The sequence below is a fragment of the Streptomyces sp. NPDC051172 genome, assembly GCF_040682555.1.
Classification (GTDB): domain Bacteria; phylum Actinomycetota; class Actinomycetes; order Streptomycetales; family Streptomycetaceae; genus Streptomyces.
In genome coordinates this window covers 109,837-167,136 of record NZ_JBFBBE010000007.1, presented here as the reverse complement: position 1 = coordinate 167,136, position 57,300 = coordinate 109,837, and the positions used below count along the sequence as shown (strand labels likewise).

Genomic DNA, 57,300 nt, shown 5'->3' with positions numbered 1-57,300 from the left:
AGCCTCGTAGCCCTCGTTCTCCAGCTTGTCGGCGAGCTCGGCACCGCCGGACTCGACGATCTTGCCGCCGGCGAACACGTGCACGTGGTCGGGCTTGATGTAGCGCAGGATGCGCGTGTAGTGCGTGATCAGCAGGGTGCCGACCTCGCCGGTCTCGCGGACGCGGTTGACGCCCTCGGAGACGACCCGGAGCGCGTCGACGTCGAGGCCGGAGTCGGTCTCGTCGAGGATCGCGATCTTCGGCTTGAGCAGTTCGAGCTGGAGGATCTCGTGGCGCTTCTTCTCACCGCCGGAGAAGCCCTCGTTGACGTTGCGCTCGGCGAAGGAGGGGTCCATGTTGAGGCGCTCCATGGCCTCCTTGACCTCCTTCACCCAAAGACGCAGCTTGGGGGCCTCGCCACGGATGGCGGTGGCGGAGGTACGGAGGAAGTTCGACACGGAGACGCCGGGGACCTCGACCGGGTACTGCATCGCGAGGAACAGGCCCGCACGGGCGCGCTCGTCGACGGACATCTCCAGGACGTCCTCGCCGTCGAGCGTGACGGTGCCGCCGGTGATCGTGTACTTCGGGTGGCCCGCGAGGGAGTAGGCGAGGGTCGACTTGCCGGAGCCGTTGGGGCCCATGATGGCGTGCGTCTCGCCCTGCTTCACGGTCAGGTCGACGCCCTTGAGGATCTCCTTCGTGGCGTTGTCGGCCTCGACGGTGACGCGCAGGTCTCGGATTTCAAGCGTTGCCATGGGTGCCTCAGGACTCCTGGTTGAGGGAGACGAGCACGTCGTCCCCTTCGATCTTTACGGGGTATACGGGGACGGGGCGCGTCGCGGGCAGGCCGGACGGCTTGCCGGTGCGCAGGTCGAAGCTGGAGCCGTGCAGCCAGCACTCGATCTGGCAGTCCTCCACCTCGCCCTCGGAGAGCGAGACGTTCGCGTGCGAGCAGATGTCGTGGATCGCGAACACTTCACCCTCGGTCTGCACGACCGAGATGGGCGTGCCGTCGAGTTCCACCCGTTTCGGGGTGTCCTCCTCCAGCTCGCTCAGCCCGCAGGCGCGTACGAAGGTCATCGGCCCGATCCAGACACAGTCTCCAGCTCCTCGTCGATCTTCTCCAGCAGCCGCGCCTGGATGTCGTCGACGCCGATCTGCTGGACCAGCTCGGCGAAGAAGCCGCGGACCACCAGGCGGCGGGCCTCGTCGGCCGGGATGCCGCGGGCCATCAGGTAGAAGAGCTGCTCGTCGTCGAAGCGACCGGTCGCGGAGGCGTGGCCGGCGCCGACGATCTCACCGGTCTCGATCTCGAGGTTCGGCACGGAGTCGACCCGGGCGCCGTCCGTGAGGACGAGGTTCCGGTTCATCTCGTAGGTGTCCGTGCCCTCGGCCTTGGCCTCGATGAGGACGTCGCCGATCCACACCGCGTGGGCGGCCTCGCCCTGCAGCGCGCCCTTGTAGACGACATTGGACTTGCAGTGCGGGACGTTGTGGTCGACCAGGAGGCGGTGCTCCTGGTGCTGGCCGGCGTCCGTGAAGTACAGCCCGAACAGCTCGGCCTCGCCGCCGGTACCGGCGTAGGAGACACGCGGGTGCAGCCGTACGACGTCGCCGCCGAAGGTGACCACGACCGACTTGAAGCTGGCGTCGCGCCCGATGAGGGCGTTGTGCTGGGCCACGTGCACGGCCTTGTCGTCCCAGTCCTGGACGGAGACGACGGTCAGCTTGGCGCCGTCGCCCAGGATGTAGTCGACGTTGGCGGCAAGCACCGCATCACCGGTGTGGTCGATGACGACGACGGCCTCGGCGAAGGCTCCGAGCTCCACGACCTGGTGGCCGTAGGCGACCCCGCCCTCGCCGTGCACGGCGATGCGGATCGGCTCGGTGAGCACCGTCTCCTTGGGGACGGTGACCACGCCGGCCTTCTCGAACGCCGAGTACGCCTGGGCGGCGATGCGGTCCACCGGGGTGCCCGCCTTGCCGAGGCGTGCGTCGTCACGGTCGACGAGCTCGACGGTGACGCCCTCGGGGGCCTCGACGGCGACCTTCACGCCCTCGCCGGTCGCGACGGCGGTGCCGTCGTGCAGCCCGCGCAGGCGCTCCAGCGGGGTGAACCGCCACTCCTCCTCGCGGCCGTGCGGGACCGGGAAGTCCGCCACGTCGAAGGACGGGGGCGCGCTCATGCGCGTGGCGACGGTCGACTCGGCGGCCACCGCGATCTGGCCCGCGGTGGTGGACCCCACGGGGATGTTCTGAGCCTCAGCCATGGCTGTCGGTCTGCTCTCTTCCTACGTAAGTGACTTGATGGGGGCGGCCGTCGCTCAGCCGACCGCACCTTCCATCTGGAGCTCGATCAGCCGGTTGAGTTCCAGCGCGTACTCCATGGGCAGCTCCTTCGCGATGGGCTCGACGAAGCCGCGCACGATCATGGCCATCGCCTCGAACTCGCTGAGGCCGCGGCTCATCAGGTAGAAGAGCTGGTCCTCGGAGACCTTGGAGACGGTCGCCTCGTGGCCCATGGACACGTCGTCCTCGCGGACGTCCACGTAGGGGTACGTGTCGGAGCGGGAGATGGTGTCGACGAGCAGCGCGTCGCACAGCACGTTCGACTTGGATCCGGCGGCGCCCTCACCGATCTCGACGAGACCGCGGTAGGAGGTACGGCCGCCGCCGCGGGCCACCGACTTGGAGACGATGTTGGAGGAGGTGTTCGGCGCCATGTGGACCATCTTGGAGCCGGCGTCCTGGTGCTGGCCCTCGCCCGCGAAGGCGATGGAGAGGGTCTCGCCCTTGGCGTGCTCGCCCATCAGGTAGACGGCCGGGTACTTCATCGTCACCTTGGAGCCGATGTTGCCGTCGATCCACTCCATGGTCGCGCCCTCGTACGCCACGGCGCGCTTGGTGACCAGGTTGTAGACGTTGTTCGACCAGTTCTGGATGGTCGTGTAGCGGCAGCGGGCGCCCTTCTTGACGATGATCTCGACGACCGCGGAGTGCAGGGAGTCCGACTTGTAGATCGGGGCCGTACAACCCTCGACGTAGTGGACGTAGGCGTCCTCGTCGACGATGATCAGCGTCCGCTCGAACTGGCCCATGTTCTCCGTGTTGATGCGGAAGTAGGCCTGGAGCGGGATCTCCACGTGCACGCCCTTCGGCACGTAGATGAAGGAGCCGCCGGACCACACGGCGGTGTTCAGCGACGCGAACTTGTTGTCGCCGACCGGGATGACCGTGCCGAAGTACTCCTTGAAGAGCTCGGGGTGCTCCTTCAGGGCGGTGTCGGTGTCCAGGAAGATGACGCCCTGCTCCTCCAGGTCCTCGCGGATCTGGTGGTAGACGACCTCGGACTCGTACTGGGCCGCGACACCGGCGACGAGGCGCTGCTTCTCCGCCTCGGGGATGCCGAGCTTGTCGTACGTGTTCTTGATGTCCTCGGGCAGGTCCTCCCAGGACTCCGCCTGCTTCTCCGTGGAGCGCACGAAGTACTTGATGTTGTCGAAGTCGATGCCCGAGAGGTCGGAGCCCCAGTTCGGCATGGGCTTCTTCTCGAACAGGCGCAGGCCCTTGAGACGGAGCTTGGTAATCCACTCCGGCTCGTTCTTCTTGGCGGAGATGTCCCGGACGACGTCCTCGCTGAGACCGCGCTTGGCAGAGGCACCGGCCTCGTCGGAGTCGGCCCAGCCGTATTCGTACTTGCCCAGGCCCTCGAGCTCAGGGTGGGCAGTCTCCGTGGGGAGAGTCATGCGGGGTTCCTCCCGGCCGTGCTTGCGGTTGCGTTGTCAGTGGTCTTGGAAATCTTGGGGATGAACGTCGTGCAGACGCCGTCGCCGTGCGCGATGGTCGCCAGCCGCTGGACGTGCGTGCCGAGCAGCTGGGAGAAGATCTCGGTCTCCGCCTCGCACAGCTGCGGGAACTTCTCCGCGACATGGGCCACCGGGCAGTGGTGCTGGCAGAGCTGCTCACCTTTTTGCGGGAGGGGGGCGCTGCGCGCCGTAGCAGCGTACCCGTCCGCGCTCAGGGCCTTGGCCAGGGCTTCGGTGCGCTGCTCGGGGGCGGCGGCCTCGATCGCCGCGCGGTAGGCGGCGGCCTGCTCCGCGATCCTCGCGCGCGCGAAGGCCACCACCGCCTCGTCCCCGCCGAAGCGCTCCGCGATCCAGCGCAGGGCGTCCGCGGCGAGCTTGTCGTAGGACTGGTCGAAGGCGTCACGGCCGCAGTCGGTCAGCGCGAACACCTTGGCGGGACGGCCGCGCGTACGCGCGCCGTACACCCGCTGCTCCCGCGGCTCGACGACGTCGTCCGCGACCAGTGCGTCCAGATGCCGTCGTACGGCCGCGGGGGTGAGCCCGAGGCGCCCGGCCAGCTCGGTGACGGTCGAGGGCCCGTGGTCCAGGATCGACCGCGCGACGCGGTTGCGCGTGGAGCGCTCACCGGTCGCGTGCTCTTCCTGGTGCGCCCCCGTGGGGGTCACCAGAGCCTCGCCGACGTTTTTCACAACGCCATTGTTGCGTAATTCCTCAGGACCGGGCAAGCCGCGTCCCGACTGCCGGACGGTGCCCTGCGTCACTTAGGCACACCTAACCTGACCTGCGGAAACGATCTTTGATCGATCAGAGCCGGGCCGATTCGGCGGCGCCCCGGGGCCCCTTCGGGACACCCCCAACCCTGCCGACACCCCCTCCGACCGGCCCTCTTGTCACTGGCGACACCGTCGCCGCACCCGCGGTCGGCGCAGCTGCGGGCAGTCGTGCCGCTGGGGCGGCGCGGGTGGGCGCCCGTGGCGGATGCGGTGGCGTACGCGAGCGGTGGCCGGCGTCGCACCGGTCCCGTGAGGACGAGGTCCCCGCGCCCCCCGGGAGTGGAGATACTGCACCCGCCCGTCCGGGCCGTGGCACCCGTACCTAGACTCTGGCCCATGCGAAGTGAGCCCGTGGTCCAGGTTCAGGCCCTGGTGAAGCGGTACGGCACCAAAACCGCTGTGGACGGCCTCGACCTGGTGGCCGAGGCGGGCGTGACGGCCGTACTCGGCCCGAACGGCGCGGGCAAGACCACGACCGTCGAGACCTGCGAGGGATACCGCAGACCCGACTCGGGCACCGTGCGCGTCCTGGGCCTCGACCCGGTGCGGCAGGCCCGCCAACTGCATCCGCGCATCGGCGTGATGCTGCAGTCCGGCGGCGTCTACTCGGGCGCACGGGCGGACGAGATGCTGCGGCACGTGGCGAAACTGCACGCCGACCCGCTGGACGTGGACGCCCTGATGGAGCGGCTCGGCCTCGGCTCCTGCGGCCGTACGACATACCGCCGCCTCTCCGGCGGCCAGCAGCAGCGCCTCGCGCTCGCGATGGCGGTCGTGGGCCGCCCGGAGCTGGTGTTCCTGGACGAGCCGACCGCGGGCCTCGACCCGCAGGCCCGGCACGCCACCTGGGACCTGGTCCGCGACCTGCGCGCCGACGGCGTCTCGGTGATCCTCACCACGCACTACATGGACGAGGCCGAACAGCTCGCCGACGACGTCGCGATCATCGACGCCGGCCGGGTCATCGCCCAGGGCTCCCCGGAGGAGCTGTGCCGCGGCGGCGCCGAGAACACGCTCCGCTTCACCGGTCGCCCCGGCCTGGACGTGGGGTCCCTCCTCAAGGCGCTCCCCGCCGACTGCTCGGCCGCGGAGCTCACCCCGGGCTCCTACCGGGTCGTCGGCAAGGTCGACCCGCAGCTGCTGGCGACGGTGGCGTCCTGGTGCGCGCAGCACGGGGTGATGCCGGACAGGATCTCGGTCGAGCGGCACACCCTCGAAGACGTGTTTTTGGAGCTCACCGGCAAGGAGCTGCGTTCGTGACCACGGCCACCGGTACGTACACGCCGAAGCCCGGCGCGGCCCCTCTCCCCCGCATGATCGCGGCCCAGGCCGCGCTCGAGACGAGGATGCTGCTGCGCAACGGCGAACAGCTCCTGCTGACGGTCGTGATCCCGACCCTCCTGCTGGTCCTGTTCAGCTCGGTGGACATCGTCGACACGGGCACGGGCAAGTCCGTCGACTTCCTCGCCCCCGGCATCCTGGCTCTCGCCGTGATGTCGACGGCGTTCACCGGCCAGGCGATCGCCACGGGCTTCGAGCGCCGCTACGGCGTCCTGAAGCGCCTGGCCTCCTCGCCGCTCCCCCGCTGGGGGCTGATGACCGCGAAGACGGCGTCGGTGCTGGTCACGGAGATCCTTCAGGTGATCCTCCTGACGGTGATCGCCTTCGCGCTGGGCTGGTCGCCGCACGGCAACCCTGCAGCCGTCCTGCTCCTGTTGGTCCTGGGCACGGCGGCCTTCTCCGGTCTCGGGCTCCTCATGGCGGGCACGCTCAAGGCGGAGGCGACCCTGGCCGCCGCCAACCTGGTCTTCCTGCTGCTGCTCGTGGGCGGCGGTGTGATCGTGCCGATGGACAAGTTCCCGCAGGGGGCGCAGGACGTGCTGGGGCTGCTGCCCATCTCGGCGCTGTCGGACGGGTTGCGGGACGTGCTGCAGCACGGAGCCGGAATGCCCTGGGGCGACCTGGGGATCCTGGGTGTGTGGGCGGTCGTCGGGCTGGCGGTGGCCGGGAGGTTCTTCCGCTGGGAGTAGCCCGCAGCAGTGGGGGAACAGGGGCTTCACGGACCCTCGTGAACGCGTGCACAAGCGGCCCGCCTACGATGGGCCCGTGCCAAACGTGACCCGCGCCGACGCCGTGGCGGCCCTGCGCAACCCGCTCTCCTTCATCGCCGGACGCTGGACCCCCGAACCCCGGACGGTCCAGCGGTCGGCTCTCTCCGCGCTCGTCATGTCGGTGGTCATCGTGGTCACCGGCGGGGCGGTGCGGCTCACCGGCTCGGGGCTCGGCTGCCCGACCTGGCCCAAGTGCACCGCGAACTCGCTCGCACCGACGGGCGCGATGAACTTCCACAGCGCCATCGAGTTCGGCAACCGCATGCTGACGTATGTGCTGTGCGCCGCCATCGGCTGGGCGATCGTCGCCGCGCGCTCCGAGAAGCCGTACCGGCGCAGCCTGACCCGTCTGGGCTGGGCCCAGTTCTGGCTGGTCATGAGCAACGCGGTGCTCGGCGGCGTCGTGGTCCTGGTCGGCCTCAACCCGTACACGGTCGCCGCCCACTTCCTGCTCGCCTCCGCGCTGATCGCGGTCGCCGTCGTGATGTGGCAGCGCACCCGCGAGGGCGACGGGGCGCCCCGCCCGCTGGTCGGCAAGCCGGTGCAGCAGATGGTGTGGTTCCTGGTCCTCGCCACCGTGCTGCTGATCGCGGCGGGCACGGTGGTCACCGGCGCGGGCCCGCACGCGGGTGACTCCAGCAAGGTCGAGCGCATTCCGGTCGACTGGGAGACGGTCGCCAAGCTGCACGCGGTGCTCGCGTGGATCGTGGTCACGCTGACCTTCGCCCTGTGGTTCGTCCTGAAGGCGGTCGAAGCCCCCAAGGACCCGCTGGCCCGCACCCGCGAGCTGTTCCTGGTGCTGCTCGCGCAGGGCGTCATCGGCTACGTCCAGTACTTCACGCACCTGCCCGAGATCCTCGTCGGGCTGCACATGTTCGGCTCCTGCCTGATCTGGATCTGGGCGCTGCGGGTGCTGCTGGCCCTGCGGGAGCGGCCGGAGGCGGTTGTCGACCTGCCCGGTCCCTCGACCGAGGTGACGGTGGGCACGCGGGCCTAGCCGGTCCGCGTCCCGGTACGGCTCACCCCAGCCCGTACACCCGGCGCGCATTCCCCGCCGCCACCATCCCCGCCACCCGTTGCGCATCCGCCGGCGACCACGCCCCCTCGGCGACCCAGCCGCCCAGGACCCGCCCCAGGGCCTCCCGGAACAGTCGTGCCCCCACGACGTGCAGTTCGGGCAGGCCATGGGCGCCGCTGGAGAAGAGGATCTTGCCGAAGGGGGCCAGTTCCAGGATCTCGGCGAGGACGGTCGCGGCGCGGGCGCCGGTGCGGACCAGAGCGGCGCCCGAGTCGGCGTAGACGTGCGGGAACACACCGGCCAGGTGGGCGGCGTGGCGGTGGTAGGGGTAGCCGTGCAGCAGGACCAGGTCGGTGCCCAGGCCCGCCGTCGCGCGGACGAAGTCCGTGAGCAGCACCGGGTCGGTGCGGTCGATGCGCTGGCCCGGTTCACCGAGGCCCGCGTGGAGCTGGAGCGGCAGGCCGGAGGCGACCGCGATCCACAGCAGATGACGCAGGAGTACGGCGTCGGTCAGCTCGCCGCCGACCCTGCGTCCGGCCAGCCACCGGCCGGCGGCGCCTCGCACCTCACCCGGCCCCGGCGGCTCGGGCGCGAGCGCCAGACCGTGCCGTACGCCCGCGACCGAGGTGAAGGCCACGGCGTTCGCCGCGGCGGCGTGCACCGACTCGGCGAGGTTGGCGAGGAAGGACTCCACGGTGCCGGAGGTGTCCGCGACCTGTTCGGCCAGTAACTCCAGACGGACGATCTCGCGGGCCTCCGCGGCCCCGGCGGACGCCAGCTCGGAGGGGCCGGTCAGATCGCCGGGCAGTCCCGTGTCGACCAGATACGTCGTGATGCCGCTGCCGCGCAGCAGCCTGCGGCCCGTTTCCAGTACGCCCAGTTCACGACGGCGGGCGAGATAGCGGGCGGGCGGACAGTGCGGTTCCAGGCCGAGCAGCGGAGGGCACCAGCGTCGTACGGCAAAACCGGTCTGCGTGTCGAAGAGGGTGGTGCCGGGCGCGGGCGGGCCCTCGGTGCGGGACAGCTGGGCCTCGAAGGTGCCGAGGCCCAGCTCCGTCCTCAGTACGCCGTGGCAGTACTGGTCCACGAGGGACGGCGTTTCGATCATCCGGACTCCCCGTGTGCTGGCCCCTGCTGTCACAGGGCCTAACGGGTGAACCCGGCACTAGGTGTTGCTGGGACCGCCCACCTGGATCCCCGCCATGCGCGTCCACTCGTACCGGCCCGTCTTCACCTTGGCGGCGAACTCGCCGTCGAAGTCCTCGTGGACGGTGATGCCGGCCTTCTGCACCGCCTTCTCGGCCAGCTCGTACGAGGGCGCCACCAGGTTGCCCCAGCCGCCGTCCTCACCGACGAGGACGATGCGGGCGCCGCGCTCGCCGATGTAGGCCACCTGGCCCTCGGCCCCGCCGTGCGCCTTGGAGAAGGCGCTGATCTGCTTGGCGAGCCGCGCCACCTTGCGCTCGGCCTTCGGGTCAACCTGCTGAGTCTCTGCCATGGCCAGGATGCTACCGACGGGTAGATCAAACGGCGACGGGCGGGGTGCGTGGCCTTGACCACGGGGGGGCGGGTGTGGTGCTCCCCCCCCCCCCCCCCCGCCCGTCTGCAGCCACTAACGCAGGAAGGGGTCCACCGCGACGGCGACGAACAGGATCGACACATAGGTGATGGACCAGTGGAACAGGCGCATCTCCTTCAGCTTCGCGCCCGTCACCTCGGCCTTGGCCCGGTTCTGCAGGCCGTGCGCCTCCCAGAGCCAGAAGCCGCCGGCCAGCAGTGCCACGAGTGTGTAGAACCAGCCCGTGTAGCCGAGCGGGGTCAGCAGCAGCGAGACCGCGACCATCACCCAGCTGTAGATCACGATCTGCCTGGCGACCACCTTGTTGGAGGCGACGACCGGCAGCATCGGCACGCCCACGCGCGCGTAGTCCTCCTTGACCTTCATGGACAGCGGCCAGTAGTGCGGCGGCGTCCAGAAGAACATGACGAGGAAGAGGATGATCGGCGCCCACGACATGGAGTCGGTGACGGACGACCAGCCGATGAGCACCGGGAGGCAGCCGGCGATGCCGCCCCACACGATGTTCTGCGAGGTACGGCGCTTGAGGATCATCGTGTAGACGACGACGTAGAAGAGGAGTGCGCCGAGGGAGAGCCACGCGCTCAGCCAGTTGACGGTGAAGCCGAACAGAAGCGTGGAGACGACCGCGAGGGTGATGCCGAAGGCGAGGCACTCGCGCGGGCTGACCATGCCGGTGACCAGCGGACGCTGCGAGGTGCGGTCCATGAGGGCGTCGATGTCGCGGTCGATGTACATGTTCAGCGCGTTGGCGCCGCCCGCCGAGAGGTAGCCGCCGACGCAGGTGAGCAGCACCAGCGTCAGGTCCGGCACGCCCCGCTGAGCCAGGAACATCACCGGAACGGTGGTGATGAGCAGCAGCTCGATGATCCGCGGCTTGGTGAGCGCCACGAACGCCTTGACACGGGCCCCGAACGGCCGGTGACTCGAGCTCCTGCTCTCCCCCAGCGCACCCTCCCCCAGTGCCTTAAGGGCCTGGGAGGTGCCCCCAGGACGGGATTCGACGGCCGTCACGCACACCCCTACAGAGACATCCCAGCAAGCCTCGTCCCTGTGAAGTCCCGGTAAAGGCTCGCGCGTACCACGCCACTGTAGACGTTGCCCATACCCCGACCTTCGCGGGGGTGGGGTCGTGTTGGGAGGGGCCGTACAGAAGCTCGATCGAGAGCTCGATTGAGCACTCGGATGAGCCGCTCCGTATTCAGTTGCCGAATGCGATCCGCCCAGTCGGGAGGCGGATTGCACATAGGCCCGGCAGTCTGGAATGACTCGAAAAATTGCACGTACTTACAAGGGTAGGCTCGACAGCGGCCGGTGGGCGTCCAGTGCGCCGGTATTCGACATGCGTGACATTTCGACATGCGTGACATGTGGAGAGGAGCCCTGACCCAGGGTGAGCACCAAGCCGACCACCACAGACCTCGAGTGGACCGAGTTGGACCAGCGGGCCGTGGACACCGCCCGCGTTCTGGCCGCCGACGCCGTACAGAAGGTCGGCAACGGCCATCCGGGTACGGCGATGAGCCTGGCGCCCGCCGCCTACACCCTCTTCCAGAAGGTGATGCGGCACGACCCGGCCGACCCGGACTGGGTTGCCCGCGACCGCTTCGTGCTGTCCGCCGGTCACTCGTCCCTGACCCTCTACACACAGCTCTACCTGGCCGGCTTCGGCCTGGAGCTGGACGACCTCAAGGCCTTCCGCACCTGGGGCTCGAAGACCCCGGGTCACCCGGAGTACGGCCACACCAAGGGCGTCGAGACGACGACCGGCCCGCTCGGCCAGGGTGTCGCCAACGCCGTGGGCATGGCGATGGCCGCCCGCTACGAGCGCGGCCTGTTCGACCCGGACGCCCCGCAGGGCGAGTCCCCCTTCGACCACTTCGTCTTCGCGATCGCCGGTGACGGCTGCCTCCAGGAGGGCATCTCCGCCGAGGCGTCCTCGCTGGCCGGCCACCAGAAGCTCGGCAACCTGATCCTGCTGTGGGACGACAACCACATCTCGATCGAGGGCGACACCGAGACGGCCGTCTCCGAGGACACCGTCAAGCGGTACGAGGCCTACGGCTGGCATGTGCAGCGCATCGCCCCGAAGCCCGACGGCGACCTCGACCCGCACGCCGTCTACAACGCGATCGAGGCCGCGAAGCAGGTGACGGACAAGCCGTCCTTCATCGCGATGCGCTCGATCATCGCCTGGCCCGCCCCGAACGCGCAGAACACCGAGGCCGCGCACGGCTCGGCGCTCGGCGACGACGAGGTGGCCGCCACCAAGCGTGTCCTCGGCTTCGACCCGGAGAAGTCCTTCGAGGTCTCCGACGACGTCATCAAGCACACCCGTCAGGCACTGGAGCGGGGCCGCGAGGCGAAGGCCGAGTGGGAGAAGTCCTTCCAGCTGTGGCGGCAGAACAACCCCGAGCGCGCCGCCGATTTCGACCGCATCAACGCCGGTGAGCTGCCGGCCGGCTGGGAGGAGAAGCTCCCCGTCTTCGAGCCGGGCAAGGGTGTCGCGACGCGTGCCGCCTCCGGCAAGGTGCTGCAGGCGCTGGGTGCGGTCATCCCCGAGCTGTGGGGCGGCTCCGCCGACCTCGCCGGGTCGAACAACACGACCATCGACAAGAACAGTTCGTTCCTGCCGGCGGACAACCCCCTGCCGGAGGCGAGCCCGTACGGCCGCACGATCCACTTCGGCATCCGCGAGCACTCCATGGCCGCGGAGATGAACGGCATCGCGCTGCACGGCCACACCCGTATCTACGGCGGTACGTTCCTGGTCTTCTCCGACTACATGCGCAACGCCGTGCGTCTGTCGGCGCTGATGCACCTGCCGGTGACGTACGTGTGGACGCACGACTCCATCGGTCTCGGCGAGGACGGCCCGACGCACCAGCCCATCGAGCACCTCGCGTCCCTGCGCGCCATCCCGGGCCTGAACGTGGTCCGCCCGGCCGACGCCAACGAGACCGCGATCGCCTGGCGCGAGATTCTCAAGCGCTACACCAAGGAGTTCGGCAAGGGTGCCCCGCACGGCCTGGCGCTGACCCGTCAGGGCGTGCCGACGTACGAGCCCAACGAGGACGCGGCCAAGGGCGGTTACGTCCTGTTCGAGGCCGAAGGGCCCGAAGGGCAGAGCGCCGAGGCGCAGGTCATCCTGATCGCCACCGGTTCCGAGGTGCACGTCGCCGTGGAGGCGCGCGAGCAGCTGCAGGCCGACGGGGTGCCGACGCGGGTCGTGTCCATGCCGTGCGTGGAGTGGTTCGAGGCGCAGGACCAGGGGTACCGGGACAGCGTCCTGCCGCCGCAGGTGAAGGCGCGGGTCGCGGTCGAGGCGGGCATCGGTCTCACCTGGCACAAGTACGTCGGGGACGCCGGTCGCATCGTTTCCCTGGAGCACTTCGGTGCTTCCGCCGACGGCAAGGTCCTCTTCCGCGAGTTCGGCTTCACTGCCGAGAACGTGGCCGCCAAGGCCCGGGAATCCCTCGCCGCCGCCCAGCGCTGACGCCCATATACGACACGTAGGAGATGTAATTCCATGACAGACGCACTCAAGCGCCTCTCCGAAGAAGGCGTCGCGATCTGGCTGGACGACCTGTCGCGCAAGCGGATCACGTCCGGCAACCTCGCCGAGCTGATCGACCAGCAGCACGTCGTGGGCGTCACCACCAACCCGACGATCTTCCAGAAGGCGATCAGCAGCGGTGACGGTTACGAGCAGCAGCTCGCCGACCTCGCCGCCCGCAAGGTCACCGTCGAAGAGGCCGTCCGCATGATCACCACGGCGGACGTCCGGGACGCCGCCGACATCCTGCGCCCGGTCTTCGACGCCACCGACGGCCAGGACGGCCGGGTGTCGATCGAGGTCGACCCGCGTCTGGCGCACAACACCAGGGCGACGGTCGCCGAGGCCAAGCAGCTGGCCTGGCTGGTCGACCGCCCGAACACGCTGATCAAGATCCCGGCCACCAAGGCGGGTCTGCCGGCGATCACGGAGGTCATCGGCCTCGGCATCAGCGTCAACGTCACGCTGATCTTCTCGCTCGAGCGCTACCGCGAGGTCATGGACGCCTACCTGTCCGGTCTGGAGAAGGCCAAGGAGCGCGGCCTGGACCTCTCCCTGATCCGCTCGGTCGCGTCCTTCTTCGTGTCCCGTGTGGACACCGAGATCGACAAGCGGCTCGACGGCCTGGGCACCGACGAGGCCAAGGCCCTGCGCGGCAAGGCCGCCGTCGCCAACGCGCGTCTGGCCTACCAGGCGTACGAGGAGGTCTTCTCCTCGGACCGCTGGAGCAAGCTGGAGAACGCGGGCGCCCGCAAGCAGCGTCCGCTGTGGGCCTCCACCGGCGTGAAGGACCCGGCCTACAAGCCGACCCTCTACGTCGACGACCTGGTGGCGCCGAACACGGTCAACACCATGCCGGAGGCCACGCTGCAGGCCACCGAGGAGCACGGCTCGATCACCGGCAACACGGTCGCCGGTACGTACGAGCAGGCCCGCGCCGACATCGACGCCGTCGAGAAGCTCGGGATCTCGTACGACGACGTGGTGCAGCTCCTCGAGGACGAGGGCGTCGAGAAGTTCGAGGCGTCCTGGAACGACCTGCTCAAGTCGACCGAGGCGGAGCTGGAGCGCCTCGCCCCCTCGGAGGGCTGAACCCTTGTCGAGCAGCAACCCGCTGCGTGACCCCGCCGACCGACGGCTCCCGCGTATCGCGGGGCCGTCGGGCCTGGTCATCTTCGGCGTCACGGGCGATCTGTCACGGAAGAAGCTCATGCCCGCCGTGTACGACCTCGCCAACAGGGGTCTGCTGCCGCCGGGCTTCTCCCTCGTCGGCTTCGCGCGCCGCGAGTGGCAGCACGAGGACTTCGCGGCCGAGGTCCACGACGCGGTCAAGGAGCACGCCCGTACGCCGTTCCGTGAGGAGGTCTGGCAGCAGCTCATCCAGGGGATGCGCTTCGTGCAGGGCACCTTCGACGACGACGAGGCGTTCGAGCGGCTGCGCGGCACCATCGAGGAGCTCGACAAGGCACAGGGCACGGGCGGCAACTTCGCCTTCTACCTGTCGGTGCCGCCGCGCTCCTTCCCCGTGGTCATCCAGCAGCTGAAGAAGCACGGTCTCGCCGACCAGACCGGTGGCTCCTGGCGCCGCGCGGTCATCGAGAAGCCGTTCGGCCACGACCTGAAGTCGGCCGAGGAGCTCAACAAGGTCGTCCACGAGGTCTTCGGCTCGGACCAGGTCTTCCGCATCGACCACTACCTGGGCAAGGAGACCGTCCAGAACATCCTGGCGCTGCGCTTCGCCAACACGATGTTCGAGCCGATCTGGAACCGGTCCTTCGTGGACCATGTGCAGATCACGATGGCCGAGGACATCGGCATCGGCGGCCGGGCCGGCTACTACGACGGCATCGGCGCCGCCCGTGACGTCATCCAGAACCACCTGCTCCAGCTGATGGCTCTTACGGCCATGGAGGAGCCCGCCTCCTTCGACGCGGACGCGCTGGCCGCCGAGAAGACCAAGGTTCTCGGGGCGGTACGGCTGCCGAAGGACCTGGGCCGGGACACCGTGCGCGGTCAGTACGCGGCGGGCTGGCAGGGCGGCGAGAGGGCGGTCGGGTACCTCCAGGAGGAGGGCATCGACGCCAAGTCGAAGACGGACACCTACGCGGCCATCAAGCTGGAGGTGGACAACCGCCGTTGGGCGGGCGTGCCGTTCTACCTGCGCACCGGCAAGCGCCTGGGCCGCCGTGTCACCGAGATCGCGGTCGTCTTCCAGCGGGCCCCGCACTCCCCCTTCGACCACACCGCGACGGAGGAGCTCGGCAAGAACGCGATCGTCATCCGCGTCCAGCCGGACGAGGGCGTGACGGTCCGCTTCGGCTCCAAGGTGCCGGGCACCTCGATGGAGATCCGGGACGTGTCGATGGACTTCGCCTACGGCGAGTCCTTCACCGAGTCCTCCCCGGAGGCGTACGAGCGTCTGATCCTTGACGTCCTGCTCGGCGACTCGAACCTCTTCCCGCGCACCGAGGAGGTCGAGCTGTCCTGGAAGATCCTCGACCCGATCGAGCAGTACTGGGACCAGAACGGCAGGCCCGCCCAGTACCCCTCCGGCACGTGGGGGCCCGTCGAGGCGGACGAAATGCTCGAGCGAGACGGACGGAGCTGGCGCCGGCCATGAAGATAGACCTCACGGACACCACGGCCAGCAAGATCAACAAGGCGCTGGTGCAGGGCCGTCGCGCCATCGGCACGCCGGCTGTCGGCATGGTGCTCACGCTGGTCATCGTGACGGACGAGGAGAACGCGTACGACGCCCTGAAGGCCGCGAACGACGCCTCGCACGAGCACCCCTCGCGCACCCTCGTGGTCATCAAGCGCGTCTCGCGCTCGCCCCGCGACCGTACGCAGTCCCGGCTGGACGCCGAGGTGCGGGTGGGCGCGGACGCGGGTACGGGTGAGACGGTCGTGCTCCGCCTGTACGGCGAGGTCGCGGACCACGCCCAGTCCGTCGTCCTGCCCCTGCTGCTGCCGGACGCCCCGGTGGTGGTCTGGTGGCCGGTGAACGCGCCCCTCGACCCGGCGAACGACCCGCTGGGCGCTCTGGCCCAGCGCCGGGTGACGGACTCGTACGCCGCGGAGCAGCCGGTACGGGAGCTGACGGCGCGCGCCGACACGTACACCCCCGGCGACACGGACCTGTCCTGGACCCGTATCACGCCCTGGCGTTCGATGCTGGCCGCCGCGCTCGACCAGGTCACCTGCGAGGTGGCGGCCGTCGAGGTGGAGGGCGAGGAGTTCAACCCGAGCTGCGAGCTGCTGGCGATGTGGCTGGCGGACCGGCTGGACGTGCCGGTGAAGCGGTCGCTGTCGAACGGGCCGGGCCTGACGGCGGTCCGCATGGCGACCGACACCGGCCAGATAGTCCTGGACCGGGCGGACGGCTCCCTGGCAACCCTGTCCATCGAGGGCCAGCCCGACCGTGCGGTGGCGCTGAAGCGGCGTGAGACGGCCGAGCTGATCGCGGAGGAGCTGCGGCGGCTGGATCCGGACGACACCTATGCCTCGGCGCTGCGGTTCGGGGTGGACCGGCTGAACCCTTCGCTGCCCACGCCGGACCCCTCCGAGGCCGTGGCCCCCAAAGGAGAAGAGGCCGCCGTCGAAGCTGCCGAGGAAGCTTCCGCACCGGAAGCGGAGGCAGAGCCGAAGGCGGAGGCGTCGGTGAACGACGCGGCCGAGAACAAGGCGACGAAGGCGGCGGCGAAATGAGTACTCCGCAGCTGGTCGTGCACCACGACAAGGAACTGATGGCGCAGGCCGCCGCGGCCCGCCTCATCACGAAGATCGTGGACGCGCAGGCCTCCCGGGGCTATGCCTCCGTGGTCCTCACGGGCGGTCGCAACGGCAACGGTCTGCTGGCCGCCCTTGCCGCCGCACCGGCCCGGGACGCGATCGACTGGGGCCGGCTCGACCTGTGGTGGGGGGACGAGCGCTTCCTGCCCGAAGGTGACCCGGACCGCAATGTCACGCAGGCCCGCGAGGCCCTGCTGGACTCCGTCCCGCTGGATCCGAAGCGGGTGCACGCCATGCCGGCGTCGGACGGGCCGTACGGGACCGATGTCGAGGCGGCGGCGGAGGGCTATGCGCAGGAACTGGCCCGGGCGGCCGGCCCGGAGAACCACGGTGCCGTGCCGACCTTCGACGTCCTGATGCTGGGCGTGGGCCCTGACACCCACGTGGCCTCGCTGTTCCCGGAGCTGCCCGCGGTCCGCGAGACGGACCGCACGGTGGTGGGCGTCCACGGCGCGCCGAAGCCCCCGCCCACGCGGGTGACCCTGACGCTTCCCGCCATCCGCGCGGCGCGTGAGGTCTGGCTGCTGGCGGCCGGTGAGGACAAGGCGGAGGCGGCCGCGATCGCCCTGTCCGGCGCCGGTGAGATCCAGGCCCCGGCAGCGGGCGCGACGGGCCGACAGCGCACCCTGTGGCTGCTGGACGCTGCGGCGGCCTCGCAGCTGCCCCGGTCGCTGTATCCGCCGGCTTCACCCTGAGGCGTTTTCGCCGTAGCACCGGACGGGCTGATTTTCAGCCCGTCCGGCGTTTGAGGACGAGGCCGTTGAGGCCGAAGCGGGGGTCCGGGGGCCTGCCCCCGGGTCGGGACGGGAAGGGGCGGCAGGGGCGAGGATCCCGGTGCCCGCACCCCTCACTTCACCGAACCCGCCATGACCCCCTGCACAAAGTGCTTCTGGAACGCGAAGAACACCACCACCGGCACCACCAGCGACACAAACGCCCCCGGCGCCAGCACATCGATGTTGCTCCCGAACTGCCGTATCTGCGACTGAAGCTGCACAGTCAACGGCTGTGAGGAACTGTCCGCGAACAGCAGCGCCACCAGCATGTCGTTCCACACCCACAGAAACTGGAAGATCGCCAGCGAGGCAATCGCCGGCCGCCCCACCGGCAGCACCAGCCGCGTGAAGATCCGCCACTCGCTCCCGCCGTCCATGCGAGCAGCCTCCAGCATCTCCTTCGGCATCTCGGCGAAGTAGTTCCTCAGCAGGAACACCGCGAACGGCAGCCCGTACGCCACATGGAAGAGCACGACCCCCGGAATCGTCCCGAACAGCCCCAGTCGGCCGAAGAGTTTGGCCACCGGCAGCAGCCCGATCTGCACCGGCACCACCAGCAGGGCCACCACGACCAGGAAGACGGCCTCCCGCCCGGGGAAATCCAGCCAGGCGAAGGCGTATCCGGCCAGCGCCGCCAGCACCACGACCAGCACGGTCGCCGGCACGGAGATCAGCACCGTGTTCCAGAAGGCCTGCGTCATCCCGGAGTTCTTCAGCAGCGCCGAGTAGTTGTCGAAGGACAGCTGCCCCGGGCTGCTGAACACTTTCCACCAGCCGCTGCTCGCCGAGTCCTGCGAGGACCGCAACGACGACAGGAACAATCCCGCGAGCGGTGTCAGCCACACCAGACCGATCACCACCAGGAAAGCCTGCACAAGCCCATTGCCCAGGCCACGCCTGACCGCGTTCATCGCTGACTCCTCCGGAAACGACGGACGTTGAAGACCATGGCGGGGACCACGAGCAGCAGGAGCAGCACACCCAGCGCACTGCCGAGCCCCTGGTTGTTGCCGCCGCCGAAGGACACCAGCCACATCTGGGTGGCGAGCACGGTCGCGTCCTCCTGCACCGGCCCGGGCGCGATGATGTACACGAGGTCGAAGACCTTCATCACATTGATCACGAGGGTCACGAAGACGACCGTGAGCACCGGTGCCAGCAGCGGCACCGTGATCCGCCGGAAGATCTGCCACTCGTTGGCGCCGTCCATCCGTGCCGCTTCCAGCGCATCGCGCGGCAGCGTCGCAAGCCCGGCGCCGATCAGGACCATCGCGAATCCGGTCCAGATCCACAGGTACGCCCCGATGATCGCCGGCGTGACGAGCATCGGCCCGAGCCACGAGATGCCCTGGTACGGCTGCGCGAAGTTCGACGCGGGCAACTCCACCGTGTACGAGCCGGACTTCAGCCCCGCGAAGTGGAAGGAGCCGTCAGCGGCCGTCGTCGTACTCCCGACCGTCTTTCCGTCGTCCGCCACCGCCTCGACCTTCATCCTGGGCAGCCCGCTCTCCCGCGGGTCGACCTGGCCCTGCTTCCCGCCCCCGCCGGGGGTGAAGTCCAGGTAGACGACCCCGCGCAACTCGTCGGGAGCGGCCTTGCGGTGCGCGGCGCCGTACGCGGGCTCGGCACCGCCCGGCAGGTCCTTCGGCGCGACGCCGACGAGCCCGAGCGCAACCGACCGTCCCGGCGACACGCTTCCGCTCGTCCGGTACGAGCCGTCCGGCCCCGCCTTCAGCCCCTGGCCCACGCGGGCCCGCGCGGTCGGATACTCCGATGTGCCCTTGAAGGCGTCGTGCACCGAGACAACGGCCGCGTTCAGCACGCCCTTGTTCGGGTCCTCGTCGTAGGCGAGCCGGAAGATGATGCCCGCCGCCAGGAAGGACACCGCCATCGGCATGAACAGCAGGAGCTTGAAGGCCGTCGCCCAGCGGACCTTCTCCACCAGTACGGCGAGGACCAGGCCGAGCCCGGTCAGCAGCGCGGGCGCCACGACGACCCAGATGGCCGTGTTCCGTACGGCTTTGAGGGTCGCCGGGTCCCGGAACATCTCGGTGTAGTTCTCGCCGCCCACGAAGCGCGTCCCGGACGCGTCGAAGAAGCTGCGGCCGATCGAGAACAGCACGGGGTACACGACCAGCGCACCCAGCAGGAGAAGCGCCGGGAAGACGAAGAGCAGGGCGATGAGCCGGGCCCGGCGGCGGGAGCGCCGGGCCCGTTCGACGCCCGCGACCGGGGGCGGACTTGTCTCTTTCACCAGAGTCGCGGTCATGACGCGTCAGCCCTTGTACGCCTTGGCCGCCGCGGCCTCCAGCTGCGCCGCGGTGCTCTTCGGGTTCGACGGGTCGCTCAGGAAGTCCTGGAGCAGCTTCCACTCGCCCGCGCCCTTCGTGCCGCCGAACGCCGCGGGTGCCTGGTCGGACATGTCGAAGCGGACCGAATCCCCGGCCGACACAAGGGACTTGGCGGTGGCGCGGGCGACGTCGTCGCCGTAGGAGTCGAGAGACAGCTTCTTGTTCGGGGACAGGAAGCCGCCCGCCTTCGCCCATACAGCCGCCGCCTCCGGGGTGGCCAGGTACTCCAGGAGCTTCATGCCGGCCGTGGCGTTCTTGCCGTCCTTGAGGACGACGGCTGCGTCGCCGCCGCTGACCACCGGGGCCTTGCCGCCGTCGACCGCGGGGAAGGGGAAGAAGTTCGCGTCCGTGCCGATGGTCTTGCCGAACTGGTCGTGGGCGACCCCGGCGACGAAGTCGCCCTCGTAGACCATGCCGGCCTCGGGCTTGGGTCCGAAGACCTTCTCCACCGAGCCCGGGAAGTCGGTGTTGAGGGCCTCCTTCTGGCCGCCCGCCATCAGCTGCTTGTCCTTGAAGAGCTTGCCGAGGGTGCCGAGCGCCTTGACCACCGAGGCGTCGGTCCACTTCAGCTTGTGGGCGGCCAGGGCGTCGTACTTCTCGGGGCCCGCCTGCGAGAGGTAGATGTTCTCGAACCAGTCGGTGAGGGTCCAGCCGTCCTGCCCGGCGACCGAGAAGGCGGCGAGCCCGGAGTCGGAGACGGTGTGTCCGGCCTTCAGCATCTCGTCGTACGTCTTCGGCGGCTTGACGCCCGCCTGGGAGAGGGCGGCGGGGCTGTACCAGACCGTCGACTTGTGGGCGGCCTTGAAGTAGAGGCCGTACAGGGTGCCGTCGACGCTGCCGTACTTCTTCCAGACGGGGGCGTAGCCCGCGTCCACGGCCTTGTGGGTGGTGGCGGACAGCGGCTTGAGCCAGCCCTTCTTGGCGAACTGCTGCAACACCCCGACCTGCGGGACCATCACCACGTCGGGCGCGTTGCCGCCTTCGATCTTGCTGCCGACGACGGTGGAGACGTTGTCGCCGGTGGAGATGAACTGCGTCTTGGCGCCCGTCTTCGCGCTGAACGCGTCCAGCACCTTCTGGAAGTTCTTCTGCTCGCTGCCGGTCCAGACACCGGCCACGGTGACCGTCTGCCCGCTGAGGGCCTTGTCGCCGCCGCCCGCGGTGACCGGTCCGCCGCCTCCGCAGGCGGTCGCGCCGAGGGAGAGGGCGAGGGCGGTGCAGCTCGCGAGCAGGGTCGTGCGTCGTCGCATCATCGTTGATGTCCCTTCAAGGGTGGGAAACTGACGAACAATCAGGGGGTGATGGGCGGTGGTGGTCAGAGGTCGTTGATCCACCAGGCCGCCGTCGAACCGGGCAGCACCCCGGCCGTGCAGGGGCCGCTGGAGAGCAGCGGGGTGCCGGAGACCGGTGCGGGCATGGGCGCCGTACCGAAGTTGACGGCGCAGACGAGGCCGTCGCCGCGGGTGAAGGCGAGGACGCCCGGCGGGGTCTCCAGCCAGTCGAGCGTTCCCTCGCCCAACTGGGGCAGTGCGGCCCTCAGTTGGAGGCCGTCGCGGTACAGGTGCCAGAAGGAGCGGGTGTCGGCGAGGGCGCGGTCGGTGGCGTACTCGGCGAAGTAGGACGGCTGCGGAAGCCACGGCCGCGCGCTTTCGGCGCCGGAGGTGAAGCCGAAGGGCGAGGCCTGCCCGGACCAGGGCAGCGGCACCCGGCAGCCGTCCCGGATGCGGGCGCGGCTTCCGGTGCGGCGGAAGATCGGGTCGGTGAGCACGTCGTCGGGCAGGTCGACGACCTCGGGCAGGCCCAGCTCCTCGCCCTGGTAGATGTACGCGGCTCCGGGCAGCGCCAGCATCAGCAGTGCGGCGGCGCGGGCGCGGGCGGTGCCCAGGCCGCTGCTCTCGGGTGCGGGTTCGCCGTAGCGGGTGACGGTGCGGACCTGGTCGTGGTTGTTGAGGACCCAGGTGACCGTGGAGCCCGTGCCGGCTATGTCCTGCATGGCCTCGGTGATGACCTTGCGGAAGGCGTCGGCGTTCCAGGGTGCGCTGAGCAGGTCGAAGAAGAAGGCCTGGTGGAGTTCGTCGGAGCGGACGTACTGCGCGTGTTCGCGTGCGGTCGGCACCGACACCTCGCCGACCAGCAGCCGCTCGCGGCCGTCGCGGGCCGTGTACTCCTCGCACACCGCCCGCCAGTGCCGCCACACGTCGTGCACCTCGGGCTGGTTCCAGGCGAGCGGGTTGACGGAGTCGCGGGTGCGGGCGTCGGCCTCGGGGTCGTCGGAGTCGGGCAGCTCGGGGTGCTTGTAGAGGCCGGCGGCCACGTCGATGCGGAAGCCGTCGATGCCCCGGTCCAGCCAGAAGCGCAGGACGCGGTCGAACTCGGCGCCGGTGGCGGGGTTGCGCCAGTTCCAGTCGGGCTGCTCGGGCGCGAACATGTGCAGGTACCACTGGCCGGGGCGGCCGTCCGGCTCGGTCACCCGGGTCCAGGCGGGGCCGCCGAACATGGAGTGCCAGTTGTTGGGTGGTTCGGAGCCGTCCGGGCCGCGGCCGTCGGCGAAGTGGAAGCGGGCGCGGGCCGCGCTGCCGGGCTTTGAGGCGAGGGCCTCCTGGAACCACGGGTGCTCGCTGGAGCAGTGGTTGGGCACGACGTCCAGCAGCACCTTGACGCCGAGCTTCCGGGCGGCCGCCATCAGCAGGTCGAACTCGGCGAGGTCGCCGAAGAGCGGGTCGACGTCGCAGTAGTCGGCCACGTCGTAGCCGTGATCGTGCTGCGGGGACGGATAGAAGGGGCTCAGCCAGATCCCGTCGACGCCCAGCTTCTTCAGATACGGCAGTCCGGCGCGGACCCCGGCCAGATCGCCGATGCCGTCTCCGGTGCTGTCCAGGAAGCTGCGGACGTACACCTGGTAGATCACCGCGTCACGCCACCAGCGGTACTTACTCAACATGCATGCATGTTAGGTAGGTGTGTCGTGAGGGTGTCAATGAAAGAAACAGAAGCTACTGGTGAGTTGGCATGGCAAAAGCGGACTTAAAGGGGCATCCTGAGGCCAGATGAGACTTCCGCGTTACTTAACGAGTAACTAGCGACTGGAGACGGCGGCCAGCTCCCGCGCCAGCCTCTGCACCGCTGCTGCGGGTGTCTCGTGCCCGGTCATCGCGTCGTGCACGACCGCCTGCACCACCAGGCTGACCTGGTCGTAGCGGGGGCTCTTGGGGCGCGGCGCGGCATGCAGGACGCTGGTGCGCAGGGTCGGCAGATACGGGAACCGCCGTATCAGCTCGGGGTCTTCGTACAGCGCGGCCCGTACGGGCGGCAGCGCGCCGCGGGTGAGGACCTGGCGCTGGACGGGCTCGCTGGTGAGATACGCGAGCAGGCGCGCGGCGGAGTCGGGGTGCCGTGTGTGCGTGTTGACGGCCAGGTTGGAGCCGCCGAGGACGCTCCTGCCGGGCCCGTCCGGACCGGGCAGTGGTACGGCTCCGATCCTGCCGGCGACCGGGGAGCCCTTGGCTGAAGCGCCGACGTAGGCGTAGGGCCAGTTGCGCAGGAAGAGCAGACGGCCGTCCTGGAAGGCCTGTTTGGACTCTTCTTCCTTGTAGGTGAGCGCCTTCTTCGGGATCCAGCCCTCGCGCACGCCCCGGGCGAGGAAGCCGATGCCCTCGCGGGCGGCGGCCGAGTCCACGGTGACGCGTGCGCCCTCGTCGCCGAGGATGCTGCCGCCCGCGGAGTAGACGGCCTCGGCGGCGTTGACGGTGAGTCCCTCGTACGGGAGGAACTGCCCCGCGTAGCCGTCGAGTCCGTACTTCGGCGCGATGGTCTTCGCGTCGTACTCCAGCTCCGCCCAGGTGCGCGGCGGCGGGACGCCCTCCTTGGCGAGGATGTCCTTGCGGTAGAGGAGCAGTCCGGCGTTGGTGACGTACGGGACGGCGTACAGACGGTTGTCGTAGGTCGCCGTGTCGACGACCGGCTTCAGGAAGCCCTGCATCGGGAAGCGGTCGCGGGGCAGCGGCCGTATCCAGCCCGCCGCCGCGAACTCCGAGGTCCAGCTGACATCGATGTTGAGGACGTCGAACCGGCTGCGGTCCCCGCCGCGCAGGTCGGTGACCATCTGCGCATGGGTCTCGTCGGCGGAGTCGGGAAGCTCGACGAGGGTGACCTTCTCGCCGGGGTGAGTGCGGTTCCAGCCCTGGAGAAGGGGGTCGAGGTAGTTGGTGAGGTCTCCGGCGGTGGCGAGCGTCAACGGCCCGCGGCCGCCCGCCGTGCCCTCGTCCGCGTGAGCGCCCGAGGTGACGTATCCGGTCATGACCACCACGAGAACAAGGAGGCCCCTACCCGCGGCATGGATCCACCGCATAGGTTCCTCCCTGTACACCGGCACCACGGGCATCGTCGCCCGGGGACAGAGGCCATGTATACCTGTTAGGTATGCGCGATACTAGGGCCTGGAGCACATTCCGAGGACAGGAGGACAGCACGAGTGCGCCTGCCCCTCCTGGCACTCCTGGCACGCGGTCCGGCCCATGGCTACGAGCTCAAGCAGGACCTTGAGCAACTGCTGGGCTCCGCGTACCCTCAGCCGAACGTCGGCCAGATCTACGTAACCCTCGGCCGCCTCGAGAAGCAAGGGCTGATCGAGGGCGAGGACGTCGAGCAGTCGAGCCGGCCCAACAAAAAGGTCTACCACCTCACCGACACCGGGCGGGAGGCGCTGCGCGCCTGGTTCGAGGAACCCGAGGACGAGCCGCGGGTGCGGGACGAGTTCTTCATGAAGCTGGCGCTCGCTCCGCAGACCGGTCTCGCCGAGCAGATCGCCCTGATCAACAAGCAGCGGCGCCAGTACCTCAACACCATGCGCGACCTGTCGAAGCTGGCCGCCGCCGAAGACCGCGACAACCGCATCGCCCATCTGCTGATCGAGGGCGCGATGCTGCACCTGCAGGCCGACCTCGACTGGCTGGAACGGTGTCAGGAAGAGCTGGAGGAGCTGGAGTGAGCGACAGTCCCGCTCCCGTGCTGCACGCAGAAGGCCTGGTCAAGACGCACTACGGCGAGGGCGCCCCGGCGCATGCCGTGCGCGGGGTGGACCTGTGCGTTCGGCAGGGCGAGTTCGTGGCCGTCACCGGTCCGTCCGGGGCCGGCAAGTCGACCCTGCTGCATCTGCTGGGCGGGCTGCAGCGGCCGGACGGCGGCAGCATCCGGCTGGACGGTGAGCGCACGGACGCCTGGAGCGAGGCGCGCTGGGCAGTGGAGCGCAGGAAGCGGATCGGGATCGTCTTCCAGTTCTTCAACCTGGTCTCCAATCTGTCGGTCGCCGACAACGTGGAGCTGCCGGCCCTGCTCGCGGGTGTCACGCCGAAGCAGGCGCGGGCCGAACGGGAGCAGCTGCTCGGCGAACTGGGGCTGGGCGGCAAGGAGCGCAGCATGCCCGGCGAGCTGTCGGGCGGCGAACAGCAGCGGGTCGCTCTGGCCCGCGCCCTGGTCAACCACCCGCCCCTCCTCCTGGCCGACGAACCCGCCGGCAGCCTGGACAGCAAGGGCACCCGTGAGGTGATGCGGCTGCTGACCCGCTTCCACCAGCGCGGCCAGACCATCGTGCTGGTCACCCATGACGCCCGGCTGGCGAGCGCCGCGGACCGTGTGATCAGCTTCTTCGACGGCCGGATCGCCGACGACGCGGAGCTGGAAGGCACCGGGGCGTCCCGCAAGAGCGGGATATCCGGGGTGCTGGAGCTCAGGGACTGACATGCGGGTGTACGACGATCCCCGGAAGGCCTGAGCCGTATGCGAGCAACACTGCGCTGGGCGCACTCCGATCTGCGCACGCACCGCGGCGAGGCGCTGTTCCTGGTCCTCGCCACCGCCGGGATCGTCGTGTCGCTGCTGCTGGCCACGGCCCTGTTCGGATACGCCACCAACCCCTGGCAGCGGATCTTCACCCAGGAGCGCGGCGCGCACGTCTGGCTCCACACCGACAAGTCCGCCCAGGCGGGAAAGCTTGCCGGACTGGACGGCGTGGAGTCCGTCGCCGGCCCCTACCCCACCGCCGTCACCACCCTCGCCGCACGCGGCACCCGCGCCTCGGTCGAACTGCGCGCGACCGCCGAGCGCCCCCGCGTCGGCCGCCCGCTGCTCGCCGCCGGCCACTGGCTGACGGCCGCCACTCCCGACGGCGTGGTCCTGGAGAGCCGCCTCGCCCGCGCCCTGCTCGCCGAACCGGGCGACACGCTCACCGTGCCGGGCACGGCCCGGACGGTGACCGTCGTGGGCGTGGCCGACAGCGCGGAGCCCCGCTACCGCGCGAACGAGCAGCCGGGCCTGGTCTGGGCCCTCCCCTCCGCGGTGCCGCACCCCACCGGCCAGGTCATCGGACTGCGCCTGACCGACCCCGAGGACACGGACTACGCCGTCCAGCGCGCCGTGACCGTCCTCGGCGCGGGGGCCATCGGCGAGGTCTCCACCTGGCAGCAGGCCCGCGCCGAGGCACAGGGCGACAACCGGCTGCTTGGCCAGGTCCTGGGCCTGTTCGGCCTCGGCGCACTGGTCGCCGCGGGCCTCGCCGTCCACGGTGCGATCGCCACCCGCATCCGCGGCCACCTCCGCGACATCTCGGTCCTGAAGGCGATCGGCTTCACCCCGGCCCAGGTCGTCCGCGTGTTCCTGTTCCAGCACATCGCCTACGCCGTCCTCGGCGCCGCAGCCGCGGCAACGCTCACCGAGGCCCTGGGCAGCCACTTCCCCGGCCGCCTCGGAGACGCCCTCGGCGTATGGCAGGGCCTGCCCGGCCACACCCCGACCCTCTTCGCCGTCCCGACCGGCGCCGTCCTCTTCATCGGCGCAACAACGGCCCTGGCAGCCTGGCGAGCGGGCCGCGTACCACCGGTCCCGGTGGCTCGGCCTGCGGGCGCCGGGGGCGGAGGGCTGGGCCTGGCCCGTCGAGCACTGGGCCTGGCGGCCACAGCCCCATCGCCCACCCGGCTGCCCGACCGGGGTCTACGGACACCCGTCCCCCAGGCACCCACCGACGGCCCCCCGACCGACCCGGCACCCCAATCCCCGGACTTGCAGCCCACCACCGCCCGACCTGCGGCAACAGGAGGCACGGGGCTGTCAGGGATGGCCCAGCGGGCCCTCGGGCTGAAAGCGGCAACCCCACCGGCCCACCGCCTGCCACACGAAACCCAAACGACACCCGCCCCCCAGGCACCCACCGACGGCCCCTCGACCGACCCGGCACCCCAATCCCCGGACTCGCAGCCCACCACCGCCCGACCTGCGGCAACAGGAGGCACGGGGCTGTCGGGGATGGCCCAGCGGGCCCTCGGGCTCGGCCCGCGGACCGCCGCTTCGGCGGGGCATGTGCCTTCGGGGCCGACGCGAGGGGTGTCCGGCCCTCGGGCCACGGGTGCGGTGGCTCAGGCCGGCGAGGCGGCGCATCGCGCCGCCGGCCTGCCCTCCGCTGCCCCCTCCGGCGGGCATCTCTCCGGCATGGCCCGGCGGGCCCTGGGGCTCGGTGTGCCACCCGCCCTGGTGCTGGGCTGGCACACTGCCTCGGTCCGTCGGCTGCGGTCCCTGGCCACCGTGGCCCGGCTGGCTCTACCCCTGCTGCTGATCGTCGTGGCGATGAGTGCCTGGACCACCATCGACCGTTTCCACAGCAGGCCCGAGCAGATCGGGCTGCCGGCCGCGCTCACCGTCCACGCCGACGCAGGTCTGAGCGACCGGGACGCCCGCACCCTGCTGCAGCGCGACCCGCAGGTCGCCGCCGTCTACCCGGGTGTCGAGGTCGCCGCCCTGGTGCCGGGCCAGACGGCCACGATCGCCCTGCGCGGCCTCGGCACCAGCCGGAACCCCTACCCGTACACCCTGGCCCAGGGCCGCCCCGCCCGAGGCAGCGACGAGGCGGTGGCCGGGCAGGGGCTCCTGGACCTGCTGGACGTCCGCGTCGGCGACTGGGTGCGGATGACGGTCGGCGACCAGCCGCAGATCCTGCACATCGTGGGCCGCAGCATCGAACCGGAGAACGCCGGCCGGGTCATCTCCACCTCCCTCGACACCCTCCGCGAGAACGACCCGCGCCTCACCCCCACCCTCTACCAGCTCCGTCTGCGCCCCGGATCCGACCCGCACGCGATCGCCGGCCGGCTGGCCGCCGCCGGGCACGGCCGGCTCGACGTGCACGCCGTGACCAACCCTGCCGACGGGCTCTCACCCCTGCGCTCGGTCGTCGTCGGCCTGATCGCCGTCCTGGCCCTCATCGGGCTCGTCGAACTGCTCACCGCGATCGGCGGCACCGTCCGCGAGGGCGAACGCGATCTGCTCGCCCTCAAGGCCATCGGTCTGTCCCCGCGCCAGATCACCGGGATCACCGTCACGGCCACCGGCTGCACCGCCCTGGCCGCCGTCCTCGCCGGTACGGCCCTCGGCACCCCCCTCGCGCACTGGCTGATCAACTCCCAGGGCAGATCCAGCGGCATCGGCGCGGGGATCGCCCAGAGCCCGTCACCGGTACTGCTCCTGCTCTTCGGTGCCGCCGCGGTGCTCGGTGCGGCTGCACTCGCCGCCCTCCCGGCGGCACGCGCGGCAAGACGACGGCTCGCGGACACCCTCAGCGCGGTGGCCTGAACGGGGCTGCCAGGCGCATCAACCGCCGTGGAAATCCTGCGGGTTGTGCGGCGGCGGGAAGCGGACGGTCACGCACCGCTCGCTTCCCCCCGGCCATCGCGGTGGTGCTACGCCCGCCCCCGCAGCTCCCGGTACTTGGCGACCAACGCCTTGCTGGACTCGTCCAGGCCCGCCACCTCAGTCCCCTCGGTCAGTGCGGGCTCGACCCGCTTGGCCAGCACCTTGCCGAGCTCGACGCCCCACTGGTCGAAGGAGTCGATGTTCCACACCGCGCCCTGCACGAACACCTTGTGCTCGTACAGCGCAACCAACTGGCCCAGCACGGACGGCGTCAACTCGCGCGCCAGGATCGTCGTCGTCGGGTGATTGCCCTTGAACGTCTTGTGCGCCACCAGCTCCTCCGGCACGCCCTCGGCCCGCACCTCGTCCGGTGTCTTGCCGAAGGCGAGGGCCTGCGTCTGCGCGAAGAAGTTCGCCATCAGCAGGTCGTGCTGCGCCTTGAGCCCCTCGCTGAGCTCGGCCACCGGCTCGGCGAACCCGATGAAGTCCGCCGGGATCAGCTTCGTGCCCTGATGGATCAGCTGGTAGTAGGCGTGTTGCCCGTTGGTGCCCGGCGTGCCCCACACCACCGGCCCCGTCTGCCAGTCCACCTCCCGCCCGTCCCGGCCCACGTACTTGCCGTTGGACTCCATGTCCAGCTGCTGCAGATAGGCGGTGAACTTGGAGAGGTAGTGGCTGTACGGCAGCACCGCATGCGACTGGGCGTCATGGAAGTTGCCGTACCAGACACCCAACAGGCCCAGCAGCAACGGCACGTTGGACTCCGCGGGCGCCGACCTGAAGTGCTCGTCAACCAGCCGGAACCCGTCGAGCATCTCCCGGAAACGATCCGGCCCGATGGCGATCATCAGCGCGAGCCCGATCGCCGAGTCGTACGAGTACCGGCCGCCGACCCAGTCCCAGAACTCGAACATGTTCGCCGTGTCGATGCCGAACTCCGACACCTTCCCGGCGTTCGTCGACAGCGCCACGAAGTGCCGGGCGACGGCACTCTGACCGGCTTTCAGCTCACCGAGCAGCCACTCCCGCGCCGAGGTCGCGTTCGTGATCGTCTCGATGGTGGTGAAGGTCTTGGAGGCGATGACGAAAAGCGTCTCCGCCGCATCCAGGTCACGGGTCGCCTCATGCAGGTCGGCGCCGTCGACGTTCGACACGAAGCGGACCGTGATGTCGCGGTCGGTGTAGCTGCGCAGCACCTCGTACGCCATCGCCGGACCCAGGTCGGAGCCCCCGATACCGATGTTGACGACGTTCTTGATGCGCTTGCCGGTGTGGCCCGTCCAGACGCCGGAGCGGACCCGCTCGGCGAACTCGGCCATCTTGTCGAGCACCGCGTGCACACCCGGCACGACGTTCTCCCCGTCGACCTCGATCACCGCCTCGCGCGGGGCGCGCAGCGCGGTGTGCAGTACGGCGCGGTTCTCGGTCGTGTTGATCTTCTCGCCGCGGAACATGGCGTCCCGCAGGCCGAAGACGTCGGTGGCGGCGGCCAGCTCACGCAGCAGCCGCAGGGTCTCGTCGGTGACGAGGTGCTTGGAGTAGTCGATGTACAGGTCGCCGACCTGGAGTGTGTACCCGGCGCCGCGTCCCGGGTCTGCGGCGAACAGGTCCCGCAGCCGCACTTCGCCGAGCTCCTCACGGTGCTTGGCCAGCGCGGTCCACTCGGGCGTCTGGTTGAGCCTGTTACGGACGTCTGCGTTCATTTCGGACTTCAGCCTTCTTTCCTGCCTTGCCCCGCTGCCGGTCCCAACCTAGTTGATCAGCGCGTGACATGACCGTCGTGGTGTCGCCGTGCGGCGCACCCACAGGTACGTCCGGCTTGCGGGCAGGTATCAGGGCGAGGACCGACAGGACGAAGAAGGCGGCGGCGAGCAGGGCCGGCGTGTTCAGACCCCAGGCGGTGGCGACCGCGCCGCCGAGCAGGGCGCCCAGCGGTGCCCCGGCGACGGCCAGGGTGCGGAAGGCGGAGCTGACCCGGCCGAGCAGTTCGGCAGGGGTGCGCTGCTGCATCAGCGTGGTCGTGTTGACGTTCCACACCATTCCCATGAAGCCGAACACGGCGAGTGCCGCCGCCGTCGGGGTCAGACTGCGCACGCTGCCCATGACGACCAGGGTGCCCGTCTGTACGAGGCCGGCGAGCAGTACGGCCCGCATGGGTCCGAGCCGGGCGGTTACCTGCCGGTTCGCGACTCCCCCGGCCAGACCGCCGACGGTGTACGCGGTGGTCGCCGCCGCGTATCCGGCGGTGCCCGCGTCCAGCCGGCCGGTCACCAGGACGACCAGGGTGGCGATGAGAGCGCCCATGCCGATGTTGCACAGGGCGGTCGCGGCGCACAGTCCGCGCAGGGCACGGTCGCGCCACAGCGTGCGCAGTCCCGCCGCGATCTCCCGGCGCAGGGTGCTGCCCGCCGGTTTCGGCCCGCGCTCGGGTGTGGCGGTGCGCAGCGAGGAGACCAGCGCGGCGGCCACCAGGAAGGTCCCCGCGTCGGCCGCAAAGGGGGCGGCGGCCCCGGCGGCCAGCAGCAGCGGTACCGCCGGTGCCCCCATCAGGCCGCCCGCGATCTGCTGTCCCGTCATCAGCCGGGCGTTGGCACTGCCGAGCGCCTCCGGAGCCACCAGGACGGGCAGCAGGGCCGTGGAAGCGTTGTCGAAGAGCGTCTGGAGGGTGGTCAGCACGAAGGCCAGCACGATGAGCAGCGCGATCGAGGCGTGGCCGAGCGCGACGGCCACGGCGAAGGCGGCGACGAGCAGTGCTCGTACGGCATCGACCGTCCACATGGCGCGTCGCTGGTCCACGCGGTCCGCGACCGCGCCGCCGAACAGTCCGAAGACGATCCAGGGCAGATAGCCGCAGGCGGTCACGGACGCGATGAGCAGGGGGCGGTCGGTCAGGGAAGCGGCGAGCAGGGGCAGCGCCGCACCCCGCAGCGCGTCTCCGAACCGGGACACCACCGCGGCCGTCCACAGCCGCCCGAATCCCCCACGCCACGCGGGCGCAAGACTGACAACTCCCTCGACCGTCGCCACAACTCCCCCTCACGATCTGCCGATGCACAAACCGTAGAGGGCACCACTGACAATCGGTCCTCAGGCGACCGGGGGCCGGGTACGAAACAGCTCCGGCCAGGCACCCCTCGGTGCCCGGCCGGCTCTCAACTCCTAGATCTCGCCCCGCAGTTTGGCGAGCGCCTCGGCGAGGATCGCCTCGCCGTCCGCGTCACTGCGCCGCTCCCTGACGTACGCGAGGTGCGTCTTGTAGGGCTCGGTGCGCGGCGGGTCCGGCGGGTTGTCCCGGTCCTGTCCGGCGGGGAAGCCGCAGCGCGGGCAGTCCCAGGTCTCGGGAACCTGCGCGTCGCTGGCGAAGCTGGGCTGCGTCTCGTGCCCGTTCGAGCACCAGAAGGAGATGCGCAGACGCGGCGCGGACTCGCCGCGCTCGGCCTCGCCCATCGGCCCCGCCCCGACCCGGCTTCCTCGGATCGCGTTGCCACTTGCCACGGTCGTAACTCCCTGCGTGATGGTGCCGCGAAGCGAGTCGGCGTTTCGCTTCGTTGCGAGCGCCTCAGTCTACGTAAGGCCCAACGCGCGTCCAGTGATTGGAGTTACACCCCCCACACCTAGACGCAAGCCCCATGATAGGCCGCGCTCAGCTGCGCGTACCGAACATGGGGCCTTACGTGCGGAATGTACGTGCTGTGTGTGTCGCTGCTCAGCTGTTCGACTTCATGAGGATGCCGAGTACGACAATGCACGCGAACCAGAGCAGACCGATCACCACGGTGATCCGGTCGAGGTTGCGCTCGGCGACCGAGGAGCCGCCGACGGACGACTGCATGCCGCCACCGAACATGTCGGAGAGGCCGCCGCCCTTCCCCTTGTGCATCAGCACCAGCAGCATCAGCAGCAGGCTGAAGACGATCAGGGCGATCGAGAACCCCAAAACCACGGCTGGACCAACTTCCTCGGATTCGGATGGACGACGGGGGCACAGCAACCAGGCTGTGCCCCCGCAAGGGTACGACGTATCGCCGCTACCGCATACTCCCAGCTCGTGTCACTGGTCGCGGAAGCGCACGATCTTGACGAACTCGTCCGCGTCCAGCGAGGCACCGCCGACCAGGGCGCCGTCGATGTCGGCCTGCGCCATGATCTCGGCGACGTTGCCGGCCTTGACGGAGCCGCCGTACTGGATGCGGACCTGGTCGGCCAGTTCCTGGGTGTACAGCTCGGCGATCTTGCCGCGGATGGCGGCGCAGACCTCCTGGGCGTCCTCGGCGCCGCAGACCTTGCCGGTGCCGATGGCCCAGACGGGCTCGTAGGCGATCACGATCGTCTCGGCCTGCTCGGCCGGGAGGTCCTTCAGACCGCCTTCGACCTGGGCGAGCGTGTGCGTGACATGGTTGCCCGCCTCGCGGACCTCCAGCTCCTCGCCGACGCACAGGATCGGGGTCAGGCCGTGCTTGTAGGCCGCCTTGACCTTGGCGTTGACCTGCTCGTCGGTCTCGTTGTGGTACTGGCGGCGCTCGGAGTGGCCGATGGCCACGTACGTGCACTTCAGCTTGGCCAGCATGGCGCCGGAGATCTCGCCGGTGTAGGCGCCGGAGTCGTGCGCCGAGAGGTCCTGGGCGCCGTACTTGATCTTGAGTTTGTCGCCGTCGACCAGGGTCTGCACGGAGCGCAGGTCGGTGAAGGGCGGCAGGACGGCGACCTCCACGGCCTCGTAGTCCTTGTCCGCGAGGGCGAAGGCGAGCTTCTGGACATGGGCGATGGCCTCGAGGTGGTTGAGGTTCATCTTCCAGTTGCCCGCCATCAGCGGCGTGCGCGTGCTCATTAAGGTCAGTCCTCCAGTGCGGCGAGGCCGGGGAGCGTCTTGCCCTCGAGGTATTCGAGGGAGGCGCCGCCGCCGGTCGAAATGTGGCCGAATGCGTTCTCGTCGAAGCCCAGGAGGCGCACAGCCGCGGCGGAGTCGCCGCCGCCGACGACCGTGAAGGCCGGGGAGTCGAGGAGGGCCTGGGCGACCGCCTTGGTGCCCTCGGCGAAATCGGGGTGCTCGAAGACGCCCATCGGGCCGTTCCAGAAGACGGTGGCGGCGTCGGCGATCTTCGAGGCGTACAGCTTGCGGGTCTCCGGACCGACGTCCAGGCCCATCTGGTCGGCGGGCACGGCGTCCGCGGCGACGGTGGCGGGGCTCGTGGAGGCCTTCGCCTTCAGGTCCGGGAACTCGGGGCCGACCACCACGTCGACGGGCAGGACCAGCTCGACGCCGGTCTTCTCCGCCCGCTCGATGTACTCCAGGACGGCCGGGATCTGGTCCTCCTGCAGGAGGGACTTGCCGATCTCGTAGCCCTTGGCCTTGAGGAAGGTGTACGCCATGCCGCCGCCGATGAGCAGGCGGTCGGCCTTGCCGAGCAGCTGGTCGATGACGGCGAGCTTGTCGGAGACCTTGGCGCCGCCGAGGGCGACGACATACGGCCGCTGCACGTCTTCGGTGAGCTTCTTCAGTACGGCGACCTCGTTCGCGATGAGGTAGCCGGCGGCGTGCGGCAGGCGCGCCGGGAGATCGAAGACCGAGGCGTGCTTGCGGTGCACAGCGCCGAAGCCGTCGCCGACGTAGACGTCCGCGAGGGCGGCCAGCTGATCCGCGAACTCGCCGCGCTCGGCGTCGTCCTTGGAGGTTTCGCCCGCGTTGAAGCGCAGGTTCTCGATGACCGCGACCTGGCCGGGCTCGAGGCCGTCGACGGCCGCATGCGCGGCGGAGCCGACGGTGTCCTGGGCGAAGGCCACGGGGGCGCCCAGCAGTTCACCGAGCCGCTCGGCGGCGGGAAGCAGGGAGAAGGCCGGGTCCGGCGCGCCCTTGGGGCGGCCGAGGTGCGAGGCCACGACCACCTTGGCGCCCGCGTCCGCGAGGGCCTTGACGGTGGGCAGGACGGCGCGGATGCGGCCGTCGTCGGTGATGCGGCCGTCGGCGAGCGGCACGTTGAGGTCGGCGCGGACGAAGACCCGCTTGCCGTCCACGCCGTCGGCGAGAAGTTCGTCGATCGTCTTCATGTGAGGACACTCCTGGTGAGGGCTGCTCTGATCGTACGAGGGCTGATCCGTACGTGAGTCAGGGCTCGGGCGGCGCGTCCCTGCGCTGCCCGAGCCCTGCGTTCACATCGAGTTGCCTGCTCTGTGGATCAGATCAGAGCTGGTTGCCGACGAAGACCGTCAGGTCGACGAGGCGGTTGGAGTAGCCCCACTCGTTGTCGTACCAGCCGAGGATCTTCACCGAGTTGCCCTCCTGGACCATGGTCAGGGAGGAGTCGAAGGTGCAGGAGGCCGGGTCGCTGACGATGTCCGAGGAGACGATCGGGTCCTCGGTGTACGACAGGTAGCCCTTGAGGTCGCCGTCCTCGGAGGCCTTCTTGAACGCGGCGTTGACCTCGTCCTTGGTGACCTCGCGCTGCAGCGTCACGACCAGGTCGGTGGCCGAGCCGGTGGGGACCGGGACGCGCATGGCGATGCCGTCCAGCTTGCCCTTGAGCTGCGGCAGGACCAGGGCGGTGGCCTTGGCGGCACCGGTGGTGGTCGGGATGATGTTCTCGGCGGCGGCGCGGGCGCGGCGCAGGTCCGAGTGCGGGAAGTCCAGGATGCGCTGGTCGTTGGTGTACGCGTGGACCGTCGTCATCAGGCCCTTGACGATGCCGAAGTTCTCGTCGAGGACCTTCGCCATCGGCGCCACACAGTTGGTGGTGCAGGACGCGTTGGAGATGACGTGGTGGTTGGCCGCGTCGTACCTGTCCTGGTTGACACCCATCACGATGGTGATGTCCTCGTCCTTGGCCGGAGCCGAGATGAGGACCTTCTTGGCGCCGCCGGCGATGTGCTTCTCGGCGTCGGCCTTCTTCGTGAAGATGCCGGTGGACTCGACGACGATGTCGACGCCGAGTTCGCCCCACGGGATGTCGGCGGGGTTGCGCTCGGAAAGGACCTTGATGGTGTGCCCGTCGACGGTGATGGTGTCGGCGGTGTGCGACACCTCGGCCTTGAGGCGGCCCAGGATGGTGTCGTATTTGAGCAGGTGGGCGGTGGTCGCGGTGTCACCCAGGTCGTTGACAGCCACGATCTCGATGTCTGCACCCTGCTCCAGCAGTGCGCGGAAGTAGTTGCGACCGATACGACCGAAGCCGTTGATGCCTACGCGGATCGTCACGAACCGATCTCCTCGTTGGTACGCCGGCCATGCGGTGCCGGCGAGCTCTGTTTGGGATGTCCCCGACCACCCCCGACCCTACCTCCCTGAGGGCCCCGGAGTGACATCGAGACGCCCCATACATGGGCAGGCGGTCCGTACCCGCCAGTAGGGGTACGGACCGCCCGGGACGAAAGATCCGATCACTCTTTTTGACTACGGAGGGCTAGTCATCGTTGACCGGGGTGTTCACCCTTCCAGGGCCGCGAGGGCCTTCTTGATGAGGCTGTTGCGGTCGGCCGCCGCGCTGACGTGCTCCAGGCCGAAGCCCAGCAGCACGGTCCGGTCGGTGGTGATCGCTCCGTATGTCCTGAACAGGGCGCCGGTGCGCGTCCAGTCCTTGAGGACGGCCGGGCTGCCCGCGGGCGGTCCGGACGCGCTCCAGGCGCCGAGCGACGTCTCGAAGCCCTCGGTCTGGGTCGGCGTGCCACCGATGACGAGCGAGGCGTCGTCGGCGAGGACGCCGTGGCCGCCGGTACCCGGGTCGGTGACGTAGCTGATGGAGACCTCGACGGACTTGCCGGCGTACGCGCTCAGGTCGAAGTTGACCTGCTGCCAGCCGTTGGAGGCACCGGTGAGGCTGTGCCAGGAACCGCTCGTGCCGGTCGGGGTGCAGTCGTTGCCGGCGATGGTCAGATAGTGCTTGAGCCACGGGTGCTCGTTCACCAGGAAGCCCGCCCCGCACTCGCTCGGTACGGTCTGCCTGGTCGCGCCGCCCTTCTCCGGGAGGGTCGTCCAGTCGTCGGCACCGGTGGTGTGGGCCTCGACGATGACGTGGTCGTAGCCGGGCTCGGTGTCCCAGAGCAACTGGCTGCGCAGGGTCGGCTGCTGAGCCGCGGTGACACCCGTGAGGTCGATGGTGCGGGTGAGGCGCTTATAGGCGTCGTCGGTGTGGACGGCGGCCGCCATGAAGGAGCCGGCGTACGGCCCGTACGGGTTGACGGTCCCAGCGAACTGGCCTGCGCCCGCACTGGCGAACTGCGGGTACTTGTCGGCGGGCAGCGAGTCGGAGGTGACGCTGTAGGTGCCCGCCTTGTCGAGCGGGTTGCCGGTGGCGGCACCGAGCGACCCGCTGAAGCCGTCGAGCTCGCCGGAGCCGGTGAAGCCGGTGGCCCCGGGGGTCGACGTACGGGAGTAGGCGCCCAGGTAGTACTGGCTGAAGTCGTTCGACAGGGTGCCCCCGCCGAGGTCGACGCTGCCGCCGGCCTGCTCGCCCGCCTCGATCAGCTTGCCGCCCTCGTTGAGGTAGGCGCGCAGCTGGAGCTGGGTGGCGTTGCCGGGGACACTCGCCCCTGTGTAGTGGACGACCGTCCTGAAGTGCTTCAGCACGCCGAGCGCGTCGGGTGCGCCCTGGGTGGCGACGTCCCAGACGATCGCCTTGCGGCCGTTCGCCTTCAGCGCGTCCACGTACGTCTGCGCCTGTGCGGCGGCCGCGCCCTCCTCGGCGACGACGAGGGTGTCGGCCTTGGGCCGCTGGGCGACGGTGTAGGTGAAGTGCTCGCTGGAGACCTTCTTGCCGCTCCTGCCCTTGCCGGTGAACCACACCTCGACCTTGTCGCCCGGGGCGCCGTCCTTGACCTTGGCCCGGTACTCGTCGAAGTGCAGGTTGTCGTCCCCGCCGTAGGTCTCGCCGCCCTTCCATGCCTTGAGCCCCTCATCCTGCGTACGACCGCCGTTGACGCGGTACTTGAGCTCCTTGTCGCGCACGGCCTTGCGTACGACGACGGAGACCTCCTGGTCGGCGCCGCGCGAGTACGACGTGGCGAACGTGGCCGGGGTGAAGTCGGCGGCGGTCAGGCCGAGCGAGGAGGACGGCGTGTCGGGGTGCAGGGCGGTCTCGGCGACCGACAGCGCGAACGGGATGTTCTTCTCGAACTCCTGCTGGATCAGCTTCTCGTCGTCCGGGAAGTTGAAGACGGACTGGCAGTCGGCCGCGTTCCACTGGTCGTTGGGATCGATGTTCGACGCGGTCTGGCACGTCGACATCTCCGGGGTGAACATCGACATGCCGTTGACGTTCGCCGCGTGTCCGTCCGCCTCACCGTTGGTGGTGTACAGCTCGGAGGAGACCTGCGGGCGGTAGCCGGGTATCGCGGAGTGGTCCGGCGAACCGGCGAGGGCCTTGTAGACCACGTCGTCGGGCGTGGGGGTGGCCACCTGCCAGCCGACGCCGTAGAGCAGAAGTTCGGCGGCGGAGTGGTAGTTGATGCCGTACGTGAAGCCGATGCGTTTCTCGAAGGCGTCCAGCGCCCTGGTCTCGGGCTCGGAGGCGGGGCTCGCGCCGCGATAGGTCTCGCTGGTGGGGTTGGGGGACGAACCCTCGTCGTCGTAGCCCCACTTGTAGGGGAAGTTGCGGTTGAGGTCGACGCCGTCACCCGTGGAGATGACGCCGTCGCCGTTGACGTCACGCAGGTTCTTGCGCCACAGACGGGTCTGGGAGTTCTTGAACGTGTAGTCGTAGCCGTCCGGGTTGGCCGAGATCACGAACCACAGCTCGGTGGAGTCCACGATCTTCTTGATGCGCTGGTCCGTCTTGTAGTGGTCCAGGTAGTAGTGCATCAGCCGACGGGTCATCTCCGGCGTGATCCACTCGCGCGCGTGCTGGTTGGACAGGTAGAGGACGGAGGGCTTCGAGCCGTCCTTGGACTTCTTCGCGCCCTTGGTCAGTTTGAGGGCGAGGATGTCCTGTCCGTTGACGGTCTTGCCGATGGAGACGACCTTGGTGAGGCCGGGGTTCTCCTGCCCGGTCCGGACGATCTCCTCCTTGAGGCCACCGCTTCCGCTGTACGGGCGGAACACGCCCTGGGCGGCGGCGTCCACGCGCTTGACGGCCCTGTCCGAAAGCGTGTGTTCGGTGAGGTCGACACCCTGCTTCTTGAGCTTGTGGGCCTGTTGGGCGGTGAGGTAGACCTCGACGGAGGCCGTGCCCTTCTCCGGGACCTGGTCGCTGAGTTCGTCGCCGTCCTGTCCGGCTGCCAGCAGCAGGGGTACCTGCTTGGCGGTGACGTCGGCGCGATAGACCTTGACCTCGGTGGGGTCGGATCCCTGCGAACTTCCGTTCTGCGCCTGGGCGATGGGTGCGAGGCCCGCTCCGCCGAGCAGGAGCGCGCCGACAGCGAGGATCGATCTCGCTCTGTGTCTCATGAACCCCCCTAGCAATGGTCCGCCACAGCAGCGAACTGTTGCCAGGCTCATGACACTTCATGATCGAGTCAAGGGCGCCTCATGGACAGACAAATGCCGGTGCCCGCGCCCCAAGTGGACGCAGACACCGGCAGGTTGAGCGACCTTCAGGTGTACTTCTGCCGGCTCAGCCGACCAGGTTGTCGGCCATCTCCTCGGTGATGCTGGACTCCGTGCCCGGAATGCCGAGGTCGGAGGCGCGCTTGTCGGCCATCGCAAGGAGCCGGCGGATACGGCCGGCGACGGCGTCCTTGGTCAGCGGCGGGTCGGCGAGCGCACCCAGCTCCTCCAGCGAGGCCTGCTTGTGCTCCATGCGCAGCCGCCCGGCGGCCGCGAGGTGCTCGGGAACCTCGTCACCGAGGATCTCCAGGGCGCGCTGCACGCGGGCACCGGCGGCGACGGCCGCGCGGGCGGAGCGGCGCAGGTTGGCGTCGTCGAAGTTGGCGAGACGGTTCGCCGTGGCCCGCACCTCGCGGCGCATCCGGCGCTCCTCCCAGGCCAGCACCGACTCGTGCGCGCCGAGCCGGGTGAGCAGGGCGCCGATCGCGTCGCCGTCACGGACGACCACGCGGTCCACACCGCGCACCTCGCGCGCCTTCGCGGCGATCGACAGCCGACGGGCGGCGCCGACCAGGGCGAGCGCGGCCTCCGGGCCGGGGCAGGTGACCTCCAGGGAGGAGGAGCGGCCGGGCTCGGTCAGCGAGCCGTGCGCCAGGAAGGCGCCGCGCCAGGCGGCCTCCGCATCGCAGGTGGCCCCCGAGACCACCTGTGGGGGCAGACCCCGGATCGGGCGGCCGCGGCCGTCGACCAGGCCGGTCTGCCGGGCCAGCTGGTCACCGCCGGCGACGACCCGTACGACATAGCGCGAGCCGCGGCGCAGTCCGCCCGGCGCCATCACGATCAGTTCGGAGCTGTGACCGAAGATCTCCAGGATGTCCCGCTTCAGGCGCCGCGCCGCCATCGCGGTGTCCAGCTCCGCTTCGATCACGATGCGCCCACTGACCAGGTGGAGGCCGCCGGCGAACCGCAGAATGGCGGAGACCTCCGCCTTTCTGCAGCAGGTCCGGGTGACGGGGAGCCGGGAGATCTCATCCTTCACCGCTGCCGTCATCGCCATGGGCCGATCCTTCCATGCATCCGAAAAATACGGTCGTACGCGGCGGCCAGCAGCTCCGGGTCGTGCCGCGGAGTTCCGTCCCTCCGGGCCACCGGCGCCAGCTCGACCGCGGCGCCGAACCGCTTGGCGGCCTCGGTGAGCACGTCGCGGTCGGGCACGGCGGCCTCGTCGGCCAGCACCACGTCCAGGGCGAGTTTAGGGGCGTGTCGTCCCAAAACCTCCAAATGACGCTGCGGGGAGAAGCCTTCGGTTTCTCCGGGCTGCGGGGCGAGGTTCAGCGAGAGTACCCGGCGTGCCTTCGTCTCGGTGAGGGCGTCCAGGAGTTCGGGAACGAGCAGGTGCGGGATGACCGAGGAGAACCAGGAGCCGGGGCCGAGGACGACCCAGTCGGCGTCCAGGACCGCCTCGACGGCCTCGGGGACGGCGGGCGGGTCGTGCGGCACGAGGTGCACGGACTGCACCTCGCCCGGTGTGAGCGCCACAGTCGCCTGCCCCCGCACGGTGTCGACGTCCTCGGGCCGCTCCGGGTCGTGCCCCTTGACCAGGGCCTGCAGCTCCAGGGGTACGGCGGACATGGGCAGCACGCGCCCGTGCGCTCCGAGCAGCCTGCCGACCAGGTCGAGGGCCTGGACGTGGTCGCCCAGCTGCTCCCACAGAGCGACGATCAGGAGGTTGCCGACCGCGTGTTCGTGCAGGTCGCCCTTGGACTGGAAGCGGTGCTGGATGACACGGGCCCAGGTCTGGCCCCAGTCGTCGTCGCCGCACAGCGCGGCCAGCGCCTTGCGCAGGTCGCCCGGCGGCAGCACGCCCAGTTCGTCGCGCAGGCGTCCGCTGGAGCCGCCGTCGTCGGCCACGGTGACGACGGCGGTGAGGTCGCCGGTGATCCGGCGCAGCGCGGCGAGCGAGGCGGACAGGCCCATGCCGCCACCGAGGGCGACCACCTTGGGCTGGGCGCCGCGGCGGCGCGGCCGGGCGCCACGGGCTTCGACGGGCCGGCCCGCGCGAGACTCGGGCACGACCCGGCGCAGCCTGCTCAGCCGCAAAGAACGCTCCGTCATTCGCGTCCCATGTCCCGGTGCACGACCACCGTCTCCACGCCCTCGGCCGCAAGACGTGCGGCGAGCTTCTCCGACATGGCCACCGAGCGGTGCTTGCCGCCCGTGCAGCCGATGGCGATGGTCACGTACCGCTTGCCCTCGCGCCGGTAGCCGGCCGCGATGAGGCGCAGCAGCTCGGCGTAGCGGTCGAGGAACTCCTTGGCACCGGGCTGGTTGAAGACGTACGCGGCGACCTCTTCGTTCAGGCCGGTGAAGGGGCGCAGCTCGGGCACCCAGTGCGGGTTGGGCAAGAAGCGCATGTCCGCGACCAGGTCGGCGTCGACCGGGAGGCCGTACTTGAAGCCGAAGGACATGACGGTGGCCCGCAGCTCGGGCTCCTCCTCGCCGGCGAACTGGGCGTCCATCTTGGCGCGCAGCTCGTGCACGTTCAGGCTGGAGGTGTCGATCACCAGGTCGGCGTCGCCGCGCAGCTCGCGCAGCAGCTCGCGCTCTGCGGCGATGCCGTCGACGATGCGGCCGTCGCCCTGCAGGGGGTGCGGGCGGCGCACCGACTCGAAGCGGCGCACCAGGGCGTCGTCGGAGGACTCCAGGAACACGATCCGCCGGGTGACGTGCTTGGCCTCCAGGTCGGCGAGGGACTCGCGGAGGTTGTCGAAGAAGCGACGCCCACGGACGTCGACGACGACCGCGATCCTGGCGACGTTGCCCTGCGAGCGGGCGCCGAGCTCCACCATGGTGGGGATCAGCGCGGGCGGCAGATTGTCGACGACGAACCAGCCGAGGTCCTCCAGACACTTGGCGGCGGTCGACCTGCCCGCACCGGACATGCCCGAGATGATCACCAGCTCCGGGATGGCCACCTCGGGGACCGTCCCGGGCGTGTCGCTGCCCGTACTCACCTGTGCTCCGTCTCCGGCCTGGGTTTCTTGCCCGTCGTGCTCGTTCACATTCATGTCTCCTGCCCCCGTCGTTCGTCCAGGGCGCCCATGGCCACGGGCTGCCCGCTGGAACCCATGGTGGAGGGTTCCTCCTCCATGATCTCTCCAGTCGCCGTGTTCACGGCGGGCGCGGCCGGGGCCGCCTGGGCGAGGGCGACGGCGATCGTCTCGGCCGTCTTGCGGCCTATGCCGGGGACCTCGCAGATCTGGTCGATGGTGGCGGATCGTAGTTTCTTGAGCGAACCGAAATGTTTCAGAAGTGCCTGCTTGCGTGTGTCCCCGAGTCCCGGCACGTCGTCCAGGGGGCTCGACCTGAAGCGCTTGGTCCGCTTGGTGCGCTGGTACGTGATCGCGAAGCGGTGGGCCTCGTCGCGGACGCGCTGCAGCAGATAGAGGCCTTCGCTGGTGCGCGGCAGGACGACCGGGTCGTCGTCGTCCGGCAGCCAGACCTCCTCCAGGCGCTTGGCGAGTCCGCACACGGCGACGTCGTCGATGCCGAGCTCGTCGAGGGCCCTCTTGGCCGCGGCGACCTGGGGCTGTCCGCCGTCCACGACGACGAGCTGGGGCGGGTAGGCGAACTTCTTGGGGCGACCGTCCTCCTCGGTGAGCGTGTTCTCGCCGTCGGCCCACTCCCCGGTCTTCTCCTTCTCCGCGAGATAACGCCGGAAACGGCGGTTGATCACCTCGTGCATCGAGCGGACGTCGTCCTGCCCCTCGAAGCCCTTGATCTGGAACCGGCGGTACTCGCTCTTGCGCTGCAGGCCGTCCTCGAAGACGACCATGGAGGCCACCACGTCGTCGCCCTGGAGGTGCGAGATGTCGTAGCACTCGATACGGAGGGGGGCGCTGTCCAGGTCGAGGGCCTCGGCGATCTCCTCCAGGGCACGCGAGCGCGTGGTCAGGTCGGAGGCACGCTTGGTCTTGTGCAGCACGAGCGCCTGCTGGGCGTTGCGCTCCACCGTCTCCATCAGGGCCTTCTTGTCGCCGCGCTGTGGGATGCGCAGCGAGACCGCGGAGCCGCGGCGCTCGGTGAGCCACTCCTGGACGGGCTCCACCGGGTCGGGCAGGGCCGGGACGAGGACCTCCTTGGGGACGGAGTCGCCCTTCTCCTCGCCGTACAGCTGCTGCAGCGCGTGTTCGACGAGGGCACCGGTGGTGATCTCCTCGACCTTGTCGGTGACCCAGCCGCGCTGGCCGCGCACGCGTCCGCCACGCACGTGGAAGATCTGGACGGCCGCCTCCAGCTCGTCCTCGGCGACCGCGATCAGGTCGGCGTCGGTCGCGTCGGCGAGCACGACCGCGTTCTTCTCCATGGCCTTCTTCAGGGCCTCGATGTCGTCGCGCAGGCGGGCCGCCCGCTCGTACTCCATCTCCTCGGCCGCCTGGGTCATCTGGTTCTCCAGGCGGCGCAGGTACGTCCCCGTGCGGCCTGCCATGAAGTCGCAGAACTCCTCGGCCAGTTCGCGGTGTTCCTCGGCGGAGACGCGCTCGACGCAGGGGGCGGAGCACTTGCCGATGTAGCCGAGCAGACAGGGGCGGCCGGTGCGGGCGGCGTTCTTGAAGACACCCGCCGAGCAGGTGCGCACCGGGAAGACGCGCAGCAGGAGGTCCACGGTGTCGCGGATCGCCCACGCGTGCCCGTACGGCCCGAAGTAGCGCACGCCCTTGCGCTTGTGGCCGCGCATCACCTGGACGCGCGGGAACTCCTCGTTCATCGTCACCGCGAGGTACGGGTAGCTCTTGTCGTCGCGGTACTTGACGTTGAACCGGGGGTCGAACTCCTTGATCCAGGAGTACTCCAGCTGCAGGGCCTCGACCTCCGTGGACACCACGGTCCACTCCACGGAGGCGGCCGTGGTGACCATGCTGCGGGTGCGGGGGTGCAGTCCGGCCAGGTCCTGGAAGTAGTTCGCCAGGCGCTGGCGCAGGCTCTTCGCCTTTCCGACGTAGATCACCCGGCGGTGCTCGTCACGGAACCTGTACACCCCTGGCGAGTCCGGGATCTGTCCCGGCTTGGGGCGGTAGCTGGAGGGATCTGCCATGTCTCACACCCTACTGGCGAGCGCTGACAGTGCGGCGGGCCTGTGGACAACGCCGCCGCGCAAGCCACCGGGGCTCGGGGAACATCACCCTCGGTGACCCTCACCGGTGCGCCGGCTCCAGGCATCGATCGCGTCTCGGCCAGGAGTGCACCGCTGTTGGGTCTCAGGTGTTGTCGGGACTAGGTCAACACGCTTCAATGCGGGGGAACTCGGGACCGGGAACGACGGCGTACGGATGTGAAGACTCCACGACGCCGACGGGGTGGCCCCGAAACACGCACAACCCGGCCCGACCAGCCGTAGCGAGCATTCACAGAAAGGCCCCTGCATGCCGCACGCCACACAGCACGCGGACGCCGCCGCCGTCGTGACCGCGGAACTGGACTCGGCCCTGCGGGGCGGCCCCTTCCACGTCGCACTGCGTGCCGCGATCGCCGCCCGCGGACTGCCGCTGCAGCGCGTGCAGCACCATCTGTCGCGCTACGGGGTCAAGGTCGGTGTGACGAGCCTGAGTTACTGGCAGCAGGGTGCCCGACGCCCGCAGCGCCCGGAGTCCCTGCGGGCCGTACGCGCGCTGGAGGAGATCCTCCAGCTGCCGCAGGAGTCCCTGATCCGGCTGCTCGCGGAGACCGACGAGCCGTCGTGCGCGGGTCGGCCCGCGGGCCGTTCCTACCGCTCCCTGGTGGAGGCGTCGGGCGTCCTGGAGCGGCTGCTGGCCGAGCTGGGCTCGCCCCTGGACGGCGGTCTGCACACCCTGGGGCACCACGAGCGGGTACGCATCGGCGCGCGCCGCGAACTGGCGGGGCGCGAGTCCCACCACATAGTGCGCGCCCACAAGGACGGTGTGGACCGCTTCGTGGCCGTCCACCACGGCGACCCGGGCTGCGCGCCGGAACGCATGCGGGTGCACGCACTGGAGAACTGCCGCACGGGACGCGTGCGCGTGCACCACGACACCGGCGTGCTCGTGGCCGAGCTCCTCTTCGACACCCGGCTGCGGGCCGGGGACACCTTCCTCTTCCGCTACGGCATCGAGGACGGCACCGCCGGCCTGTCCCGCGAGTACATCCGCGGCTTCGGGCCGGCCGGCGGGCAGTACGCGCTCCAGGTGCGCTTCGACGAACAGGCCCTGCCCTCCCGCTGCCACCGCTTCGCCCAGCATTCGCCCGCGGCCCCGCGCAGCGGCCGCCAGGAACTGCCCCTGAGCGGCCGCCACCACTCGGTCCACCTCGTCGAGCCCCGGGTGCGGACAGGGGTCGTGGGCATCGGGTGGGACTGGGAGTGAGCCCGGCCGACGGGCCTGCCAGATCGGGGCTCTGCTCCCCTCGTCACGGGACGTAAACGTTTGCGCAAGCGTTTACGCGAGGCCCCGGATGGGATACCGTCCCGGCCGGAAGGCACGCCGTGCCGTCGAAAGGGTCGGGGTCCAAGGAGGGGCACGCGATGGCGACCATGGCCGATGTCGCTCGAAGCGCAGGAGTCTCCGTGGCGACCGTCTCGCACGTCCTGAACAACACCAGGCCCGTCCTCCCCCACACCCGCCAGGCCGTCCTGGACGCCGTCGACCGGCTCGGCTACACCCCGAACACCCTCGCCCGTTCCCTGGTGACCGCGCGCACCCGCTCCATCGGGCTCGCGGTGTCGGCGATCAGCAACCCGTATTTCACGGAGATCCTCCAGGGCGTCGAGGCCGGCGCCCTGGAAAACGGCTACAGCCTCCTCATCGCCGATCCGCACGACGACCCGGAGCACGAGCGCAAGGTCGTCCAGCTGCTGCACGAACGCCGGGTCGACGGCATGATCATCGCCCCTTCGGCGAACCCGGACGACCTTCTCGCCTACCTCGGCCGCCACGGCGTGCCGGCCGTCTTCCTCGACCGGCTCGTCACCACCCCGGCCGACGGCACACCCGGCTACGACCAGGTCTGCGCCGAGAGCGTCGAACCGACCACCCGGCTGGTCACCCATCTCGCCGAGCTCGGTCACCGTCGGATCGCCCTGGTCGCAGGCCGGCCCGGGCTCAGCACCACCCGCGAACGCGTCGCCGGATACCGCCACGGCCTCGCCGCCTCCGGGCTCCCCCACGACGAACGCCTCCTGGTGCACGGCAACTCCGAGTCCGCCGACGCCGAGCGCGCCACCACGGCCCTTCTCTCCCTTGCCGCCCCACCCACCGCACTCGTCACCGCCAACAACGCGATGACCATCGGTGCGCTGCGCGCCCTTCGCGGGCGCGGTCTGTCCGTGCCCGAGGACATGGCCCTGTGCTGCTTCGACGACTTCGCCTGGGCGGACCTGTTCTCGCCCCGGCTGACCGCCGTCGCCCAGCCCAGCGGGGAGATCGGCGCCCAGGCGCTCCAGGTGCTCCTGGACCGCCTCGCCTCCCCGGACCGCCCCGCCCGCACCCTGCGGCTCCCCTGCACCTTCGTCCACCGGACCTCGTGCGGCTGCCCGGAGGGGACGGTGCGGTCCGAACAACCCGAACAGCCCGAGAAATTCGAGAAGCCCGAGAAGTTCGGGAAGCGCGAGAAAGGAACCGCCTCGTGATCGTCGTCGCCGGTGAGGCTCTGATCGACCTGGTACCGCAGGGCACAGGGGCTCTCGCGGGCCTGAAGCCGGCGCTCGGCGGCGGCCCGTACAACACGGCCGTGGCCCTCGGCCGTCTCGGCTCCCCCACCGCGTTCTGCTCCCGCACCTCGCGCGACGCCTTCGGCGAGGCGCTGCTCAACGGGCTACGGGCAGCAGGCGTGGACGTCTCGGCCGTGCAGCGCGGCGCGGAGCCGAGCACCCTCGCGGTCGCCACGATCGACGGGGACGGATCCGCCGCCTACTCCTTCTATGTCGAGGGAACCGCTGACCGGCTGTTCGTGGCGCCCGAGGCGCTCCCCGCCGAGACGCGGGCCATGTCCTTCGGCACCTGCTCGCTCGTCCTGGAGCCCGGGGCGACGGCGTACGAGACCCTGCTGCGGACCGCGGCCGCGCAGGGCGTGTTCACCGCGCTCGACCCCAACATCCGGGCAGGCCTGATTCCCGACGCGGATGCCTACCGGGCGCGTTTTTGGAGCTGGCTGCCCTCGGTGTCGCTGCTCAAGCTCTCCGAGGAGGACGCCCTGTGGCTGGGCGGCTCCCCGCGGGAGTGGCTGGCCGCAGGACCCGCGGCCGTGGTGATCACCCATGGCGGTGACGGGCTCAGCGCCTTCACCCGGGACGGGGCCGTGCACCCCGTGCCGGGCGAGAAGGTCGACGTCGTCGACACCATCGGTGCCGGCGACACGGTGAACGCGGCCCTTCTGCACGGTCTGGCCGCCCAGGACGCCCTGTCCACCGAGGCGCTCCTGGGACTGGGCTCCGACGGCTGGACCAGGCTGCTGCGCTTCGCGGCGCGGGCCGCCGCGGTCACCTGCTCCCGGGCGGGCGCGGAGCCGCCGTATGCGTCCGAGCTGGACGAAGTGTAGGGCCCCGTATCTCCTGCGCGGGCCCGGCAGCCCGGCTTGCAAACGGGCGGCGCCCCGCGGGAAGTTCACCCGCGGGGCGCCGCACCGTTCTGGATCTGTTCAGGCCTTCCGTGCCCGTGTCGTCTTCTTCGCGGGCGCGGCCTTCTTCGCGGCTCCGGCCGCCTTCTTCGTGGCGGTGTTGTTGGCGGTCCTGGCCGTCGCCGTCTTCTTCGCCGCCGACCCGGCCGCGACCGTCTTCCTGGCCGCGGTCTTGCGCGGGGCCGGTACCGAGCTGGCGTCGCTGATCCGGTCGGCGCCGAGGATCTCCCGCAGGAACTTGCCGGTGTGGCTGGCCGGGATCCCGGCGACCTCCTCGGGCGTGCCCTCGGCGACGACGAGTCCGCCGCCCGCGCCGCCCTCCGGGCCCATGTCGACGATCCAGTCGGCGGTCTTGATCACGTCGAGGTTGTGCTCGATGACGATGACCGTGTTGCCCTTGTCGACCAGTCCGGCAAGCACCGTAAGCAGCTTGCTGATGTCCTCGAAGTGCAGACCGGTGGTCGGCTCGTCCAGGACGTAGACCGTGCGACCGGTGGAGCGCTTCTGAAGCTCGCTGGCGAGCTTCACGCGCTGTGCCTCACCGCCGGACAGGGTGGTGGCGGACTGGCCGAGCCGGACATAGCCGAGACCGACGTCGTTCAGCGTCTTGAGGTGCCGGTTGATCGCCGGGACCGCCTCGAAGAAGTTCATGGCTTCCTCGATGGGCATGTTCAGGACCTCGGCGATGGACTTGCCCTTGTAGTGGACCTCCAGGGTCTCCCGGTTGTAGCGGGCGCCGTGGCAGACCTCGCAGGGGACGTACACGTCCGGGAGGAAGTTCATCTCGATCTTGATGGTGCCGTCGCCCGCGCAGTTCTCGCAGCGGCCGCCCTTGACGTTGAAGGAGAAGCGGCCGGGCAGATAGCCGCGGACCTTCGCCTCGGTGGTCTCCGCGAACAGCTTGCGGACGTGGTCGAAGACGCCGGTGTACGTCGCCGGGTTGGAGCGCGGGGTGCGGCCGATGGGCGACTGGTCGACGTGCACGACCTTGTCGACGAGGTCGTCCCCGTCCACGCGCGTGTGCCGCCCGGGGACGCTCCGCGCGCCGTTCAGCTCACGGGCCAGGTGCGTGTACAGGATGTCGTTGACCAGCGTCGACTTGCCGGATCCGGACACGCCCGTGACGGCCGTGAACACACCCAGCGGGAAGGAGACGTCGATGTCCTGGAGGTTGTTCTCGCGGGCGCCGTGCACCGTGAGCCTGCGGGAGGGGTCCTGCGGGCGGCGGATGTCGGGCAGCGGGATCGACTTCTTGCCGGCCAGGTACTGGCCGGTCATGGACTCGGCGTTGGCGAGCAGCTCCTTCAGGGAGCCGCTGTGTACGACCTTGCCGCCGTGCTCGCCCGCGCCGGGGCCGATGTCGACGACCCAGTCGGCGACCTTGATGGTGTCCTCGTCGTGCTCCACGACGATGAGCGTGTTGCCCATGTCGCGCAGTCTGACCAGGGTCTCGATCAGCCGGTGGTTGTCGCGCTGGTGCAGGCCGATGGACGGCTCGTCCAGGACGTACAGGACGCCGACGAGGCCGGAGCCGATCTGGGTGGCCAGGCGGATGCGCTGGGCCTCGCCGCCGGAGAGGGTGCCGGCCGCACGGTTCAGCGAGAGGTAGTCCAGGCCGACGTCGACCAGGAACCGCAGCCGCTCGTTGACCTCCTTCAGCACCCGCTCGGCGATCTTCTTGTCGCGGGCGTTGAGCTTCAGCTCGCCCAGGAAGTCGGCGCAGTCGCTGATGGACATGCCGGAGACCTCGGCGATCGACTTCCCCATGATCGTGACCGCGAGGACGATCGGCTTCAGGCGAGTGCCCTCACAGGTGGGGCAGGGCACCTCGCGCATATAGCCCTCGAAGCGCTCGCGGCTGGCGTCGCTCTCGGCCTCGCTGTGCCGGCGCTTGACGAAGGGGACGGCACCTTCGAAAGGCGTGGTGTAGACGCGCTCGCGCCCGTACCGGTTGCGGTAGCGGACCTCGATCTGCGTCTTGTGGCCGTGCAGCAGGGCCTTCTTGGCGCGCTGCGGCAGGCCCGCGAAGGGGATGTCCGTGCGGAATCCCAGGGCGTCCGCCAGGGCGCCGATCAGCCGGCCGAAGTAGTCCTTGGTGTGGCCGTGCGACCAGGGGTGGATGGCCCCCTCGTCGAGGGACCTGTCCTCGTCCGGGACGATCAGCTCGGGGTCGACCTCCATGCGCGTACCGATGCCGGTGCAGTCGGGGCAGGCACCGAAGGGCGAGTTGAAGGAGAAGGAGCGCGGCTCCAGCTCCTCGAAGGACAGGTCGTCGTACGCGCAGTACAGGTGCTCCGAGTACATCCGCTCGCGCTCGGGGTCGTCCTCCGGGAGGTCGACGAAGTCGAGCACGACCATGCCGCCGGACAGGCCGAGTGCGGTCTCCACGGAGTCGGTGAGGCGGCGCTTGGCGGAGTCCTTGACCGTGAGGCGGTCGACGACCACCTCGATGGTGTGCTTCTCCTGCTTCTTCAGCGTGGGCGGGCTGGAGAGCTGGATGGTCTCGCCGTCCACACGCGCGCGTGAGTAGCCCTTGGTCTGGAGATCGGCGAAGAGATCGACGAACTCTCCCTTGCGCTCGCGCACCAGCGGCGACAGCACCTGGAAGCGGCTCCCCTCCGGCAGCTCCAGGACCTTGTCGACGATGGCCTGCGGCGACTGACGCGAGATCGGGCGGCCGCACTCGGGGCAGTGCGGCTTGCCGATGCGCGCGAAGAGCAGACGCAGGTAGTCGTAGACCTCGGTGATGGTGCCGACCGTCGAGCGCGGGTTGCGCGAGGTCGACTTCTGGTCGATGGAGACGGCCGGGGACAGACCCTCGATGAAGTCGACGTCCGGCTTGTCCATCTGGCCGAGGAACTGGCGGGCGTACGAGGAGAGCGACTCCACGTAGCGCCGCTGCCCCTCGGCGAAGATGGTGTCGAAGGCCAGCGAGGACTTGCCCGACCCCGACAGGCCCGTGAAGACGATGAGCGAGTCGCGCGGCAGGTCGAGCGAGACATTCTTGAGGTTGTGCTCGCGCGCGCCACGGACGATGAGACGGTCGGCCACGCCGGTCCGCACCTTTCTTGGCTTGAGAGGAGTGACAGGGGCGAGGCCCCCGTGCTTTCTCAGACTAGGGGGAGCCACTGACAACGCCGGTCGGATTCCCGGGTTGCATAACAATCCCCGGCTCTCCAGCATGCCCGACGCCACGCCCGACCATATAGCACGCGCATTCGATTTACGGCACGGCTTCACCACCTTCACCCAAAGGTGTGGCGGGGCTAGGGTCAGCAGCATGATTGATCACGGTCATGACCTGGCGTCTGTACGTGACGCAACGGACCGGCTGCTCACCGCAGCCGCCAAGCTGGACAACGCATCAGTGGCCGAGCCGTCACGGCTGCCCGGCTGGAGCCGCGGCCACGTCCTCGCCCACCTCGCCCGCAACGCGGACGCCCTTGTGAACGTCCTCGAGGGGCGTCCCATGTATCCGTCCGGGGAGGCCCGCGACGCCGACATCGAGCGAGACGCCCCGCGGCCACTCGACGTCCAGCTCACCGACCTGCGCGACAGCACGGCCCGCTTCCAGGCGACCGGGGCAATGCCGGCGGACTGGTCGCGCACGGTGGAGCTGCGCAACGGGGTCACCGACTCGGCGTCCATGGTGCCGTTCCGCCGGTGGGTCGAGGTGGAGTTGCACCACGTGGACCTCGACGTCGGGTACGAGTTGGAGGATCTGCCGGCCGAGTTCTCGGAACGGGAGATCGATTTCCTCGCCGCACGCTTCTCCGGGCACCCGGATGTGCCCCCTACGCGGCTGACGGACGGTACGCGCGCGTGGCGGACGGGCCGGGAGGCGACGGAGCCGGAGGTCACCGTCTCGGGCCCGGCGCCGGAGCTGCTCGGCTGGCTGGCCGGGCGCCGCGACGGCTCCGGGCTGACCGTGCAGGGCGGCCCGCTGCCGACGCTTCCGCCGTTGTGACCGCGCGGCCCATGGCGGGGGCTCCGGGCACGCTCCCTCGCTATAGGCTGCCGCCATGACGTACAGCGGACAGGTGACGGTCGGCGGCCCGGCGGATGTGCACGAGCTGAAGGACCTGATGATCACCAAGATCGCGGTCGGCCCGATGGACAACAACGCCTATCTGCTGCGCTGCCGGGCCACCGATGAGCAGTTGCTGATCGACGCGGCCAACGACGCCGACACGCTGCTCGGCATGATCGGTGACGACGGCATCGCCTCCGTCGTCACCACCCATCAGCACGGCGACCACTGGCAGGCGCTCGCCCAGGTCGTCACCGCCACCGGCGCCCGCACATACGCGGGCCGGGAGGACGCCGTCGGCATCCCGGTGCCGACCGACGTCCTCGTCGACGACGGCGACACCATCCGGGTGGGGCGCGTGGAGCTCAGGGCGCGCCACCTGGTCGGGCACACGCCGGGCTCGATCGCCCTCGTCTACGACGACCCGCACGGGCATCCCCATGTCTTCACAGGGGACTGCCTCTTCCCCGGGGGCGTCGGCAACACCCGTAAGGATCCCAAGGCGTTCGCCAGTCTGATCCACGACGTCGAGACGAAGATCTTCGACGTGCTTCCGGACGAGACCTGGGTCTACCCCGGACACGGCAACGACACGACCCTGGGCGCGGAGCGGCCGCATCTGCCGGAGTGGCACGCGCGCGGGTGGTGAGAACGCCGAACGGCACACAGGGGCGGTCAGGTGCTACGGCCTGACCGCCCCTGTACGCCTCGGCCCGCTTGCCGCCTCGAGAGGACGGGCCCTGACCCATGGGAGTCATGCCCTACAGCGTGCAGGGCGGCAGATGCGTCACATCCGGCGGCGCACACGTCGGAATAAGAAAAGATCGCCCTCGACGCGCGCTCCGGAGTGAACTCCCCCTGCGCCCGCGCCGACTTGACGCACGCGCCCCGTGTGAACCATTCACACGAGCCGAAGTCCTGCGCGCGCTCCCCGGGCACCTGGTTGCGCAGTCAACTGGAAGCAGCCCCGCACAGGATGACGGCTCCTGCGCGGTATGGGCCGCCGGTCTTTCGATCCCCGCCCTCGACCGGCGGCCCCGGCGTTCCCTCAGGAAGTGTTCACAAGGCCGCAACACGCGTTCCCACTATGCGGACAATTCCCGTCGTGACCTCGACAAACGGGACTCTGGACTGCCAATCTCCCGCCATGCACCTCGCCCCTCGCGTACTGCGCCGCGCCGTCGCCGCGGCAACCATAGGCCTGCTCGCCACCGCTGTCGGCTGCGCTCCGCAGCCGGAGGACAAGGCCGCGGCCACACCGTCCGGTTCGGCCTCGAAGACCTGCGCCAAGGGCAAATTGGCCACCAAGACGTCCAGCAAGCTGACCATCGCCACGGACGAGCCCGCCTACGAGCCCTGGTTCAAGGACGACAAGCCTGCCAACGGCAAGGGCTTCGAGTCGGCCGTCGCCTACGCGGTGGCGCAGCAGCTCGGCTACGACAAGAGCGCCGTCGTGTGGCAGCAGGTGCCGTTCAACAAGGCCTTCGCGCCCGGCGTGAAGACCTTCGACTTCGACATCAACCAGGTGTCCATCAGCGACGAGCGCAAGAAGGCCGTGGACTTCTCCTCCGGCTACTACGACGTGCGCCAGGCCGTCATCGCGCTGAAGGGCTCGAAGGCCGCGAAGGCGACCAGCATCGCGGACCTCAAGGGCCTCAAGCTGGGCGCCCAGGTGGGCACCACGAGCCTGAACTACATCGGCGACGTGGTGAAGCCCTCGCAGGAGGCGGCCGCGTACTCCAAGAACGACCAGGCCATCTCCGCGCTCAAGAACGGCCAGGTGGACGCGATCGTCACCGACCTGCCCACCGCCTTCTACGTCACCGCCGCCCAGGTGACCGACGCCAAGATCGTCGGGCAGTTCGAGAACCAGGGCGGTACGCCCGAGCAGTTCGGGCTCGTCCTCGACAAGGGCAGTGACCTCACCTCGTGCGTGTCGTCGGCCGTGGACGCCCTCCGCAAGGACGGCACGCTGGCGAAGCTGGAGAAGCAGTGGCTGTCCGACGCCGTCGACGCTCCGGTGCTCAAGTGACGGTCACGAAGGAGGAGTCCGGGGAGGACGCGGCCCAGGGTGACATGCCCGACGGGTACACCCCGTCCGAGCGGCGGCTGGCACGCGAGCGCTACAAGCGCGCGCGTGCCCGTCGCGCGACGGGCATCGCCGCCGTCTCGACGCTCGTCACCGCCGTCGTCCTCTACGTGGTCGTCGTCGGCGCGCCCGGCTGGGAGCGCACCAAGGAGACCTTCTTCGACGCGGGCTACGCACGCGAGGCGTTCCCCAAGGTCCTCGAAGGGCTCTGGCTCAACATCCGGCTGCTGCTGATCTGCGGTGTCCTGGTGCTCGTCCTGGGCATGCTGATCGCCGTCGCACGGACCCTGCCGGGACCGGTGTTCTTCCCCCTGCGGGCGCTCGCGGCCGCGTACACGGACTTCTTCCGCGGTCTGCCGCTGATCATCAACCTGATGATCGTCGTCTTCGGCGTTCCTGCGCTGCGCCTACAGGGCGTGACCGTCGATCCCGTGTGGCTGGGCGGTACGGCACTGACCCTGACGTACTCGGCGTACGTCGCCGAGGTGTTCCGCGCCGGCATCGAGTCGGTGCATCCGTCGCAGCGCGCCGCAGCCCGCTCGCTGGGCCTGACCAACCGGCAGGCACTGCGGCACGTGGTGCTGCCCCAGGCGGTACGCCGTCAGGTGCCGCCCCTGCTGAACGACCTGGTGTCGCTCCAGAAGGACACCGGGCTGGTGTCGATCGGCGGTGCGATCGACGCCGTCCGGGCGTCCGACATCATCGCCCAGCGGAGCCTGAACTACACGCCGTACATCGTGGCGGGCCTGGTCTTCGTGGCGCTGACCATCCCGATGACCCGCTTCACGGACTGGGTGACGGCACGGATGGACCGCCGGCGGGCCCAGGGAGGATCGATATGAGCGACGCGCCCGTGCTGCGCATGGAGTCCGTGCGCAAGACCTTCGGCGACTCGGTCGTCCTGCGGGATGTCGACCTGGAGGTGGCGCCGCACACAGTGACCGCGCTGATCGGCGCCTCCGGCTCGGGCAAGTCGACGCTGCTGCGGTGCGCGAACCTCCTGGAGGAGATCGACGACGGGGCCATCTGGCTGGACGGCGAGGAGATCACCGATCCGCGCGCCGACCAGGACGCGGTACGCCGCCGTATCGGCGTGGTCTTCCAGGCCTACAACCTGTTCCCGCACATGACGGTCCTGGACAACATCACCCTCGCCCCGCGGCGGGTGCATGGCGCTTCCCGCGCGGAGGCCGAGGAACGCGCCCGGGAGCTGCTGGAGCGGCTCGGCCTCGGCGGCAAGGCGGGCGAGTACCCGGACCGGCTGAGCGGCGGTCAGCAGCAGCGTGTGGCGATCGTGCGCGCCCTGGCCGTACGGCCGCGGCTGCTGCTGTTCGACGAGATCACCGCGGCCCTCGACCCCGAGCTCGTCGGCGAGGTACTCACCGTCGTGCGGGACCTGAAGGACGACGGCATGACCATGGTGCTGGCCACGCACGAGATGGGCTTCGCCCGGGACGTCGCCGACCAGGTTTGTTTTCTGGACTCGGGGGTGGTCCTGGAGCGCGGAACCGCCGAGCAGGTCTTCGGCGATCCGCAGCAGGAACGCACGCAGCGGTTCCTGCGGCGGATCGTGGAGGCGGGCCGGCTGTAAGAGTCGCGCGCCTGGTGATCGGGGCTTACGCGTCGGCTTGAGCGGCCCCCACCAGCGCCGCGACGCGCTCCACGCCGAACACGTACCCCTGCACTCCGCATCCGGCGATGACGCCGTCGGCGCGCAGGGAGACGTACGAGTGGTGCCGGAACGATTCGCGCTGGTGGATGTTGGAGATGTGGACCTCCAGCACGGGCAGTCCGTCGCAGGTGTTGAGCGCGTCCAGAATCGCGACTGACGTGTGGGAGTAGGCCCCGGGGTTGATGACGATCCCGCAGTGGTTCAGCCGTGCCTCGTGGATCCAGTCGACCAGCTCGCCCTCGTGGTTGGACTGCCGGAAGTCCACCGTGCCGCCGTGCGCGGCGGCCGCCTTGGCGCACAGGGCCTCGACGTCGGCGAGGGTGTCCTTGCCGTAGATCTCCGGCTGGCGCTGGCCGAGCAGGTTCAGGTTGGGCCCGTTGAGGATCATGATCGGGGCGTTGGCCAGGGTGCGGGGCACGGTTCCTCCGGTCCGGTGGTTTGCGGCGATCCCTCGAGGACCGCTGTTCGCACCCGGTTTATCACGGTGCATTCGCGGCGGGACGGCCCGCACTCCCGACGGCCCCCCGGCGCATCACCGTCACGTACCGACGAGGCCGGATCACGCCCGTGCGCCCCCGTAACCCGCTGTCACGGTGGGTAGTTGACGCGGCATGCACGACGTACGCACCGTAATGAGACCCTCCATGCTGCGGCTCGCGGCCGCCTCGCTCGCCGGGACGGCCATCGAGTTCTACGACTTCTTCGTCTACGGGACCGCCGCCGCACTGGTCCTGGGGCCGCTGTTCTTCCCGGCGTTCTCACCGGTGGCCGGGACGCTCGCCGCCTTCGTCACCTTCGGCGTGGGGTTCGTGGCGCGGCCGCTGGGCTCGGTGCTGTTCGGGCACCTCGGGGACCGGCGCGGACGCCGGCCGGTCCTGCTCGGCTCGCTGCTGCTGACCGGCTCAGCCACGGTCGCGGTCGGCTGTGTTCCGACCTACGGGTCGATCGGTGTGGCCGCCCCCGCGCTGCTCCTGGTGCTGCGTTTTCTGCAGGGGCTGGGGCTCGGCGGGGAGTGGGGCGGGGCCGTGCTGCTCACTGCCGAGCACGCGCCCGCCGAACGGCGTGCCCTGTGGTCGAGCTTCCCGCAGGTCGGGCCCGCCCTCGGGTTCCTGCTCGCCAATGGACTGGTGCTGGCGCTGTCGGCGACGCTGTCCGACGCGCAGTTCGCCCAGTGGGGCTGGCGGGTGCCATTCTGGGCAGCGGGTGCGCTGGCCGCGGTGGGGCTGTGGCTGCGGTCGTCACTGGCCGAGAGCCCCAGCTTCCTCGAGATCGACGACCACGCGCGCGTGCCGCTCGCGGAGGTCGTACGCGACCACTGGCGGCTCGTCCTGCTGACGGCCGGGGCGCTCTCGGTCGGGTACGCGATCTTCTACGCCGTGACGACGTGGTCCCTCGCGTACGCGACGGAGCGGCTCGGAGTCAGCCGTATCGTCATGCTGACCTGCATCATGGCCGCGGTGGTGGTGAAGGGTGCGCTCACCCCGCTGGCCGCGCTGCTCGGGGACCGCTACGGGCGGCGGCCGATGTGCCTGGTGGGGTGCACCGCCGCCGCAGCGTGGATGTTTCCGACGGTCTACCTCCTCGCGACCGGTGAGCCGCTGCTGATGTTCGCCGGCTTCCTGGGGGCGCTGCTCGCGTTCGTCACGATGTTCGGAGTGATCGCCGCGTATCTGCCAGAGCTGTACGAGCCACGGGTGCGCTGCACGGGAGCGGCCGTCGGCTACAACCTCGGCGGGGTGCTCGGGGGCGCGCTCACACCGGTCGCGGCGACAGCACTGGCCGGGCACGGAGGCCGGGTGCCGTGGGGCGTGGGCGCCTATCTGACGGGGATCGCGCTGCTGAGCCTGGGGTGCTTCGCGCTGCTGCCGGAGACACGGCCGGCGGCGGTGGTCGTTGCGGAGCCGGTCATGGATTGACCGCGAGCTCCAAGTACGCCGCGAACAGCACCAGATGGACCCCGCCCTGCAGCGGCGTGGCCCGGCCCGGCAC

At 69.9% G+C, this 57,300-nt stretch carries 48 protein-coding genes (2 of these 48 cut by a window edge); 20 read left to right on the top strand and 28 right to left on the bottom strand.

From position 1 onward, the window contains the following. The 5 genes in view from sufC to AB0N07_RS06420 are tightly spaced (at most 54 nt apart) and all read right to left on the bottom strand, a layout consistent with a single transcriptional unit that may run on beyond the window. Window positions 1-738 carry the 5' portion of a Fe-S cluster assembly ATPase SufC gene (gene sufC, locus AB0N07_RS06440; protein ID WP_365832662.1) on the bottom strand. Its footprint begins 27 nt before the window's first position, so only the first 738 of its 765 coding nucleotides appear in the window; the start codon lies at window positions 736-738; its stop codon lies beyond the left edge, outside the window. A 7-nt stretch (window positions 739-745) separates the two neighbouring features. Next, window positions 746-1,063: a bifunctional 3-phenylpropionate/cinnamic acid dioxygenase ferredoxin subunit gene (locus AB0N07_RS06435; RefSeq protein WP_030933402.1), complete on the bottom strand. Its 318-nt coding sequence runs from the start codon at window positions 1,061-1,063 to the stop codon at window positions 746-748. Continuing rightward, window positions 1,060-2,253, bottom strand: a complete 1,194-nt coding sequence (gene sufD / locus AB0N07_RS06430; RefSeq protein ID WP_365832659.1) for a Fe-S cluster assembly protein SufD — start codon at window positions 2,251-2,253, stop codon at window positions 1,060-1,062. The genes AB0N07_RS06435 and sufD overlap by 4 nt, the downstream gene beginning before the upstream one ends. Before the next feature lie 54 nt (window positions 2,254-2,307). Further along, entirely contained in the window at window positions 2,308-3,729 is a 1,422-nt protein-coding gene (gene sufB, locus AB0N07_RS06425) for a Fe-S cluster assembly protein SufB (RefSeq protein WP_365832657.1), read from the bottom strand. Then, window positions 3,726-4,478, bottom strand: a complete 753-nt coding sequence (locus AB0N07_RS06420; protein WP_365832655.1) for a metalloregulator ArsR/SmtB family transcription factor — start codon at window positions 4,476-4,478, stop codon at window positions 3,726-3,728. The genes sufB and AB0N07_RS06420 overlap by 4 nt, the downstream gene beginning before the upstream one ends. Before the next feature lie 420 nt (window positions 4,479-4,898). Here AB0N07_RS06420 and AB0N07_RS06415 point away from each other — a divergent pair, with 420 nt between their 5' ends. From AB0N07_RS06415 to AB0N07_RS06405, 3 genes are all read left to right on the top strand, one after another. Further along, on the top strand, window positions 4,899-5,822 hold the full coding sequence (locus tag AB0N07_RS06415) for an ABC transporter ATP-binding protein (protein WP_365832653.1): 924 nt from the start codon (window positions 4,899-4,901) through the stop codon (window positions 5,820-5,822). Between the two features lie 53 nt (window positions 5,823-5,875). Further along, window positions 5,876-6,592, top strand: coding sequence for an ABC transporter permease (locus tag AB0N07_RS06410; RefSeq protein ID WP_365832690.1), 717 nt, complete (start codon window positions 5,876-5,878; stop codon window positions 6,590-6,592). 85 nt (window positions 6,593-6,677) lie between these two features. Continuing rightward, entirely contained in the window at window positions 6,678-7,670 is a 993-nt protein-coding gene (locus AB0N07_RS06405) for a COX15/CtaA family protein (RefSeq protein ID WP_365832688.1), read from the top strand. Window positions 7,671-7,692: 22 nt separating this feature from the next. On the opposite strand, the gene AB0N07_RS06400 is transcribed toward AB0N07_RS06405, so the two are convergent. The 3 genes from AB0N07_RS06400 to AB0N07_RS06390 form a co-directional block, all read right to left on the bottom strand. Beyond that, on the bottom strand, window positions 7,693-8,799 hold the full coding sequence (locus tag AB0N07_RS06400; RefSeq protein WP_365832651.1) for an amidohydrolase family protein: 1,107 nt from the start codon (window positions 8,797-8,799) through the stop codon (window positions 7,693-7,695). Between the two features lie 57 nt (window positions 8,800-8,856). Further along, a complete protein-coding gene (locus AB0N07_RS06395) occupies window positions 8,857-9,189 on the bottom strand; it encodes a hypothetical protein (protein ID WP_365832649.1) in 333 nt (110 codons plus the stop codon). Between the two features lie 114 nt (window positions 9,190-9,303). After that, on the bottom strand, window positions 9,304-10,233 hold the full coding sequence (locus AB0N07_RS06390; RefSeq protein WP_365832686.1) for a heme o synthase: 930 nt from the start codon (window positions 10,231-10,233) through the stop codon (window positions 9,304-9,306). 430 nt (window positions 10,234-10,663) lie between these two features. Here AB0N07_RS06390 and tkt point away from each other — a divergent pair, with 430 nt between their 5' ends. From tkt to pgl, 5 genes are read left to right on the top strand one after another with little or no spacing between them, the layout of a single operon-like run. Continuing rightward, the gene (tkt, locus tag AB0N07_RS06385; protein WP_365832647.1) at window positions 10,664-12,766 is read left to right on the top strand and encodes a transketolase; all 2,103 of its coding nucleotides are present in this window, start codon (window positions 10,664-10,666) and stop codon (window positions 12,764-12,766) included. Between the two features lie 33 nt (window positions 12,767-12,799). Then, window positions 12,800-13,918 carry a transaldolase gene (tal, locus tag AB0N07_RS06380; protein WP_365832645.1) on the top strand — a complete coding sequence of 373 codons (1,119 nt, stop codon included), beginning with the start codon at window positions 12,800-12,802 and terminating at the stop codon, window positions 13,916-13,918. Window positions 13,919-13,922: 4 nt separating this feature from the next. Beyond that, entirely contained in the window at window positions 13,923-15,446 is a 1,524-nt protein-coding gene (gene zwf, locus AB0N07_RS06375) for a glucose-6-phosphate dehydrogenase (protein WP_365832643.1), read from the top strand. Continuing rightward, a complete protein-coding gene (opcA, locus tag AB0N07_RS06370; RefSeq protein WP_365832641.1) occupies window positions 15,443-16,534 on the top strand; it encodes a glucose-6-phosphate dehydrogenase assembly protein OpcA in 1,092 nt (363 codons plus the stop codon). The genes zwf and opcA overlap by 4 nt, the downstream gene beginning before the upstream one ends. Further along, a complete protein-coding gene (pgl, locus tag AB0N07_RS06365) occupies window positions 16,531-17,313 on the top strand; it encodes a 6-phosphogluconolactonase (RefSeq protein WP_365832639.1) in 783 nt (260 codons plus the stop codon). The genes opcA and pgl overlap by 4 nt, the downstream gene beginning before the upstream one ends. Before the next feature lie 152 nt (window positions 17,314-17,465). Here pgl and AB0N07_RS06360 read toward each other — a convergent pair whose 3' ends face one another. From AB0N07_RS06360 to AB0N07_RS06340, 5 genes are all read right to left on the bottom strand, one after another. After that, window positions 17,466-18,305 (bottom strand): carbohydrate ABC transporter permease, encoded by an 840-nt coding sequence (locus tag AB0N07_RS06360; protein ID WP_365832637.1) that lies wholly within the window; start codon window positions 18,303-18,305, stop codon window positions 17,466-17,468. After that, window positions 18,302-19,663 carry an ABC transporter permease subunit gene (locus AB0N07_RS06355; protein ID WP_365832635.1) on the bottom strand — a complete coding sequence of 454 codons (1,362 nt, stop codon included), beginning with the start codon at window positions 19,661-19,663 and terminating at the stop codon, window positions 18,302-18,304. Before AB0N07_RS06355 ends, AB0N07_RS06360 begins: the two co-directional genes overlap by 4 nt. 6 nt (window positions 19,664-19,669) lie before the next feature. Next, window positions 19,670-20,998, bottom strand: coding sequence for an ABC transporter substrate-binding protein (locus tag AB0N07_RS06350; RefSeq protein WP_365832633.1), 1,329 nt, complete (start codon window positions 20,996-20,998; stop codon window positions 19,670-19,672). A gap of 62 nt (window positions 20,999-21,060) precedes the next feature. Then, window positions 21,061-22,686, bottom strand: coding sequence for a glycoside hydrolase family 13 protein (locus AB0N07_RS06345; protein WP_365832631.1), 1,626 nt, complete (start codon window positions 22,684-22,686; stop codon window positions 21,061-21,063). 135 nt (window positions 22,687-22,821) lie between these two features. Next, window positions 22,822-24,093: an ABC transporter substrate-binding protein gene (locus tag AB0N07_RS06340; RefSeq protein WP_365832629.1), complete on the bottom strand. Its 1,272-nt coding sequence runs from the start codon at window positions 24,091-24,093 to the stop codon at window positions 22,822-22,824. 123 nt (window positions 24,094-24,216) lie between these two features. Here AB0N07_RS06340 and AB0N07_RS06335 point away from each other — a divergent pair, with 123 nt between their 5' ends. Genes AB0N07_RS06335 through AB0N07_RS06325 form a run of 3 tightly spaced genes read left to right on the top strand, consistent with a single transcriptional unit; the run spans window position 24,217 to window position 28,361 of the window. Further along, window positions 24,217-24,732: a PadR family transcriptional regulator gene (locus tag AB0N07_RS06335; protein WP_030933343.1), complete on the top strand. Its 516-nt coding sequence runs from the start codon at window positions 24,217-24,219 to the stop codon at window positions 24,730-24,732. Further along, window positions 24,729-25,481: an ABC transporter ATP-binding protein gene (locus AB0N07_RS06330; protein ID WP_365832627.1), complete on the top strand. Its 753-nt coding sequence runs from the start codon at window positions 24,729-24,731 to the stop codon at window positions 25,479-25,481. The genes AB0N07_RS06335 and AB0N07_RS06330 overlap by 4 nt, the downstream gene beginning before the upstream one ends. 39 nt (window positions 25,482-25,520) lie before the next feature. Beyond that, window positions 25,521-28,361, top strand: coding sequence for an FtsX-like permease family protein (locus tag AB0N07_RS06325; RefSeq protein WP_365832625.1), 2,841 nt, complete (start codon window positions 25,521-25,523; stop codon window positions 28,359-28,361). Window positions 28,362-28,468: 107 nt separating this feature from the next. Here the strand turns inward: AB0N07_RS06325 and pgi are convergent, their stop codons facing one another. The 12 genes from pgi to uvrC form a co-directional block, all read right to left on the bottom strand. After that, window positions 28,469-30,124, bottom strand: a complete 1,656-nt coding sequence (gene pgi, locus AB0N07_RS06320; RefSeq protein ID WP_365832622.1) for a glucose-6-phosphate isomerase — start codon at window positions 30,122-30,124, stop codon at window positions 28,469-28,471. Continuing rightward, the gene (locus AB0N07_RS06315; protein WP_365832620.1) at window positions 30,105-31,448 is read right to left on the bottom strand and encodes an MFS transporter; all 1,344 of its coding nucleotides are present in this window, start codon (window positions 31,446-31,448) and stop codon (window positions 30,105-30,107) included. Before AB0N07_RS06315 ends, pgi begins: the two co-directional genes overlap by 20 nt. Before the next feature lie 132 nt (window positions 31,449-31,580). Next, a complete protein-coding gene (locus AB0N07_RS06310) occupies window positions 31,581-31,916 on the bottom strand; it encodes an RNA polymerase-binding protein RbpA (protein WP_003976875.1) in 336 nt (111 codons plus the stop codon). Between the two features lie 211 nt (window positions 31,917-32,127). Continuing rightward, window positions 32,128-32,364 (bottom strand): preprotein translocase subunit SecG, encoded by a 237-nt coding sequence (secG, locus tag AB0N07_RS06305; RefSeq protein ID WP_110627372.1) that lies wholly within the window; start codon window positions 32,362-32,364, stop codon window positions 32,128-32,130. A gap of 108 nt (window positions 32,365-32,472) precedes the next feature. After that, window positions 32,473-33,249: a triose-phosphate isomerase gene (gene tpiA, locus AB0N07_RS06300; protein WP_365832618.1), complete on the bottom strand. Its 777-nt coding sequence runs from the start codon at window positions 33,247-33,249 to the stop codon at window positions 32,473-32,475. A 5-nt stretch (window positions 33,250-33,254) separates the two neighbouring features. After that, the gene (locus tag AB0N07_RS06295) at window positions 33,255-34,466 is read right to left on the bottom strand and encodes a phosphoglycerate kinase (RefSeq protein ID WP_365832616.1); all 1,212 of its coding nucleotides are present in this window, start codon (window positions 34,464-34,466) and stop codon (window positions 33,255-33,257) included. Window positions 34,467-34,599: 133 nt separating this feature from the next. After that, on the bottom strand, window positions 34,600-35,610 hold the full coding sequence (gene gap / locus AB0N07_RS06290) for a type I glyceraldehyde-3-phosphate dehydrogenase (RefSeq protein ID WP_365832614.1): 1,011 nt from the start codon (window positions 35,608-35,610) through the stop codon (window positions 34,600-34,602). Between the two features lie 228 nt (window positions 35,611-35,838). Further along, a complete protein-coding gene (locus AB0N07_RS06285; protein ID WP_365832612.1) occupies window positions 35,839-38,793 on the bottom strand; it encodes a M14 family zinc carboxypeptidase in 2,955 nt (984 codons plus the stop codon). Window positions 38,794-38,959: 166 nt separating this feature from the next. Further along, on the bottom strand, window positions 38,960-39,949 hold the full coding sequence (gene whiA / locus AB0N07_RS06280) for a DNA-binding protein WhiA (protein ID WP_030933313.1): 990 nt from the start codon (window positions 39,947-39,949) through the stop codon (window positions 38,960-38,962). Further along, window positions 39,940-41,007 (bottom strand): uridine diphosphate-N-acetylglucosamine-binding protein YvcK, encoded by a 1,068-nt coding sequence (gene yvcK / locus AB0N07_RS06275; protein WP_365832610.1) that lies wholly within the window; start codon window positions 41,005-41,007, stop codon window positions 39,940-39,942. Before yvcK ends, whiA begins: the two co-directional genes overlap by 10 nt. Next, window positions 41,004-41,960, bottom strand: coding sequence for an RNase adapter RapZ (gene rapZ, locus AB0N07_RS06270; RefSeq protein WP_365832608.1), 957 nt, complete (start codon window positions 41,958-41,960; stop codon window positions 41,004-41,006). Before rapZ ends, yvcK begins: the two co-directional genes overlap by 4 nt. Further along, window positions 41,957-43,987, bottom strand: coding sequence for an excinuclease ABC subunit UvrC (uvrC, locus tag AB0N07_RS06265; protein ID WP_365832605.1), 2,031 nt, complete (start codon window positions 43,985-43,987; stop codon window positions 41,957-41,959). Before uvrC ends, rapZ begins: the two co-directional genes overlap by 4 nt. Before the next feature lie 328 nt (window positions 43,988-44,315). On the opposite strand from uvrC, the gene AB0N07_RS06260 reads away from it, so the two are divergent. From AB0N07_RS06260 to AB0N07_RS06250, 3 genes are all read left to right on the top strand, one after another. Next, a complete protein-coding gene (locus AB0N07_RS06260) occupies window positions 44,316-45,272 on the top strand; it encodes a hypothetical protein (RefSeq protein ID WP_365832603.1) in 957 nt (318 codons plus the stop codon). 158 nt (window positions 45,273-45,430) lie between these two features. Beyond that, on the top strand, window positions 45,431-46,534 hold the full coding sequence (locus AB0N07_RS06255) for a LacI family DNA-binding transcriptional regulator (RefSeq protein ID WP_365832601.1): 1,104 nt from the start codon (window positions 45,431-45,433) through the stop codon (window positions 46,532-46,534). Continuing rightward, entirely contained in the window at window positions 46,531-47,442 is a 912-nt protein-coding gene (locus AB0N07_RS06250) for a carbohydrate kinase (protein ID WP_365832599.1), read from the top strand. Before AB0N07_RS06255 ends, AB0N07_RS06250 begins: the two co-directional genes overlap by 4 nt. 99 nt (window positions 47,443-47,541) lie before the next feature. Here the strand turns inward: AB0N07_RS06250 and uvrA are convergent, their stop codons facing one another. Continuing rightward, window positions 47,542-50,571, bottom strand: coding sequence for an excinuclease ABC subunit UvrA (uvrA, locus tag AB0N07_RS06245; RefSeq protein ID WP_365832597.1), 3,030 nt, complete (start codon window positions 50,569-50,571; stop codon window positions 47,542-47,544). 229 nt (window positions 50,572-50,800) lie between these two features. Here uvrA and AB0N07_RS06240 point away from each other — a divergent pair, with 229 nt between their 5' ends. The 5 genes from AB0N07_RS06240 (at window position 50,801) to AB0N07_RS06220 (ending at window position 55,230) form a co-directional block, all read left to right on the top strand. Continuing rightward, on the top strand, window positions 50,801-51,487 hold the full coding sequence (locus tag AB0N07_RS06240) for a maleylpyruvate isomerase family mycothiol-dependent enzyme (RefSeq protein ID WP_365832595.1): 687 nt from the start codon (window positions 50,801-50,803) through the stop codon (window positions 51,485-51,487). Between the two features lie 55 nt (window positions 51,488-51,542). Further along, on the top strand, window positions 51,543-52,199 hold the full coding sequence (locus AB0N07_RS06235; RefSeq protein ID WP_365832593.1) for an MBL fold metallo-hydrolase: 657 nt from the start codon (window positions 51,543-51,545) through the stop codon (window positions 52,197-52,199). A 498-nt stretch (window positions 52,200-52,697) separates the two neighbouring features. Continuing rightward, entirely contained in the window at window positions 52,698-53,582 is an 885-nt protein-coding gene (locus AB0N07_RS06230) for an ABC transporter substrate-binding protein (RefSeq protein WP_365832591.1), read from the top strand. Then, window positions 53,579-54,481 carry an amino acid ABC transporter permease gene (locus AB0N07_RS06225; RefSeq protein ID WP_365832589.1) on the top strand — a complete coding sequence of 301 codons (903 nt, stop codon included), beginning with the start codon at window positions 53,579-53,581 and terminating at the stop codon, window positions 54,479-54,481. Before AB0N07_RS06230 ends, AB0N07_RS06225 begins: the two co-directional genes overlap by 4 nt. Next, window positions 54,478-55,230 carry an amino acid ABC transporter ATP-binding protein gene (locus AB0N07_RS06220; protein ID WP_365832587.1) on the top strand — a complete coding sequence of 251 codons (753 nt, stop codon included), beginning with the start codon at window positions 54,478-54,480 and terminating at the stop codon, window positions 55,228-55,230. The genes AB0N07_RS06225 and AB0N07_RS06220 overlap by 4 nt, the downstream gene beginning before the upstream one ends. 25 nt (window positions 55,231-55,255) lie before the next feature. Here AB0N07_RS06220 and aroQ read toward each other — a convergent pair whose 3' ends face one another. Then, on the bottom strand, window positions 55,256-55,729 hold the full coding sequence (gene aroQ / locus AB0N07_RS06215; protein WP_365832585.1) for a type II 3-dehydroquinate dehydratase: 474 nt from the start codon (window positions 55,727-55,729) through the stop codon (window positions 55,256-55,258). Window positions 55,730-55,955: 226 nt separating this feature from the next. Here aroQ and AB0N07_RS06210 point away from each other — a divergent pair, with 226 nt between their 5' ends. Beyond that, the gene (locus tag AB0N07_RS06210; protein ID WP_365832583.1) at window positions 55,956-57,227 is read left to right on the top strand and encodes an MFS transporter; all 1,272 of its coding nucleotides are present in this window, start codon (window positions 55,956-55,958) and stop codon (window positions 57,225-57,227) included. Here the strand turns inward: AB0N07_RS06210 and AB0N07_RS06205 are convergent. Beyond that, window positions 57,217-57,300, bottom strand: the end of a protein-coding gene (locus AB0N07_RS06205; protein ID WP_365832581.1) for an ionic transporter y4hA. 1,017 nt of this gene lie beyond the right edge of the window; only the last 84 of its 1,101 coding nucleotides appear in the window; the start codon falls outside the window, past its right edge; the stop codon is at window positions 57,217-57,219. The genes AB0N07_RS06210 and AB0N07_RS06205 overlap by 11 nt on opposite strands.

What these genes read in the sequence shown, in the direction of transcription:
- AB0N07_RS06435 (WP_030933402.1), bottom strand. Translation starts at nt 1,063, where the DNA reads ATGACCTTCGTACGCGCCTGCGGGCTGAGCGAGCTGGAGGAGGACACC.
- sufD (WP_365832659.1), bottom strand. Translation starts at nt 2,253, where the DNA reads ATGGCTGAGGCTCAGAACATCCCCGTGGGGTCCACCACCGCGGGCCAG.
- sufB (WP_365832657.1), bottom strand. Translation starts at nt 3,729, where the DNA reads ATGACTCTCCCCACGGAGACTGCCCACCCTGAGCTCGAGGGCCTGGGC.
- AB0N07_RS06415 (WP_365832653.1), top strand. Translation starts at nt 4,899, where the DNA reads ATGCGAAGTGAGCCCGTGGTCCAGGTTCAGGCCCTGGTGAAGCGGTAC.
- AB0N07_RS06410 (WP_365832690.1), top strand. Translation starts at nt 5,876, where the DNA reads ATGATCGCGGCCCAGGCCGCGCTCGAGACGAGGATGCTGCTGCGCAAC.
- AB0N07_RS06400 (WP_365832651.1), bottom strand. Translation starts at nt 8,799, where the DNA reads ATGATCGAAACGCCGTCCCTCGTGGACCAGTACTGCCACGGCGTACTG.
- AB0N07_RS06395 (WP_365832649.1), bottom strand. Translation starts at nt 9,189, where the DNA reads ATGGCAGAGACTCAGCAGGTTGACCCGAAGGCCGAGCGCAAGGTGGCG.
- tal (WP_365832645.1), top strand. Translation starts at nt 12,800, where the DNA reads ATGACAGACGCACTCAAGCGCCTCTCCGAAGAAGGCGTCGCGATCTGG.
- opcA (WP_365832641.1), top strand. Translation starts at nt 15,443, where the DNA reads ATGAAGATAGACCTCACGGACACCACGGCCAGCAAGATCAACAAGGCG.
- pgl (WP_365832639.1), top strand. Translation starts at nt 16,531, where the DNA reads ATGAGTACTCCGCAGCTGGTCGTGCACCACGACAAGGAACTGATGGCG.
- AB0N07_RS06360 (WP_365832637.1), bottom strand. Translation starts at nt 18,305, where the DNA reads ATGAACGCGGTCAGGCGTGGCCTGGGCAATGGGCTTGTGCAGGCTTTC.
- AB0N07_RS06355 (WP_365832635.1), bottom strand. Translation starts at nt 19,663, where the DNA reads ATGACCGCGACTCTGGTGAAAGAGACAAGTCCGCCCCCGGTCGCGGGC.
- AB0N07_RS06350 (WP_365832633.1), bottom strand. Translation starts at nt 20,998, where the DNA reads ATGATGCGACGACGCACGACCCTGCTCGCGAGCTGCACCGCCCTCGCC.
- AB0N07_RS06345 (WP_365832631.1), bottom strand. Translation starts at nt 22,686, where the DNA reads ATGTTGAGTAAGTACCGCTGGTGGCGTGACGCGGTGATCTACCAGGTG.
- AB0N07_RS06340 (WP_365832629.1), bottom strand. Translation starts at nt 24,093, where the DNA reads ATGCGGTGGATCCATGCCGCGGGTAGGGGCCTCCTTGTTCTCGTGGTG.
- AB0N07_RS06325 (WP_365832625.1), top strand. Translation starts at nt 25,521, where the DNA reads ATGCGAGCAACACTGCGCTGGGCGCACTCCGATCTGCGCACGCACCGC.
- pgi (WP_365832622.1), bottom strand. Translation starts at nt 30,124, where the DNA reads ATGAACGCAGACGTCCGTAACAGGCTCAACCAGACGCCCGAGTGGACC.
- tpiA (WP_365832618.1), bottom strand. Translation starts at nt 33,249, where the DNA reads ATGAGCACGCGCACGCCGCTGATGGCGGGCAACTGGAAGATGAACCTC.
- AB0N07_RS06295 (WP_365832616.1), bottom strand. Translation starts at nt 34,466, where the DNA reads ATGAAGACGATCGACGAACTTCTCGCCGACGGCGTGGACGGCAAGCGG.
- AB0N07_RS06285 (WP_365832612.1), bottom strand. Translation starts at nt 38,793, where the DNA reads ATGAGACACAGAGCGAGATCGATCCTCGCTGTCGGCGCGCTCCTGCTC.
- whiA (WP_030933313.1), bottom strand. Translation starts at nt 39,949, where the DNA reads ATGGCGATGACGGCAGCGGTGAAGGATGAGATCTCCCGGCTCCCCGTC.
- yvcK (WP_365832610.1), bottom strand. Translation starts at nt 41,007, where the DNA reads ATGACGGAGCGTTCTTTGCGGCTGAGCAGGCTGCGCCGGGTCGTGCCC.
- rapZ (WP_365832608.1), bottom strand. Translation starts at nt 41,960, where the DNA reads ATGAATGTGAACGAGCACGACGGGCAAGAAACCCAGGCCGGAGACGGA.
- uvrC (WP_365832605.1), bottom strand. Translation starts at nt 43,987, where the DNA reads ATGGCAGATCCCTCCAGCTACCGCCCCAAGCCGGGACAGATCCCGGAC.
- AB0N07_RS06260 (WP_365832603.1), top strand. Translation starts at nt 44,316, where the DNA reads ATGCCGCACGCCACACAGCACGCGGACGCCGCCGCCGTCGTGACCGCG.
- AB0N07_RS06255 (WP_365832601.1), top strand. Translation starts at nt 45,431, where the DNA reads ATGGCGACCATGGCCGATGTCGCTCGAAGCGCAGGAGTCTCCGTGGCG.
- AB0N07_RS06240 (WP_365832595.1), top strand. Translation starts at nt 50,801, where the DNA reads ATGATTGATCACGGTCATGACCTGGCGTCTGTACGTGACGCAACGGAC.
- AB0N07_RS06235 (WP_365832593.1), top strand. Translation starts at nt 51,543, where the DNA reads ATGACGTACAGCGGACAGGTGACGGTCGGCGGCCCGGCGGATGTGCAC.
- AB0N07_RS06230 (WP_365832591.1), top strand. Translation starts at nt 52,698, where the DNA reads ATGCACCTCGCCCCTCGCGTACTGCGCCGCGCCGTCGCCGCGGCAACC.
- AB0N07_RS06220 (WP_365832587.1), top strand. Translation starts at nt 54,478, where the DNA reads ATGAGCGACGCGCCCGTGCTGCGCATGGAGTCCGTGCGCAAGACCTTC.
- AB0N07_RS06210 (WP_365832583.1), top strand. Translation starts at nt 55,956, where the DNA reads ATGCTGCGGCTCGCGGCCGCCTCGCTCGCCGGGACGGCCATCGAGTTC.